The organism is Rhodococcoides fascians A44A (assembly GCF_000760735.1).
Taxonomy (GTDB): Bacteria; Actinomycetota; Actinomycetes; order Mycobacteriales; family Mycobacteriaceae; genus Rhodococcoides; species Rhodococcoides fascians_E.
Genome location: NZ_JMEX01000005.1, coordinates 101,907 through 147,280, shown reverse-complemented (window position 1 = coordinate 147,280; position 45,374 = coordinate 101,907). Strand labels below are relative to the sequence as shown.

Annotated in this window: 38 protein-coding genes, 1 pseudogene and 1 riboswitch; of the genes and pseudogenes, 20 read left to right on the top strand and 19 right to left on the bottom strand. The window is 64.8% G+C overall.

Annotation, left to right across the window (positions count from 1 at the left end):
* Positions 1-113: 113 nt before the first annotated feature.
* Positions 114-830, bottom strand: a complete 717-nt coding sequence (locus BH95_RS04610) for a hypothetical protein (protein ID WP_230620926.1) — start codon at positions 828-830, stop codon at positions 114-116.
* A gap of 246 nt (positions 831-1,076) precedes the next feature.
* On the opposite strand from BH95_RS04610, the gene BH95_RS04605 reads away from it, so the two are divergent.
* From BH95_RS04605 to BH95_RS04595, 3 genes are all read left to right on the top strand, one after another.
* Positions 1,077-2,552, top strand: coding sequence for an iron chelate uptake ABC transporter family permease subunit (locus BH95_RS04605; protein WP_080737956.1), 1,476 nt, complete (start codon positions 1,077-1,079; stop codon positions 2,550-2,552).
* A 119-nt stretch (positions 2,553-2,671) separates the two neighbouring features.
* Positions 2,672-3,667 (top strand): FecCD family ABC transporter permease, encoded by a 996-nt coding sequence (locus tag BH95_RS04600; protein ID WP_230594197.1) that lies wholly within the window; start codon positions 2,672-2,674, stop codon positions 3,665-3,667.
* Positions 3,664-4,524: an ABC transporter ATP-binding protein gene (locus BH95_RS04595; protein WP_020113193.1), complete on the top strand. Its 861-nt coding sequence runs from the start codon at positions 3,664-3,666 to the stop codon at positions 4,522-4,524. The genes BH95_RS04600 and BH95_RS04595 overlap by 4 nt, the downstream gene beginning before the upstream one ends.
* Here BH95_RS04595 and BH95_RS04590 read toward each other — a convergent pair.
* Positions 4,521-7,061, bottom strand: coding sequence for a bifunctional lysylphosphatidylglycerol flippase/synthetase MprF (locus BH95_RS04590; RefSeq protein WP_371828310.1), 2,541 nt, complete (start codon positions 7,059-7,061; stop codon positions 4,521-4,523). The two genes, BH95_RS04595 and BH95_RS04590, sit on opposite strands and share 4 nt — an antisense overlap.
* A gap of 80 nt (positions 7,062-7,141) precedes the next feature.
* Entirely contained in the window at positions 7,142-8,443 is a 1,302-nt protein-coding gene (locus BH95_RS04585; protein WP_033188818.1) for an alpha/beta hydrolase, read from the bottom strand.
* Positions 8,444-8,616: 173 nt separating this feature from the next.
* On the opposite strand from BH95_RS04585, the gene BH95_RS04580 reads away from it, so the two are divergent.
* From BH95_RS04580 to gndA, 4 genes are all read left to right on the top strand, one after another.
* On the top strand, positions 8,617-9,024 hold the full coding sequence (locus tag BH95_RS04580) for a BlaI/MecI/CopY family transcriptional regulator (protein ID WP_019667611.1): 408 nt from the start codon (positions 8,617-8,619) through the stop codon (positions 9,022-9,024).
* A gap of 24 nt (positions 9,025-9,048) precedes the next feature.
* Positions 9,049-10,011, top strand: a complete 963-nt coding sequence (locus tag BH95_RS04575; RefSeq protein WP_033188817.1) for a M56 family metallopeptidase — start codon at positions 9,049-9,051, stop codon at positions 10,009-10,011.
* 264 nt (positions 10,012-10,275) lie between these two features.
* Entirely contained in the window at positions 10,276-11,754 is a 1,479-nt protein-coding gene (locus BH95_RS04570) for a DEAD/DEAH box helicase (RefSeq protein ID WP_033188816.1), read from the top strand.
* Positions 11,755-11,928: 174 nt separating this feature from the next.
* Positions 11,929-13,380: an NADP-dependent phosphogluconate dehydrogenase gene (gene gndA / locus BH95_RS04565; protein ID WP_037181237.1), complete on the top strand. Its 1,452-nt coding sequence runs from the start codon at positions 11,929-11,931 to the stop codon at positions 13,378-13,380.
* Between the two features lie 96 nt (positions 13,381-13,476).
* Here gndA and BH95_RS04560 read toward each other — a convergent pair whose 3' ends face one another.
* Positions 13,477-14,001 carry a DUF4262 domain-containing protein gene (locus BH95_RS04560; RefSeq protein ID WP_244164822.1) on the bottom strand — a complete coding sequence of 175 codons (525 nt, stop codon included), beginning with the start codon at positions 13,999-14,001 and terminating at the stop codon, positions 13,477-13,479.
* A 178-nt stretch (positions 14,002-14,179) separates the two neighbouring features.
* Here BH95_RS04560 and BH95_RS04555 point away from each other — a divergent pair, with 178 nt between their 5' ends.
* The 9 genes from BH95_RS04555 (at position 14,180) to BH95_RS04515 (ending at position 26,793) form a co-directional block, all read left to right on the top strand.
* Positions 14,180-15,493: a DEAD/DEAH box helicase gene (locus BH95_RS04555; protein ID WP_037181235.1), complete on the top strand. Its 1,314-nt coding sequence runs from the start codon at positions 14,180-14,182 to the stop codon at positions 15,491-15,493.
* Entirely contained in the window at positions 15,490-16,356 is an 867-nt protein-coding gene (locus BH95_RS04550) for a DMT family transporter (protein ID WP_037181233.1), read from the top strand. Before BH95_RS04555 ends, BH95_RS04550 begins: the two co-directional genes overlap by 4 nt.
* An 18-nt stretch (positions 16,357-16,374) precedes the next feature.
* Positions 16,375-17,811 (top strand): GuaB1 family IMP dehydrogenase-related protein, encoded by a 1,437-nt coding sequence (locus BH95_RS04545; protein WP_019667604.1) that lies wholly within the window; start codon positions 16,375-16,377, stop codon positions 17,809-17,811.
* A gap of 318 nt (positions 17,812-18,129) precedes the next feature.
* Positions 18,130-19,512 carry a hemolysin family protein gene (locus BH95_RS04540; RefSeq protein ID WP_019667603.1) on the top strand — a complete coding sequence of 461 codons (1,383 nt, stop codon included), beginning with the start codon at positions 18,130-18,132 and terminating at the stop codon, positions 19,510-19,512.
* On the top strand, positions 19,505-20,611 hold the full coding sequence (locus BH95_RS04535) for a hemolysin family protein (RefSeq protein WP_037181231.1): 1,107 nt from the start codon (positions 19,505-19,507) through the stop codon (positions 20,609-20,611). Before BH95_RS04540 ends, BH95_RS04535 begins: the two co-directional genes overlap by 8 nt.
* Positions 20,608-21,507, top strand: a complete 900-nt coding sequence (locus tag BH95_RS04530) for a hypothetical protein (RefSeq protein ID WP_037181229.1) — start codon at positions 20,608-20,610, stop codon at positions 21,505-21,507. Before BH95_RS04535 ends, BH95_RS04530 begins: the two co-directional genes overlap by 4 nt.
* Before the next feature lie 62 nt (positions 21,508-21,569).
* Complete coding sequence (locus tag BH95_RS04525; protein WP_037181881.1) at positions 21,570-23,774, top strand: malate synthase G; 2,205 nt, start codon at positions 21,570-21,572, stop codon at positions 23,772-23,774.
* A 133-nt stretch (positions 23,775-23,907) separates the two neighbouring features.
* Positions 23,908-25,650, top strand: a complete 1,743-nt coding sequence (locus BH95_RS04520; protein WP_244164820.1) for a substrate-binding domain-containing protein — start codon at positions 23,908-23,910, stop codon at positions 25,648-25,650.
* Between the two features lie 3 nt (positions 25,651-25,653).
* Complete coding sequence (locus BH95_RS04515; protein WP_019667955.1) at positions 25,654-26,793, top strand: metallophosphoesterase; 1,140 nt, start codon at positions 25,654-25,656, stop codon at positions 26,791-26,793.
* Here BH95_RS04515 and gcvP read toward each other — a convergent pair.
* The 12 genes from gcvP to BH95_RS04455 form a co-directional block, all read right to left on the bottom strand.
* On the bottom strand, positions 26,790-29,702 hold the full coding sequence (gene gcvP / locus BH95_RS04510) for an aminomethyl-transferring glycine dehydrogenase (RefSeq protein WP_037181880.1): 2,913 nt from the start codon (positions 29,700-29,702) through the stop codon (positions 26,790-26,792). The genes BH95_RS04515 and gcvP overlap by 4 nt on opposite strands.
* Before the next feature lie 184 nt (positions 29,703-29,886).
* Positions 29,887-29,984: riboswitch (glycine riboswitch) on the bottom strand.
* A 12-nt stretch (positions 29,985-29,996) separates the two neighbouring features.
* Positions 29,997-30,686: a MerR family transcriptional regulator gene (locus BH95_RS04505; RefSeq protein WP_371828046.1), complete on the bottom strand. Its 690-nt coding sequence runs from the start codon at positions 30,684-30,686 to the stop codon at positions 29,997-29,999.
* 297 nt (positions 30,687-30,983) lie between these two features.
* A complete protein-coding gene (locus BH95_RS04500; protein ID WP_026348282.1) occupies positions 30,984-31,457 on the bottom strand; it encodes a bifunctional nuclease family protein in 474 nt (157 codons plus the stop codon).
* Between the two features lie 116 nt (positions 31,458-31,573).
* Positions 31,574-32,311: a transcriptional regulator FtsR gene (ftsR, locus tag BH95_RS04495; RefSeq protein WP_019667959.1), complete on the bottom strand. Its 738-nt coding sequence runs from the start codon at positions 32,309-32,311 to the stop codon at positions 31,574-31,576.
* Complete coding sequence (gene garA, locus BH95_RS04490; protein WP_019667960.1) at positions 32,308-32,805, bottom strand: glycogen accumulation regulator GarA; 498 nt, start codon at positions 32,803-32,805, stop codon at positions 32,308-32,310. The genes ftsR and garA overlap by 4 nt, the downstream gene beginning before the upstream one ends.
* A 251-nt stretch (positions 32,806-33,056) precedes the next feature.
* Positions 33,057-33,461: a glycine cleavage system protein GcvH gene (gcvH, locus tag BH95_RS04485; RefSeq protein WP_019667961.1), complete on the bottom strand. Its 405-nt coding sequence runs from the start codon at positions 33,459-33,461 to the stop codon at positions 33,057-33,059.
* 51 nt (positions 33,462-33,512) lie between these two features.
* Positions 33,513-34,271, bottom strand: coding sequence for a DUF881 domain-containing protein (locus BH95_RS04480; protein ID WP_371828309.1), 759 nt, complete (start codon positions 34,269-34,271; stop codon positions 33,513-33,515).
* An 8-nt stretch (positions 34,272-34,279) separates the two neighbouring features.
* Complete coding sequence (locus tag BH95_RS04475; protein WP_094653437.1) at positions 34,280-34,594, bottom strand: small basic family protein; 315 nt, start codon at positions 34,592-34,594, stop codon at positions 34,280-34,282.
* A gap of 101 nt (positions 34,595-34,695) precedes the next feature.
* Positions 34,696-35,487, bottom strand: a complete 792-nt coding sequence (locus tag BH95_RS04470; RefSeq protein ID WP_019667964.1) for a DUF881 domain-containing protein — start codon at positions 35,485-35,487, stop codon at positions 34,696-34,698.
* A gap of 43 nt (positions 35,488-35,530) precedes the next feature.
* On the bottom strand, positions 35,531-36,148 hold the full coding sequence (locus BH95_RS04465) for a CDP-alcohol phosphatidyltransferase family protein (RefSeq protein ID WP_019667965.1): 618 nt from the start codon (positions 36,146-36,148) through the stop codon (positions 35,531-35,533).
* A 49-nt stretch (positions 36,149-36,197) separates the two neighbouring features.
* Complete coding sequence (locus BH95_RS04460) at positions 36,198-36,602, bottom strand: nitroreductase family deazaflavin-dependent oxidoreductase (protein WP_019667966.1); 405 nt, start codon at positions 36,600-36,602, stop codon at positions 36,198-36,200.
* 138 nt (positions 36,603-36,740) lie between these two features.
* The gene (locus BH95_RS04455) at positions 36,741-38,402 is read right to left on the bottom strand and encodes an FAD-binding dehydrogenase (protein ID WP_037181879.1); all 1,662 of its coding nucleotides are present in this window, start codon (positions 38,400-38,402) and stop codon (positions 36,741-36,743) included.
* Between the two features lie 148 nt (positions 38,403-38,550).
* Here BH95_RS04455 and BH95_RS04450 point away from each other — a divergent pair, with 148 nt between their 5' ends.
* Together BH95_RS04450 and BH95_RS04445 are read left to right on the top strand one after the other, a co-directional pair.
* Positions 38,551-39,738: a M4 family metallopeptidase gene (locus BH95_RS04450; protein ID WP_037181225.1), complete on the top strand. Its 1,188-nt coding sequence runs from the start codon at positions 38,551-38,553 to the stop codon at positions 39,736-39,738.
* Positions 39,739-39,755: 17 nt separating this feature from the next.
* Positions 39,756-40,052 (top strand): protealysin inhibitor emfourin, encoded by a 297-nt coding sequence (locus BH95_RS04445; RefSeq protein WP_019667969.1) that lies wholly within the window; start codon positions 39,756-39,758, stop codon positions 40,050-40,052.
* Between the two features lie 45 nt (positions 40,053-40,097).
* Here the strand turns inward: BH95_RS04445 and BH95_RS04440 are convergent, their stop codons facing one another.
* Complete coding sequence (locus BH95_RS04440) at positions 40,098-42,329, bottom strand: heavy metal translocating P-type ATPase (RefSeq protein ID WP_037181222.1); 2,232 nt, start codon at positions 42,327-42,329, stop codon at positions 40,098-40,100.
* A 2-nt stretch (positions 42,330-42,331) separates the two neighbouring features.
* A complete protein-coding gene (locus BH95_RS04435; protein ID WP_019667971.1) occupies positions 42,332-42,616 on the bottom strand; it encodes a DUF1490 family protein in 285 nt (94 codons plus the stop codon).
* Between the two features lie 198 nt (positions 42,617-42,814).
* On the opposite strand from BH95_RS04435, the gene BH95_RS04430 reads away from it, so the two are divergent.
* Both BH95_RS04430 and BH95_RS04425 read left to right on the top strand, forming a co-directional pair.
* Positions 42,815-43,582 carry a PIG-L family deacetylase gene (locus tag BH95_RS04430; protein ID WP_037181219.1) on the top strand — a complete coding sequence of 256 codons (768 nt, stop codon included), beginning with the start codon at positions 42,815-42,817 and terminating at the stop codon, positions 43,580-43,582.
* A 180-nt stretch (positions 43,583-43,762) separates the two neighbouring features.
* A complete protein-coding gene (locus BH95_RS04425; RefSeq protein WP_019667973.1) occupies positions 43,763-44,917 on the top strand; it encodes a lipase family alpha/beta hydrolase in 1,155 nt (384 codons plus the stop codon).
* On the opposite strand, the pseudogene BH95_RS29390 reads toward BH95_RS04425, so the two are convergent.
* Positions 44,906-45,374: pseudogene (locus tag BH95_RS29390) on the bottom strand (MCE family protein); the annotation flags it as partial. The gene BH95_RS04425 and the pseudogene BH95_RS29390 overlap by 12 nt on opposite strands.

Sequence of the window (45,374 nt, the reverse complement as noted above, 5' to 3'; positions counted from 1 at the left end):
AGATGGGGGCCCCGCCGTGGCAAGGACCGGGAGTCTCTGCAGCCCTCAGGACTCCGGCGCGGTCCGGTGGTTCACCCAGAACTGTAGGCTAGCCTTACCTGAATTAGCAAGGGCTAGGAGGCACGTAGTCGCGTACGTGGGCAGGGCCGGGCGCGGACCGGTGCGCCCGCGGCGACGAACGCGTCGAGCAATGCCTGCCCACGCCGCGCACTGTCGGAAGCAAAGGTGTTCGCAAGCACCGGAATGTACGTCGAGGCACCGAGGATCGAATCGCCGACGAGGCTCCAGAACGTGGACGCGTCGAACGGCGCCCTGGCGGAGATGGACCTCAGAACTGCAGTCAGCGAGGTGATGCAACGGTGCGCGGTCCACACGAGCAGCGCTTCCTCGCACGGGAGAGTAACCGTGCCGGGCGTCGACTCGAGCGGGTCGTCCGGCAGCACGCGCAAATTCGGTGACCCCACGCCCGCCCAGTCGATACCGCCGTCGCTGTCCATGTGAATCCAGAGGTTGTCGATTCCGGGGTCCCACGCTCGCCCCTCGAGTACCACCAGCGCGGCGACGCGGCCGACGACCGCGTGCACCAGCGCCGTCGCGACCTGATGGGCCGCAGCCTCCATCGAGCCGAGATCCTCCAGCGATCTGCCGAGCATCGAGTCGACCCGGCCGTCCTCGAGTCCGGTCGCGAGGTGCCACCACCGCCGCTTGCCTTCGGTGGCCATCGCGGCGACTGCGTACATGCGCGGGTAGTCGGGATTGAGCGCCCGAAGGCGCGTGCACGACCGCGCCAGGGGGCTGCCCCCTCCGTTGTGTTCGTACGAACGGTGCACATCGGCCCAGGCATCGGACGCAGCAGTTGCAAGTGACACCGGAACACTCCTCTCGTGACGGTCGATCTTCGTTGCGTTGCTTTAGGTAGGTTAGCCTAACCAAGTGCAGATTCGACGAGAAGGCTGCGCAATGTACGACATGTCACCCCATTCGGCTTGGCTTGCCTTACCTGGACGCGCAGAATGAACAAGGGTTCCGTAACCTAACGCTTAATCCATCAACCACAGTGAGGAGTCACGAACACAGTGACGACGGCACCATTGCTGGGTTCGGGAAACACTCACCCCGCCCCGGACGACGATTTCGCCAAGGAAGAGATTCCCCGCGGGCCGGCGCCATGGGCTCCGCGCATCGCCGCGACGATCGTCGATCTTGCGATTGTGCTTCTTCCGTTGGGTATCGGATGGTCGATCGTCGACTCGCTCCGTGACGACAACGGTGGTGGTCAAGCGGACCGGTTCGTCTTCGGTGCAATTGCAGTCGCGGTTGCAGTCGGCCTCCTCCTGTGGAATCAGGGATATCGGGAAGGCAAGGACGGCCAGAGCACCGGCAAGCGCTGGACGAACCTGATCGTTCGGGATGGTGCCGATGGCAACGCGCTCGGCGTGCGACGGGCCATGCTGCGGCAATTCGGCATCGGGCGAAGCGGTACCGAGGTAGTTCGCGAGAAGACAGCCGCCGACGAACTGTTCGAGCCGATAGCACGCGACAATTCCGTTGCGGGCATCCGCAAACGACGCATCCTCGGCCTCGTGATCCTGACGGTTGCTCTCGCCGCCGCGATCCTCGCGAGCATCGCGATCGGAGCGCGCCCGCTGACGTTCGCTGAAATCGGCCACGCCTTGTGGAGTTCGACGGGAACCGACACCGACATCATCGTGCGCAGTCTGCGGATACCGCGCACACTCCTCGCGCTCGTGGTGGGAATCGCGCTCGGCATCGCAGGCGCACTTATCCAGGGCCACACCCGAAACCCACTCGCCGACGCGGGTCTGCTCGGACTCAATGCCGGTGCAGCGTTCCTCGTGGTCCTGTCGATCTACCTTTTCCGCTTCAACTCGCCCAGCCAGTACCTGTGGTTCGCTTTCGCCGGCTCGGCCATCGCCAGTGTGGTGGTGTTCGGTCTGTCCTCCGCCGGAAACGGCAAAGCCAGTCCACTCAATCTCGCGCTCGCCGGCGCGGGCGTGGCGTTCTTCCTGTCCGCGATGACCAATGCCATCGTCCTGTTGGATCAGACAAGTCTCGACGGCTACCGCTTCTGGTCGGTGGGCTCGGTCGCCGGTCGAGGGCTCGACGTCCTCTGGCAGGTACTGCCGTTCCTCGTCGTCGGAGTTCTCATCGCGCTCGCCAGCACGCCCGGCCTCAACGTGATGAGTCTCGGTGAGGACGTCGCTCGCTCCCTGGGCACCAACATCGCGCTCACCCGCACAGTCGGGATCATCGCCATCACCCTGCTCACCGGTGCCGCCACCGCCGCGTGCGGTCCGATCGCCTTCATCGGCCTGGTCGTGCCGCACGTCGCGCGGGTGGTCACCGGCCCGGACTATCGATGGCTGGTTCCGTACGCCGGACTCATGGGAGGCGTCATGCTGATGATCGCCGACGTCATCGGCCGCGTCGTGGTTCGCCCCGGAGAACTGCAGGTCGGGATCGTGCTCGCCCTCTTCGGCGCTCCGTTCTTCATCGCTCTCGTTCGTCGTCGGAAGTTGGCAAGCCTGTGACCTCGTCCTTGACCAAGAACGCGTCGGCGAACGGCGCTGCCGGACCCGACGCGGTCCGTACGGTCCCGTCACGTCCGCCGTTCCGGCTCGGGCCGCTGTCTCTGGTTCGGCGTCCCCTCATGGTTCTCGTCAACCTCGTGATGCTCGCGGCGCTGTTCCTGGTCGTCTGCATCAACATCGGCCGCGGCGACTTTCCGCTGTCCATACCTCAGGTGACAGAAGTGCTGTTCGGGGGCGGTTCTCGCATCGACAGGTTCATCGTGATGGACCTTCGGCTGCCTCGTTCGCTCACCGGACTTCTGGTGGGAATGGCTCTGGGCATCTCCGGCGCCGTGACCCAGTCGATCTCGCGCAACTCACTCGCCAGCCCGGACATTCTGGGCATCACCGCCGGTGCGAGCGCGGCCGCAGTAGCACTCATCGTTCTCGGTGGCGGCGGCACGTTCGTCGGCATCCTGGCTACCGTCGGCCTTCCGCTGGCAGCGCTCGTCGGTGGTGTCCTGACAGCGGTGCTCATCTACACGCTGGCATGGAAGCGTGGCGTCGAAGGATTCCGGCTCATCCTCGTCGGTATCGCCATCAACGCGATGCTCACCGCGGCCATCGGCTGGCTGCTGATCAGTGCGGACATCAACGACGTCTCCCGCGCCCAGTTGTGGCTCAACGGGTCCTTGAACGGTGCCGACTGGAGCAAGGTCTGGCCGGTTCTGTGTGCACTGGTGCTGATCGGCGGCATCACCATCATCTCCACGTTCACTCTCGGCGCCCTCCGACTCGGCGACGACAACGCCCGTTCGCTCGGTGTGCGCCTCCAGTCGGGTCAGGCCACGCTGCTCCTGGCGTCGGTGGCGCTCGCGGCCATCGCTACCGCCGCTGCCGGTCCCATCGGATTCGTGGCGTTGGCGGCACCTCAGATTGCACTGCGCATTCTGCGCACGCCCGGCCCGCCGATCATCGCGTCCGGGTTGATGGGCGGCTTGCTTGTCGTCGGCAGCGATCTGATCGCCCGCACGATCCTTCCGGTCGAGTTGCCTGTCGGAATCGTGACCTCCGCGCTCGGCGGGCCGTTCCTCCTCTACCTGCTCGTCCGCAGTAACCGAAAGGTCTCCGCATGACCACAACCGAACCCTCCCGCCTCGTCGCCGAAGATCTCACGCTCGGCTACGGAGACCGGATCATCGTCGAGAACCTCGATCTCGACGTGCACACCGGCGTGATCACCACGGTCATCGGACCCAACGGCTGCGGCAAGAGCACCCTCCTCCGCTCCCTCGGACGACTGCTGAAGCCGAAAGCGGGCAAAGTCGTACTCGACGGCAAAGCGATCTCGTCGATGCGCACGAAGGACGTCGCCCGTGTCCTCGGCATGTTGCCGCAAGCACCGACTGCGCCTGAAGGACTGACCGTCGGCGATCTGGTGTCCCGCGGCCGGCACCCGCACCAGTCCTGGGTGCGGCAGTGGTCGTCCGACGACGAGTCCGAGGTCGCCAACGCGCTCGAACTGACCGGCGTCGGAGACCTGGCGGACCGGCCGGTCGACGAGTTGTCCGGCGGTCAACGCCAGCGAGCATGGATTTCGATGGCGCTCGCGCAAGGCACCGATATCCTGCTGCTCGACGAGCCCACGACCTACCTCGACCTCGCGCATTCCGTCGAGGTTCTCGACCTGGTGGATCGTCTGCACGAGGAGATGGGCCGCACCGTCATCATGGTGCTGCACGACCTCAACCTCGCCGTACGCTACAGCGACCAGCTGATCGTCATGTCGCAGGGCAAAATCGTCGAGTCCGGGAAGCCTCAGGACATCATCTCCGAGAAACTTCTGATGGACGTGTTCGGTCTCGAGGCGAGCGTCATCGAGGACCCGGTCTCCGATCGCCCCCTGATCGTCCCCATAGGAACGCGCCACGTGTACGGAGCGGTCGGAGGTCCGACCAAGACCGCGGCTGCATCCGCCGAGCCGGACGCCTAACGTTCGATCATCGTGCGCACCAACCGGTAACCCTGGCCGAGGGACACATCCGGGAGATAGGCCCGTCCGATCGCATTGCCGATACTCGGCAACGCGGCCGGGTCGGCGAACGTCATGTGCATCGGCTCGTACCGCGGCTGGAACTTCGACTTGAAGGCCAGCAGCGACCTGAACCCGTAGACGGGTTCGAGCGTCTTGCCCAGCACGTCGAGAAGTCGATCGAGCAGCGTGTAGAAGGTGACTTCCTCATCCGACGGTGCATCCGACGCACTGCCGTCGCTCACCTTCGCGAGCGGCGCACCGGACAAGCTGAGGAATCGAACGCCCTCCTCCTTCAACATAATTGCAGCGGATGCGATCAAGAACTCCATCGTCGGTCTGAAACCTTCCGACCGCCTCCGCATGAAATCGAGAGTCCAACCGACGACGACGCCGTCCTCGTACACGGGCATCCACGACGTGATTCCGTGGACGGTCCGGTGTTCGTCGACAGCGACGAGGCAGCGCACCTCTCGATCGTCCACCTCCTCGAGACCACCGAGCGTGAACCCCATCTCGGGCATCCCCTTGTCCGCCACCCACTCCTCGGAGATCGCTGTGATCTGATCCGTGATGGCAAGCGGTGCGTCGGGGAAGCTGATCCACTCGGCCTCGATTCCCACCTTCTTCGCCCGGTTCAGCGCGGTACGGACGTCCTGAAATCTCTTGCCGGTGAAGGCCAGATCCGCGAGATCGAGGACAGTCTCCTCCCCCACCTGGATGCCGCCCCAGCCGATGCTGTCCGTGATGGCACGAACGTCCGGTGTCACCGAGTAGAAGCACGGGATCCACCCGTTCTTCGATGCGAACTCCGCGAAGTCGACCACCGCCGATCGGAGTTCCCCGCGCGGTCCCACCGGATCACCTGTCGTCAGCGCCACACCCGAGATAACCCGGTAGGCAACGAAACTGGATCCGTCGGCGGAGAACCAGTAGGAATTTCCCTTCCACAGCGTCATCCACGACAGCGCGCTCCCGGAACTGGTCGTCAGCAGGGCGCGTGCACGTTCGGCAGCGGCGCTGTCCGCGCGTGAGACAGGGGTAAGGAACGTCGAGAGCACGAACACGCACAACGACACCCAGAAGATGACCCCGGTCCATTCGAACAGCAACGTGGTGAAAATGCTGTCCGGAAGCAATCTCGGTTCGAGCCACTGCAGATACACCGGCGGCACCAGACGCTGCGGGAAGTCCGCGATCAAGCCGAGGAAGGATGCCTTCTGATCGAAACCACCGCGTCCGACGAACCCCAACAGCACGTACAGAACCCACAGGATCACCGCAGTACCCAGCACCGAGATCGTGAACTTTCGATAGGTCCCCCGCGGTGCGCGAACATCGAAGTACTTCCGTGTGAGCGCCAGAACGACGAGAATTGCCAGCGGAAGCAGAAACGGCACGATGGTGCGATACGCGGTCGGCGACTCCAGCCCGTAGAACACCGACTCGTCGTCACCTGCGTCGATGAACCTGATGGCGTAGTTCGCGACGGACACGATCAGCAACACCACTTGCGCCACCACCGCGGCACCCCACGCGAACTTACGGCCCCGTCGGAGTCCATCGGCGAGGAACAGCAGAAAGACAGAGGGCATCAACGACAGGATCGTCGGACCGACACCACCGAGTCTCAGCTCGAGGAGTCCGGTTCGGCATTCGGGGTCGGTTGCCGAATCGGCGCAGATTTCACGGACCTCTGCCGGCGTGTACGGCACTCCGCTGACGACGTCCCGCAGCACTGCGAACGGCCCGACCGCGTCCGGGCTCAGCGCAGCCAGTACGGGACCGAGCGCGCTGGCGGCGACGACCAACGCCACCAGGACGCGGCCTTCACGCTGGGTGCCCGCCAGACGCGGCCCGCGAGCCGACCGCCCGACGATCGCCGGTCCGAGCACGAGTCCGACGACCGCCGCGGCAAGTCGCACCACATCTTGAAGGTGCCCGCTGAACAGTGCCGACGTGATCAACAGAGCCAGAAGCCCGACGCGTATCCGTCGCCGCCACAACGTGTCCATGCGAGCGCTCGCTACCATCAGAACTCCGACGATCCACGTCGTCGGGCCCACTGCCGTCCCGACGTGCAACCGGAAACCCCAGTCCGCGTCGAACGTCTTCGCCAGTGCCGCGATCCCGAGGCCGAACACGGCACCGAGCACCTGGGTGCAGACGGCCGCGAGGGCGAACTTCGCCGACCCGATCCGGCGCTCGATCGGCGCGGCCGCGACGAACACCGCAACCACGAACACCACGTAACCGAAGATTCCCGGGGCGAACAGACCGGCGGTGAGGACCGTCCACAGTTTCCATTCCTCGACCGGCATGATCCCGAGAGCCACGGCGTGGTGCACCGTGTTTCCGCCGACAACGGCTGCGATCACACCGAGCGCGAGCACCACGACGAGCAAACCCAGACTGACCGGTGCTCCCTTGATTCCGAAGCCGATCAGCGAGGCCAGCCGAACGGCCTGCCTGCTGAATCCGCGCCACGCCGCAGACAGTCGCTCTTTCCGCTTCGCCGTCCACGACGGTCCGGACGGTCCCGACGGTTCGGTCGCCTGAGCGTCGTCGATGATGTCGTTCACGAGATGAGTCCTACTCTCTGCATCAGCCAGGGCAGTTCTTGCTTCAGTCCTTCGGACCACACGGCGAAGCTGTGTCCCCCCGGCACTTCGAGATACACCACGTCCATGCCTGCGGCTTTCGCGGCCTCGTACATAGCCTTCTGGCCGGGTTTGTAGTCGTTGTCGTCGGCACCGACGACGAATGCTCCCCCCGACTGCGGGAACTGTCGGGTCTTCAGGAGATCCATCGGGTTCACGGCGACGAACGCGGCCTCGTTCCCGCCGAACGCCTCGGCGACGGTGCGGCCGCGGTCACCGAGAGTGGGCTCGGCCTGCCCGGACAGGTCGAGGAAGGTCGGGTAGACGTCGGGGTGGTTGGTCGCCACCTGAATGGAACATGTCCCGCCGTAGGACAGTCCTCCGATGACGCGACTGCGCGGATCCGGATTCACCTGGAGCGTCGATCCGATCCAGTTCGGAACGTCCGTTGCGAGATACGTGTCGACGTTTCCGAGAGGCGAGTCGACGCACAACGGGTTGGCCAGTGTCGAGCCCGTGGCGTCGGCGACGACGACCACCGGCGCCAGACCGGAATGATCGGCGGCGAATGCGTCCATCGTGCTCGCGAGCTGTCCGCCGTTCAACCAATCCTCCGGCTCCCCCGGCTGGCCTGCCATCAGCACCATGGTGGGCAGAAGGGGGCGTGGATCGGCGAAGTAGGCCGGGGGCAGGTAGATCTGTGCGGGTCTCGCCGAGAATCCGGACACCGTCCCGGGGATGGTCGCCGACGTCAACCGCCCTTGCGACGGCATGGATGCGGGCGCCGTCCACGAAGCGTCCAGTGGATCGCCGGTGACCGGATTCGATTGCGTTCCTGGCACGTTGCTCAGATCGACACGATCCGATTGCTCCAGACCGAGCAACGTTCCCACCGTCGGGTAGGCGGCGAACACGAGGTTCACCTGCGCGGCGGCGGCCGCCACCACCAGAACGGCAGCAACCACCGTCACGATCCTGCCGATCAGCCCACTGGATGCGACGGCGCGCGGGACGACCGCGAACAGAGCCGCGAGTCCCACCCCGATCCACACGTAGATCGGGATCTCGATCGGATCGGGGAACGGTCGCCACACCTTCTCGACGACGTAATAGAGCGCCACTGCGACGAGGGCCGCAACGAGTAGACAGATCGGAAGTGCTCGGCGGACGTACCACTTCGTTCGGCTGACGATCAGCCACAGGGCGCCGAGTGCACCCAGAGCGAGGGTGATCCAAGACGTCGTGTCGTCGACGAGCGAAGCTGACACGAACCAGTTCATGACTGCAGAATAAACACAGAGTGGATGCGGTTCGGTGAACGCGATCGAAGTCCACCGGAAAGTCATCCTCCGGGTGGGCGGAACGTCGGATATGACGCATCCCACACGCCCAGGGCGACCTTACTACCGGCAGTAGTACGCATTTGTGTCGGACTAGCCGTAGACTCGGACGAATGGCAGGTCTAGGCGAACTCGAGCGTGCAGTGATGGATCATCTGTGGGATTCATCGGAACCGCAAACCGTGCGGCAGGTCCACGAGGCGCTCGCGACTCATCGTGAACTCGCCTACACCACCGTCATGACGGTTCTTCAACGTCTGGCGAAGAAGCAACTTGTCGTCCAGCAGCGAGACGACCGCGCGCACCGTTACATACCCCTGCACGGGCGGGACGAACTGGTTGCAAGCCTCATGGTCGACGCCTTGGCGCAGGCCCCCGAGTCCGGTGGGCGCGCGGCCGCCCTCGTTCACTTCGTCGGGCAGGTAGGCGCAGACGAGGCCGCGGCCCTCCGCGAAGCACTCGCCGCACTGGAAGTGGCACAATCGGAATCGCCCACGATCGAAGATCGCAACACGAATTGATTCCTGCCCTCGGTTAGTGAGGAAATGAACTCCACCACAGCACTGGTCTTCGCGGTTCTCGCCCTGTTGCTGACGGGTCCGATTCCCGCATTCCTGAGCAAAGCCACGTGGCCCTATCGGGCCCCGCGGGCGGCCCTTGTGCTGTGGCAGGCAATCGCCGTCGCCGCCGTGTTCTCCGCCTTCAGCTCCGGCCTCGCCATCGGTGGACTGTTGCTGGTTCCAGGCCCGGACGGTCGGCCGACGACGGCGCCCACCGACGAAATAGAAGCGCTGGGCCTCCCGCTGTGGATTCTGTACGTGGTGGTGCTGGCGATCACTCTCGGAATCGGCGCGAAACTGATGTTTTCCATCGTCCAGGTTGCGGTGAAGACCAGGCGGCGGCGTGCCCGTCACCGCATGCTCGTCGACTTGCTGGACCGCGGAAGCGACGACGAGCGGCCGTTTCCCGGAATCCGAGATGCCGATGTTCGTGTTCTCGACGCCGTCGAGCCCATTGCCTACTGCCTTCCCGGTCTCAGGCAGAGAGTCGTCCTCAGCGAAGGGGTACTGACCAATCTCAGCCGTGCCGAAGTGAAAGCGATCCTCAGCCACGAACGGTCGCACCTCCGATCACGGCACGACCTGGTACTCGAGGCGTTCACCGCAGTCAACGAGGCGTTCCCGCGGATCGTGCGTAGCAAGTCCGCACTCGGCAGCGTGCAGCTTCTCGTCGAACTTCTCGCGGACGATTCGGCCGTGAAAGTCACCGGACCCACTCCCCTCGCCCGAGCGCTCGTCACGTGTGCCGGTTCCACAGCGCCGCGCGGCGCGATGGCGGCCGGCGGGCCGAGCACTCTCATTCGAGTGAAGCGCCTCAACGGACCCAGGACGGACGTCAGAACGTCGGTGGCCGCGTATGCCGCAGCTGCGGTCATTCTGGTCGTACCCACGATCTTCGTCGCCATGCCCTGGCTGGAAGAACTCAGCCGTCTCATGCGTCATTCCTGAGGGGTCGGCCAGCTCACAGTCGTTCGAATCGGCGAATCGAACGCTTGTCTTGTAGACTCGATCATCGGTCGCCATTGCGGCCGAGCAACTCGAAAAGGCACAAACAGCCCCACTCTGCGCATTCGATTCAGCGCACGGATGGCCAGGTGACAGTGCCCTGGCTCGTCAGATATTTGTTCCAGCTGTTGTTTGTGCCCTCTTTCCGTGGGCGTTCTCCCAGCTTGTGCTTCTTGGCGCGCCCGTAAACCGGAGAGGTTCAACTGCGTGACTCACGCTGTTTCGACTAGTACATCCACCCCCGACGCGTCGGACGCCACGAGCGATCCCGCCGTGGTCACCTTCGCCGAACTCGGCCTACCCGAACCTGTGGTAGCCGCCTTGGCGCGCAACTCCATCACCGTGCCCTCGCCCATCCAGGCAATGGCACTCCCGGACGCAATCGCCGGCAAGAACGTCCTCGGCCGGGCTCAGACCGGCTCGGGCAAAACGCTCGCCTTCGGCCTTCCCATCCTGGCCAGGCTCGCTCGCCACACCGACAGGCCCGCAGCCAAGCGTCCCCGTTCGCTCGTTCTCGTACCGACGCGCGAACTCGCTTTCCAGGTTGTCGAGTCCATGACTCCCTACGCAGGCGCGCTGGGCCTCACGGTCCGTGCAGCCGTAGGCGGCATGCCGTTCAACAAGCAGGTAGAACAACTTCGCCGTGGCGTCGACGTACTCGTCGCGACCCCGGGACGCCTCGCAGATCACCTCCGTCAGAGCACATGCATCCTCGATTCCATCGAGATCACCGCTCTCGACGAAGCAGACCAGATGGCCGACATGGGCTTCCTGCCCGAGGTGCGCGCAGTCCTCGCCGACACTCCGTCGGACGGCCAGCGCCTGCTGTTCTCCGCCACGCTCGATCGCGAAGTGCAGTCACTCGTCCGTCAGTTCCTGCCCGACCACGTCGAGCACTCCACTCAGGACGGCAAGGCAAGCGTCCGCACCATGGAGCACTACATGCTCATGGTCGATCGCGGCCAGAAGGACATCGTCCTGTCGGAGATCGGCGCCCGCGAAGGTCGCACCATCATGTTCGCTCGTACCAAGCTCGGTTGCGACGGAATCACCGACCGCCTTCGTGCACTCGGCATCGCAGCCGAGTCCCTGCACGGCGGCAAGGCTCAGAACCAGCGCACGCGGGTCCTCGAACGCTTCAAGAGCGGGCGCACACCTGTGCTCGTCGCTACCGATGTCGCTGCACGCGGAATCCATGTGGACGGAATCGACCTCGTCGTACATGTGGACCCGCCCGCAGACCACAAGGACTACCTTCACCGCGCCGGGCGTACCGCCCGCGCGGGAGAGAAGGGCACAGTCGTCGCAATCGTCCTGCCCAACCAGCGTCGTCAGATTCAGCGTCTGACCGGCATGGCAGGCGTGAAGTCGACTTCGGTGAACGTGTCACCCGGATCCGACGAACTCGCTCGCATCACGGGAGCGCAGAAGCCGTCCGGCGAGCCGCTGCGCGCGGTGAGCTCCGCTCCCCGTGACCGCCGCGACAGCCGTCCCCGCACCGGCGGCTACCAAGGCGACCGCCCCCGCACCGGCGGCTACCAAGGCGACCGCCCTCGCACCGGCGGCTACCAGGGCGACCGCCCCCGTACCAACGCAGTGCACGACGCTCCGCGGTCCGGTGGTTTTCGGAGTCGCACCGACCGCCGCGAGTACGAAGGTTTCGACGGGCCCGCTCGCAATCGCTGATCGGCCCCAAAGTTACTGACGAGTAACGCATTCCGACGCCGGAGGGCGCTGTCACGATTCTCGTGGCGGCGCCCTCCGGCGTTTCGGTTCGAACGGTGTCCGGGGTGACGACACTCGCACCACGGATATCGCCCCCAACTTCCATTGCCGGGCGTCGCAGGGAAAGCTGTACCCATGACTTCAGGAGTGGAATCGTCAGACCTCGCCCAGATCGGTGTCACCGGACTTGCCGTGATGGGTTCGAACATCGCCCGCAACTTCGCGCGCAACGGTCATACCGTTGCCCTTCACAACCGCAGCATCGCCAAGACGGATGCTCTTCTTGCCGAGCACGGCAGCGACGGCAACTTCGTTCGCACCGAGACCATCGAGGAGTTCGTCGCGGCACTGCAGAAGCCGCGTCGGGTTCTCATCATGGTCAAAGCCGGTGACGCAACCGACGCGGTGATCGAGGAGCTCGCCGGAGCGATGGAAGAGGGCGACATCATCATCGATGGTGGAAACGCTCTGTACACGGACACGATTCGCCGTGAAGCTGCGCTGAAGAAGCGCGGCCTGCTGTTCGTCGGAGCGGGAATCTCCGGTGGTGAAGAAGGTGCACTCAACGGCCCGTCGATCATGCCCGGTGGACCCGTGGACTCGTACAAGGCACTCGGCCCGTTGCTGGAGTCGATTGCTGCTCAGGTCGACGGAACGCCGTGCTGCACGCACATCGGCCCCGACGGTTCGGGTCACTTCGTCAAGATGGTGCACAACGGTATCGAGTACGCCGACATGCAGTTGATCGGTGAGGCCTACAACTTGTTCCGCGATGCTCTGGACTACACGCCTGAGCAGATCGCGGATGTTTTCACGGAATGGAACAAGGGCGACCTCGAGAGCTACCTCGTCGAGATCACGGCCGAGGTGCTGAACCAGGTCGACGCCAAGACGGGCAAGCCGCTCGTCGACGTCATCGTCGATGCAGCCGAGCAGAAGGGCACCGGTCGCTGGACGGTCAAGGCCGCCCTGGATCTGGGCGTTCCCGTGACCGGCATTGCCGAGGCTGTGTTCGCCCGCGCACTCTCGGGATCGCGTGGGCAGCGCAAAGCAGCTGTCGGTCTCGCGTCCGGTGAACTCGCAGCCAAGCCCACCGACGCGGAGCAGTTCACCCACGACATCTCTCGTGCTCTGTACGCATCCAAGATCGTCGCGTACGCGCAGGGCTTCGACCAGATCGCAGCCGGCAGTACCGAGTACGACTGGAACCTTCACCCGGGCGACCTCGCCACCATCTGGCGCGGCGGTTGCATCATTCGCGCTCGATTCCTCGATCGGATCAAGGATGCGTACGACGACAATGCCGAGCTGCCGAGTCTGATCCTCGCGCCGTACTTCCGTGAAGCCATCGAGAACGCGATCGACAGTTGGCGACGCGTTGTCGTCACGGCAGCCTCGCTCGGGATTCCGGTCCCGGCGTTCGCTTCCTCGCTCGCGTACTACGACGCGCTTCGTGCCGAGCGTCTACCCGCTGCTCTGACGCAGGGACAGCGTGACTTCTTCGGCGCCCACACCTATGAGCGCGTCGATTCAGAAGGCAAGTTCCACACTCTCTGGAGCGGTGACCGCAGCGAAGTCCAAGCCTGACGCGTAGGCGTTCCGATCGTGATGCACCGAACCGTGCGCGGTCCGGTGCACCACGATCGTCGCCGTCGTGAGCGGCGCTGTTCGCCTCCATCGCCACTACCACCCCGGCGGCGGACCGAGTATCGGTTGCACGATCGTCGAGGGGTACTCCCCTTCCCATGGCAGATTGCCGTAGTGATCCCGCCAGACAGCCTGTACGGCGCGTAGCGCGCCGTCGGGATAGAGACGTCGGCACATCAGAAGCCACTCCTCCGGATATGCGACGTCGACGAACGACACCTCGAACCCGCCGGCGGTGCAGTACTGGCCTGCCTCGAAGTGCTGCCCTCCGAACTGAATTCGACGAGCGAGTACGTTGAGCACTGCTGCCGACTCACCCGGTGACCGACCCGTCATCACGATCTCTGGGTGGCCCATGCCGGCAAGTCCCACCGTGTAGCAGAACGCAGGATCGACCATCCCGTCACCGGCGTAGTCGTCGTCGGTGTGGCCGCTGTTCCCGAATTCACCGTCCAGGGCGGCGGCAGCGCTGGACGACACGTATTGCAGCGCCCACCCGTATCGCCCGATCAAGGTCTCCACCGAGTCGACGTAGTCGTCGATCGACTGCCCGTTGCACATCCCGCACATGCTGCCCCCTGAAGTCGTGTAGGCCCGTCATATTCGAACTCATGTTCGAGTGGGTAGATGATGACGCAGAGGTCCGACAGAAACGCCGACACCGACGAGGTTCGGTCGGCGCGAGGAACGGATGGGAATGTCCCTCGGCCGGGTCGATGAGGAGCGGTACTGTTCCGCTATGCCCGACCACCACTCGACATTTGCAAACCTGGGGCTGAAACCTGTCGTGGTACACGCTCTCCGAAGGAGCGGTGTCGAGTCACCGTTTCCGATTCAGGCCGCGGTGGTACAAGATGCGTTGGCCGGTTCGGACATTCTCGGGCGTGCCCCGACCGGGTCGGGTAAGACCTTGGCGTTCGGGTTGCCGCTGCTTCAACGGCTGAGCGGAGGCAGTAGCCGACCCTCCCGTCCGCGGTCGGTGATACTGGCTCCGACGCGAGAACTGGCGCTCCAGATCGAGAAGGCTCTCGACGAGGCTGCTCTGGCCTTGGGGGTGCGAGTCGCAGCTGTCGTCGGTGGCGTTCCCGTCCGGCGTCAGGCGGAGCGCCTCGCTCGAGGTGTGGATGTCGTGGTGGCGACACCCGGGCGTCTGGACGATCTGGCTGCCCGAGGCTTCGTCGATCTGAGTTCGGTGACGATTTCCGTGGTCGACGAGGCCGACAGGATGGCGGATCTGGGATTCCTGCCCCAAGTCGTCTCGGTGCTGGATCGTACCGACTCGACGGGTCAGCGAATGTTGTTCTCGGCCACCCTCGACGGCGACGTCGACGACCTGATCCGTCGATATCTCCGTTCTCCGGTCACGCACACCGTCGACGTGCTCCCGATCGCGGAGCGCACAGCGCGACACCATTTCTTCCGTGTCGTTGGATCGGAGAAGGAGTCCGTGGTGGCGTCCATCGCTTCGCGAGACGGACGGACCATGCTGTTCGTCCGAACGAAGTTCGCGGTCGATCGCCTGACCGAGTCACTGCGTTCGGTGGGGGTGAACGCAGCCGGCCTACACGGCGACAAAACGCAGGCCAATCGCATCCGAACGCTGGCGTCGTTCGAGGCTGGACATGTCCCGGTCCTGGTTGCAACGGATGTGATGGCACGGGGAATCCACGTCGATTCCGTCTCGGTCGTCGTCCACGTCGATCCACCCGCCGATGCGAAGGAGTACACCCATCGCGCCGGGAGAACAGCACGAGCCGGTGCCTCGGGGGTCGTGGTGACGTTGGCGACCGAGTCCCAGGTGCCTGCTGCCATGGAGGTTGCTACCGCGGCGGGCATCGACGCGCACTTCGTGGCTGTGACCGAAGACGATCCGGTTCTCGTGTCCGTCGTCGGCGCGCGGCGTCCTCCCGGGCGACCGGTCACCGACCCGTTTCCGGCGACTGCGACCGGAACGAGCACCGCTGCGCCCGGCAGGTCGCGCCCCGGCCGAACGCCCGGATCTTCGCGTGCGTCGCGCCGAGGCGTGGCCGGGCGTCGTAGCGGACGCCGATGAACGGGTTTCCGGTATTGACCGTGGCACTCGCGCTCGTCGCGGCGATGCTGTTCGCGTGCGCTTCGGTGGCGCAACAGAGCGCCGCGTCCGCGGTCCCGGAAGGCCGATCCTTGATGTCGACGCTCCTCCGAAGCCCGCGGTGGTGGGCAGGGGTTATCGGCGACGTCGGTGGCTATGCGGTTCAGGTCGCCGCGTTGTGGGTGGGAAGTGTGCTGATCGTCCAGCCGTTGGTCGTGTCCATGCTGCTCTTCGCACTCCCCTTGTCCGCGAAGTTCTCCGGCTTCAAGATGACCCGATCGACGTGGCTGCTGGCGATTTCTCTGGCGCTCGCACTTGCGGTCTTCATCGTCGTCGGTGATCCGACCGAAGGCCACTCCAATGCACCGTTCGCCGACTGGCTGGTTCCGCTGCTGGTGACGACGGTCGTGATATCGGTGTTCGCTGTGGCCGGATTCGTCCTGCACAACCCCGGATACCGAGCGCTGTTGCTCGGCGCCGCCGGTGGGCTTCTGTTCGGAGTGGCGGTGGCGTTCACCAAGTTCGTGACCGACCTCGTGGAGAAAGACCTCGTTTCTGCCATCACCGCGTGGCAGACGTACGCACTCGTCGGGTGCGGCGTTCTGGGTTTCTACCTTCAGCAGGTTGCGTTCCAAGCTGGTCCGCTCTCCGCGTCCCTCCCCGCTGTGACCATCGGAGAACCGTTCGGGGCGGCGTTCCTGGGAATCACCGTGCTCGACGAGCGCGTTCGCGACGACCCCGGCGCTTTGGTGATCATCGGCTGCTCGGTCCTGGTCATGATCGTCGCGACGATCGCGCTGTCTCGGTCGCAGGCCCAACTGGCCGAGAGCGTAACCGGCGCCTGACAGGTAAGCTGGCGCAACGTGCAGTTTCTCGATGGCCACCGGCCCCCATACGACCTGACGTACGACGACGTGTTCTTCGTCCCGAACCGAACGGATGTCACCTCCCGTTTCGACGTCGATCTCTCGACCTCCGACGGCACGGGTACCACCATTCCGATCGTCGTGTCGAACATGACCGCGGTGTCCGGTCGGCGGATGGCCGAGACCGTTGCGCGACGCGGTGGGATCACTGTCCTACCTCAGGATCTGCCCATCGAGGCAGTCGCGGACACGGTTGCCTTCGTCAAGAGCCGCGATCTCGTCGCGGACACCCCGGTAGTGCTGGCGCCCGACGCCTCGGTGTCCGACGCACTCGCTCTCGTACACAAGCGCGCTCACGGCGCCGTCGTCATCACGGAGGAGGGACGTCCTGTCGGTGTCGTCACCGAGGCGTCCTGCACCGATGTGGACCGCTTCGCTCGCGTGCAGTCCGTTGCGGCAACGGATTTCGTGACGGCACCGGCAGATGCGTCGCCGCGTGAGGTGTTCGATGCCCTCGAGGCCGCCCACGAGAACCTTGCCGTGCTGGTGAATCCGGACGGGACTCTCGCCGGTGTGCTCACGAAGACAGGCGCGGTGCGCGCGGGGATCTATGCGCCTGCCGTCGACACGAACAATCGGTTGCGTATCGCCGCAGCGGTGGGCATCAACGGTGACGTCACCGCGAAGGCGCGTGCACTCGTCGAGGCCGGGGCCGACGTTCTGGTCATCGACACTGCGCACGGTCATCAGGAGAAGATGCTGGACGCGTTGGCTGCGATCTCCGCGCTCGATCTCGGTGTTCCTCTGGCTGCGGGCAACGTCGTGTCCGCCGAAGGCACTCGCGATCTGATCGGAGCCGGAGCGGACATCGTGAAGGTCGGCGTCGGACCTGGCGCGATGTGCACCACCCGGATGATGACGGGTGTGGGTCGACCACAGTTCTCCGCTGTTGCGGAATGCTCTGCGGCGGCAGCTGATCTCGGTGGATCGGTCTGGGCCGACGGCGGCGTGCGGCACCCCCGCGACGTGGCTCTTGCGCTGGCTGCCGGTGCTGCGAACGTCATGATCGGGTCGTGGTTCGCCGGAACGTACGAGTCTCCCGGTGATCTGCGTACCGATTCGTCGGGTCGCGCCTACAAGGAGAGTTTCGGAATGGCGTCCAAGCGTGCGGTTGCTGCACGGACGGCCACCGACAGTGCGTTCGACCGTGCACGAAAGGGCTTGTTCGAGGAGGGGATCTCCAGTTCGAGGATGCGCTTGGACCCGGACCGCCCCGGGGTCGAGGATCTGATCGACCACATCTGCGCTGGTGTGCGCAGTACCTGCACGTACGCGGGTGCTCGTAACCTCTCCGAGTTGCACGAGCGCGCCGTGCTCGGGGTGCAGTCGGCGGCAGGTTTCGCCGAGGGAAGGCCACTGCCGACAGGTTGGTGAGTATCCCGACCGGCTGGTGAACGTGTCGAGGCTGTCCGCGGGCGCTGCCCGAGCCGTGTTCTCGGCGGGAAACCGTTAAGATCAGGGCTTCGGCAATACGCGGACTTCCTCCGCACAGTGTCCGCTCGAGGCGGGCTGGGGGAAGCGAGAGAAAGGACCAAGGTGCCCGAGGCACCCGTTATCAGCACTGTTGTGACCGCTCAGGGCGAGTCCAACGACGAGGGCTCCACTTCGGAGGGCTCCTCTATCGAGCCGGGTGAACGACCCGGCGAAACTCACGGCGCGATGCGCCTCTCCCAACTCCGGCGGCGATGACCGGTGGAGATTGCGATCAGCATCCTCGGCCTACTCGGCTTCGTGGCGTTGACCGCCGGCACAGCGCTCTTCGTGGCAGCGGAATTCTCACTGACCGCGCTGGAGCGAAGTGCAGTCGATTCGGCGGCCGCCGATCTCGGTGACATGCGCGCCCGGCAGGTCCAGCGTGCGCACAAGACGTTGTCCTTCCAGCTGTCCGGTGCACAACTGGGCATCACGATCACGACGCTGATCACCGGTTATCTGGCCGAGCCGATCCTCGCGGGATTCTTCGTTCCGCTGGCGACGGCGGTCGGTGCCTCCGACACCGTCGCCTCTGCGGTGTCTCTGGCGGCAGCCTTGTTGATCGCCACGTCGTTCTCGATGATCTTCGGTGAGCTCGTACCGAAGAACATCGCCATCGCAATGCCCATGGCGACTGCCCGTGCGACCGCCGGAGCGATGTCAGGGTTCTCGGCGGTCTTTCGATGGGCCATCAAGGGTCTGAACGGGTCGGCGAACTGGCTGGTTCGGCGACTGGGCATCGAACCTGCCGAGGAGTTGAGGTCGGCGCGTTCGCCGCGCGAGCTCGGCTCGCTCGTGCGCACGTCGGCACAACTCGGAGCGCTGGACGAGGGAACGGCCCGCCTGGTGGACAGGTCGTTGCAGTTCGGCGAGCGCACAGCCGAGGAATTGATGACTCCCCGGGTGAAGGTGGAGTCGTTGTCGGTGTCGGACACTGCGTTCGACTTGATCGAAACCGCCGCGCGTACCGGCTTTTCGCGCTTTCCCGTCGTCGACGGCGACTTGGACGACACGGTCGGAGTGGTGCACATCAAGCATGCATTCGCTGTCGGGAGCGCACACCGCCGCACTACCCGACTCGCCGACCTGGCTCAGGACGTGCCGGTCGTGCCCTCGAGTCTCGACGGGGACACCGTGATGGAACGGGTGCGGGCGGACGGAATGCAGGTTGCCCTGGTCGTCGACGAGTACGGCGGAACCGCCGGGATGGTGACGATGGAAGACCTCATCGAGGAAATCGTCGGAGACGTCCGCGACGAGCACGACGAACCGGAAGTCGACGTGCAGCGGGTGGGTGACAGTTGGATCTGTTCGGGGCTGCTGCGCATCGACGAGGTAGCTACGGCTACCGGTTATCGCGCCCCTGAAGGGGAGTACGAGACCATCGGCGGACTCGTACTGACCCGACTCGGGCGGATCCCCACCGAGGGAGACACCACCGTCCTTCCTGCTGGTCCGTTCGAGGAGCCGTCGGAGTCGGACGGTGGTTGGATCGCGAAGGTCACGCGCATGGACGGTCGGCGTATCGACCGAATTCTGCTCCAGCCGGTAGACGCCGAACGTATCGCGACGGTGGGCAAGGAGGCGAGAATCCGTGGGTGACGTATTGGCTGTTCTGCTCGCCGTCTTTCTGCTCGCCGGCAATGCGTTCTTCGTCGGTGCCGAGTTCTCGCTGATCTCGGCGCGCCGCGATCGTCTGGAATCCCTTCTCGCACAGGGCAAGAAACGGGCGAAGTCGGTCATCGAGGCGGGCCAGAACCTGTCGCTGATGTTGGCTGCCGCCCAGCTCGGTATCACCATCTGCTCGATTCTGCTGGGTAGGGTGGGTGAGCCGGCGGTTGCGCACCTGTTCGAGAAACCGATGGACTGGGTCGGCATTCCCGACGCCTTCCTTCATCCCATCTCGTTCACCATCGCGCTCGGTCTCGTGGTGGTGTTGCACATTCTCGTCGGTGAGATGGTTCCGAAGAACATCGCCATTGCTGGTCCGGAGCGGACTGCGATGATTCTGGTGCCGATCCATCTCATGTTCATCAAGTTGGCCAAGCCGTTGATCTCGTTCTACAACGTGTGCGCCAACCTGACGCTGCGTGCGCTGAGGATCGAGCCCAAGGACGAGCTCGATTCCTCGGTCTCCGCGGACGAGTTGTCGCAGATGATCGGCGAGTCGCGATCGGAAGGTCTCATCGACGAAGAAGAGCATCGGCGTCTGACGCAGGCTCTGGACACGTCGGGCCGGACCGTCGCGGATGTTCTCATTCCGTCTGCGCAGGTACGTAGTGTGCGTCTCGCGGTATCGGACAGGGCAGCCGGACCGACGCTCGGTTCCGTGGAGGAAGCAGTGACCGCTACGGGATTCTCGCGGTATCCGGTGCAGGCTCCCGACGGTTCGCTGGTGGGATACCTGCACCTGAAGGACGTTCTGGAATACATGGTCGACGACGCGGCAGGCCCCGAGTCGGTGATTCCGCGTTCCGAGGTGCGCCCCCTGCCTGTGGTCTCGTCGGACACGACGCTCGACGATGCGCTGACGCGTCTGCGGCGGACGCGTAGTCACTTGGGTGTCGTGCACGATTCGACTGGCTCGACCATCGGGATCGTCGCACTGGAGGATTTGGTCGAGGAGTTCGTCGGTACCGTTCGAGACGGCACTCACCGGATCGCGGGTCCTGCCCCCGGTGGAGTCCTTCGGCGACCATGACATCGGAGTTGCGAGAGGCGGAGTGGACGGCGTCGAGGGAGATGCATTTCGCGCGCGTCGAGCACCTGATCGGCGATTATCTGGTGCAGCGCGCGGAGGGTGCGTACCACCCGGTCCTCGACTTTCTGTTCACGTACTACAGCTTCAAGCCGGGACACCTGAAGCGATGGAGTCCCGGTTACGGCGTCACGCTGACCGGGCCGAGAGCCGACGAATATGCCCAGTTCGCAGCCTACGAACCGGCGCCGAGCGGAGGCTATCGGGTACGCGAGTCACTGCTCGAGCGCAGGCTGTCCGCCGTCGAGTTCACGCTCGGCCTTCTGTCCGCGACGACTACTCGCCCACCGAACCTGGGGTGTTTCGGCCTGCACGAGTGGGCGATGGTCTACCGGGGCGGCGAAGCCGCCCTCCGGCACGGAACGGTTCCACTGCGCCTCGGTCACGCGGGTACCGACAGCGTCGTGGAGAAAATGAACCTTCGGTGCACGCATTACGACGCTTTTCGCTTCTTCACCGACGACGCGGTACCTCGCAACATGTTGCGCCTCGAGCCGAGCGGCAGAGTGGACCGTGAACAGCCGGGGTGCGTCCACGCCAGCATGGATCTGTACAAGTGGAGCTACAAGCTGTCACCCCTCGTGGATTCGGCCCTGGTCACGGACTGCTTCGAGCTCGCACTGGACGCACGAACCGTCGATATGCGTGCCAGTCCCTACGATCTGTCGGATTACGGCGTCGACGCCATCGAGATCGAAACCCCGTCAGGACGAGCGGAGTACGTGCGTGCGCAGACTCGACTGATGGACAGGGCTGCCCCTCTCCGCTCGGAACTTATCCGCCGATGCCAGAATCTACTGGTGAGCGGCGGTGCCACCGCCCGAGCTACCGCCGAGTAACATAGGCGGAGTTGTCGCCGAGGCGCCTTGTGCGCGTTTTGACCGGAAAGAGCGAGGGATTCATGACCGATCGTGTTTCTGTTGGTGGTCTTCAGGTTGCCCAGGTTTTGTACGACTTCGTGCAGAACGAAGCGCTTCCGGGCACCGGTGTGGATTCGGAGAAGTTCTGGAGCGGCGTGGAGGCCGTGATCACGGATCTGGCCCCGAAGAACAAGGCCCTGCTGGGTGTTCGTGACGAAATCCAGGGCAAGGTCGATGCGTGGCACGGTGAGCACGCCGGACCGAATTACGACAGGAGCGCATACACGGCGTTCTTGAAGGAAATCGGGTACCTGGTCGATGAGCCCGCGGACTTCCACATCACCACCTCCGGTGTCGACACCGAGATCACCTCCACCGCGGGCCCGCAACTCGTGGTCCCGGTTCTCAACGCCCGCTTCGCGATCAACGCCTCCAACGCACGCTGGGGATCGCTCTACGACGCCCTGTACGGCACTGACGCCATCCCGGAGGACGGCGGCGCGGAGAAGGGCACCAGCTACAACAAGGTCCGCGGCGACAAGGTCATCGCCTTCGCTCGCGAGTTCCTCGACGAGGCTGCTCCCCTGTCCTCCGGTTCACACGTCGGCACCACCAAGTACGTTGTCGACACCTCCGCTACCGGGGCCGCATCGTTGACGGTCACCCTCGCCGACGGATCCACAGTCGGTTTGGCAGACCCGGCGCAGCTGCTCGGATACCAGGGCGCACCGAATGCGCCGACGGCGATTCTTCTCGTGCACAACGGGTTGCACTTCGAGATCCAGATCGACCCGCAGTCTCCGATCGGCGCGACCGACGCCGCAGGCGTCAAGGATGTCCTCCTCGAATCCGCGGTGACCACGATCATGGACTTCGAGGATTCGGTCGCGGCGGTCGATGCCGACGACAAGGTTCTCGGCTACCGCAACTGGCTCGGTTTGATGCGCGGCGATCTCACCGAAGAGGTCTCCAAGGGCGGCAAAACCTTCACCCGCAGCTTGAACCAGGACCGCAGCTACACCGCGGTCGACGGCAGTGCAGGTGACGGCGGTGAGCTCATCCTGCACGGTCGGTCGCTGCTGTTCGTCCGCAACGTCGGGCACCTGATGACCTCCGATGCAATCCTCGACGCCGACGGTAACGAGGTCCCCGAGGGCATCCTCGATGCCCTGTTCACCTCGCTCGCGGGTCTGCATTCCCTCGGTGCGGACAATGTCCTGAAGAACAGCCGCACCGGATCGTTGTACATCGTCAAGCCGAAGATGCACGGTCCCGACGAGGTCGCGTTCACTGCGGAACTGTTCGGCCGGGTGGAGCAGGTTCTCGGGTTGCCGGTCAACACCCTCAAGGTCGGCATCATGGACGAGGAACGCCGCACCACGGTCAACTTGAAGGCCGCGATCGAGGCTGCGAAGGAACGTGTGGTGTTCATCAACACCGGCTTCCTCGACCGGACGGGCGATGAGATCCACACCTCGATGGAGGCCGGACCGGTCGTGCCGAAGGGTGAGATGAAGGCCCAAGGCTGGATCAAGGCGTACGAGGACTTCAATGTCGACACCGGCTTGGCTGCCGGGTTGGAAGGCAAAGCGCAGATCGGCAAGGGCATGTGGGCGATGCCGGATCTGATGCACGACATGCTCGAGCAGAAGATCGGGCATCCGCAGTCCGGTGCCAACACTGCGTGGGTGCCCTCGCCGACGGCAGCGACGTTGCACGCCTTGCACTATCACAAGGTCGATGTGTTCGCCCGTCAGGAAGAGATCGCGAAGTCCAAGCGCGCCACTGTCGAGGAGATCCTCGAGATTCCGTTGGCACCTGCGACTGACTGGTCCGAGGAGCAGAAGCAACGCGAGCTCGACAACAATGCCCAGTCGATCCTCGGGTATGTGGTGCGGTGGATCGATCACGGTGTGGGGTGTTCGAAGGTTCCCGACATCAATGACATCGCGTTGATGGAAGATCGGGCGACGCTGCGTATCTCGAGTCAGTTCCTGGCGAACTGGTTACGGCACGGCATCGTCACCGAGGATCAAGTGCGTGCCTCGCTCGAGCGGATGGCGCCGGTGGTGGACCGACAGAACGCATCGGACCCGACGTACAAGAACCTCGCGCCGGATTTCGAGTCGAACATCGCCTTCCAAGCAGCCAGTGACCTGATCTTCCAGGGCACCAGCCAGCCCAACGGCTACACCGAACCGATCCTGCACCGCCGCCGCCGCGAGTACAAAGCAGCAACACGCTGACGAGCCCGCGGAGTGACCGGGCAGTTACAGGAGCGGAGCCCGCGGAGTGACCGGGCAGTTACAGGAGCGGAGCCCGCGGAGTGACCGGATGACACTGTGCGGTCACTTGGGGCGCGACAAGTAACCTCTTGTCGTGGGCGAACATCGAACCTCCGGCGGATCCCGTGGAGTGAGCAAGGGACCCGTCGTCGCGGCGGGCACCATCCTCGTGGTGGTGCTCGCTGTGTTCGGTTGGTTCCAACTCCGCGACCGTATTGCCGATCAGGGCACGGAAGCGGCCGATACCTGTGTCGAAGGTCCGGCGGTGGTGCCGATCGTCGTCGACCCGGACATCTCGTCGCAGGTGACACAGTTGGCGGCGGCGTTCACCGACAGTTCTCCTGTGGTACGCGATCACTGCGTGTCGCTCGAGGTGTCCACTCACGATTCCGCCGTGGTGGGACCTGCCCTGGCTGCGGGCGAAAGCGCGTGGGACGCTGCTGCGTTGGGTCCGCAGCCGGCGTTGTGGATCCCGCGGTCGTCGGATTCCGTTGCCGATCTTCCCGCCGGCGCTGTGAACGGCACGCCTCGTTCTGTCGCGTCGTCACCGGTTGTCCTGGCTGCACCGATCGCTGTAGCCGATGTGCTGGAGGCCGCGGACATCGGGTGGGCCGATATTCCTCGCCTGCAGGCGGCACCCGACGGGCTCGACGCGATCGGACTTCCCGGGTGGGGCGGGCTTCGCCTTCTTCTTCCCCTCGGGCCGGAATCCGATGCGTCGACGGCCGCGCTGCGAGCGGTAGCGGCAACCACCTACGACTCCTCCGTGTACGACGAATCGGGCGTTGCCAGTGCGGACGTCGCCCGAAGCGCGCCCACTGTCTCCGCGATGTCCGCGCTCGCGACCACCGATCTCGGAACGCCCTCCACGACGAGTGATTCGACCGATTCGGCACTTGCCCGGCTGAGCGCCGACACTTCACCGACAGCCGACGCACACACTGTTCCGGTGTCGGCGAGGCAACTCACCGCGTCGTCCCAGAGTGGTGTCACGGCATTCACTCCGCGAGGTGACGGGCCCGTGTTCGACCACCCGGCCGTGGTGCTGGCCGGAGCGTGGACGGACGACACGGCGAGCCGCGCCGCAGCACAGTTCGTCGACTTCATGTCCGGGCCGGACAACACTTCGGTGTTCTCCGACGCGGGGTTCGATGTTGCCGCTCGGTCGCCGGCGTCGCTGCCGCCGCAGGACACCGAGTTCGGCCGGACGCTCGTCGATGCAGTTCTCGAGCCTGCTACACCTCGGCGAGTGACGACACTTCTCGACGCATCCGGGTCGATGGACACGGCGGAGGGTTCGGAGACTCGGTTGCAGAACACAGTTGCAGCACTGGATCGCCAGTTCGACTCGGTCGTGGATACCACCGAATTGGGGTTGTGGATCTACAGCAAGGATTTGGACGGCACACGCGCGTTCCGAACCCTTGTGCCCACCGGCCCGGTCGAGGAAGTTCTGGGTAGCGAGACTCGTCGGGAACGTCTGTTGGCCGAGGCCGCGGCGGTTCGACCCGCCACTGCGACGTCGACGTACGAGTCGGTGCTCGCCGCCTATCTCGACGCTCTGTCGACGTACGTCCCCGGCAAGCCGAACAGCGTCGTCCTCATCACCGACGGTCCGAACGACGATCCGACCATCTCGGCGAGTCGATTCCTGGAGATGGTGTCGGATCTGATCGATCCGGAGCGTCCGGTGGCAGTCGATGTCGTCGCGATCGGAACCAATCCGGACAGTTCGACGTTGCAGTCAGTGTCCGATGCCACGGGCGGCTCGTTCAACACCGTTGCGTCGTCGGACGGTGAGGAACTCCCCGACCTTCTTCGAAAGTTGCTGTACTGAAACATGATTCGCCTTCTTGCCTTCGGCACGTTCCTTGCCGTCATCGGTCTCGTGCTCCATTTTCGCTACATTCGGGCCACCAAGCTTCGTCGTCCGTACTCCACTGCAGCGGACACTGTGCTGGTCGTCATGTGGCTACTGGCTCTGGTCGGCATCGGATCGGGCGAGGTCTTCGATCCGGCATGGGCGCGAGTTCCGGCGTTCGTCGGTCTCAGTTGGCTCGCTGTGGTGCTGTACCTGGTGCTGGGCACAGTGCTGGTCGGCGTCGTCACCCTCGTCGTGCGCATCGTGTCGGCGGCACGCCGTCGTGAGTCGCGCGCGCTTCGGCTACGCATTCACAGAATCGGCTCCGCGATCGCGGCGTCCGTCGCTGTGGTGGCCGTCGGGTACGGCCTCGTCGAGGCTGCACTCCCGAAGGTGACCGACACTCGCGTCGCGCTCGATCGGTTGCCCTCCGAATTCGACGGTACGCGTGTGGCTCTGGTGTCCGATCTTCACGTCGGACCGGCCCGTGGAGCCGGCTTCGTTCAACGCGTGGTGGACGACGTCAATGCACAGTCGCCCGACCTCGTGATCCTGGACGGCGATCTGATCGACGGCACCGTCGACCTCGTCGGAACAGACCTCGCTCCGCTGCAGCAGCTCGACGCTCCCCTCGGAGTGTTCGCCGTGAGCGGTAATCACGAGTTCTATGCGGACGACGGTGGGAAATGGTTGGACCTGTGGGAGACGCTGGGTGTGACCGTTCTGAGGAACGAACACGAGACGATCAGCAAGTCCGGTGCGTCCATCGACATCGCCGGCATCAACGACGCAACCGCACCGGCGCCGTACGAACCCGATCTCGGTGCTGCCCTGGACGGGAGGGATGCGTCTCGGTTCGTGTTGCTGTTGGCACATCAGCCGCTGCAGGCGTTCGAGGCATCGGACATGGGGGTGGACTTCCAGGTCTCCGGTCACACGCATGCCGGACAGATCTGGCCACTGCGGTATCTCGTCCCGTTGCAGCAGCCGAGCGTCGAAGGCCTCGATCGTGTCGGTGACACCACGCTCTACACCACGCGGGGGGCCGGCGCCTGGGGTCCGCCCGTCAGGGTTGCAGCACCGCCCGAGATCGCGATGCTGAACCTGACGTCCAGCTAACCCCGAGGCGACGCCGAGTCGCTCCGAGGGCTCCACTCGAGGTCCGCGATCGGCGGGCACGAGCACACCAGGTTGCGATCGCCGTGGGCGCCGTCGATGCGGCGTACTGCAGGCCACACCTTGGCCCGTCCCGCAGCGATCGATCCTCTCTTCGCGTTGGCTTCCCACGGATACGCGGCTTCTTCGCGTGTGTACGGGTGAGTCCATTCCCCGACCAGGCACCGAGCCGTGTGGGGAGCGCCGCGCAACGGGTTGTCCGTCGACGGCCACTCCCCCGAACCGACCCGATCGATCTCGCCGCGAATTGCGATCATGGCATCGCAGAATGCGTCGATCTCGTCCAGATCCTCGCTTTCCGTCGGCTCGACCATCAAGGTTCCCGCCACGGGAAAGCTCATGGTCGGAGCGTGGAATCCGTAGTCCGCCAGCCTTTTCGCTACGTCGTCCACGGTCACGCCCGTCGCCTTCGTCAGCCCGCGGAGATCGAGAATGCACTCGTGCGCAACCATCCCGTTCTCTCCCGTGTACAGAACGGGGAAGTACTCGTCGAGGCGTCGGGCGATGTAGTTGGCCGACGCGATCGCGGTGAGGGTGGCGCGTCGTAGACCCTCGGCGCCCATCATCCGCACGTACGCCCACGTGATCGACAGAATGGACGCGCTTCCGAACGGCGCGGCCGAGATCGTCGCTCCGCTGCCCAGTTCCGGTCGGAGCGGGTGCCCCGGCAGATACGGTGCGAGATGCGATCGCACGGCGACCGGACCGACTCCCGGTCCTCCTCCGCCGTGCGGGATGCAGAAGGTCTTGTGCAGGTTGAGGTGGCTGACGTCGCCGCCGAACCTCCCGGGACGTGCGAGTCCGACGAGTGCGTTCAGGTTCGCGCCGTCGACGTACACCTGACCTCCCGCGTCGTGCACAGCAGCGCATATCTCGTCAATGTCGTGCTCGTACACGCCGTGAGTCGACGGGTAGGTGATCATGATCGCGGCGAGGGAATCCGCGTGCTCGCCGATCTTGGCGCGCAGGTCGTCGACATCCACGTCGCCGTTGGCGCGGCACGTGACGACGACGACCTTCATACCTGCCATGACCGCCGATGCCGCGTTGGTGCCGTGCGCACTCGACGGGATGAGGCAGATATCGCGGTGAGAATCACCGCGGCCGAGGTGATAGTCACGAATCGCGTGAAGGCCGGCGTATTCGCCCTGACTTCCCGCATTCGGTTGCAGGCTCACCGCGTCGTAGCCGGTGATGTCGACCAGCCACTTCTCGACGTCCGCTATGACGGCGCGGATTCCTTCGGTGTCGCTGTCGGGTGCGAACGGATGCAGCCGGGCGAATCCGGGCCAGGTGATGGATTCCATCTCGGCTGTCGCGTTGAGCTTCATCGTGCACGACCCGAGTGGAATCATGCTGCGGTCGAGGGCGATGTCCTTGTCCGCCAGCATCCGAAGGTATCGAAGCATCGACGTCTCGGTTCGGTGCCGGGTGAACGCAGGGTGGGTGAGGAATTCGGACGTTCGAATCAGCGAGTCGGGCAACGACGAACGTGCGGAGTCCGCGCTCGGCGCGGCGTCGAACGCGGCCAGTACCTGCTCGACGATGTCGGTGGTGGTCGCTTCGTCGCATGCGATCGAGACACGGTCGTCGTCGACCGTGCGCAGGTTGATACCAGAGCGCTGCGCTGACTCGACGACGCTCCGAGCTCGACCCGGCACGAGCGCGGTGATCGTGTCGAAGAACGACGCGGATTCGACGGAGATGTTCGACGCTGCGAGCCCGTCGGCCAGCGCGACAGCGTGGGCGTTGACTCGGCGAGCGATGTCGCGGAGTCCCGAACTTCCGTGATACGCGGCGTACATGGCGGCCACGATCGCGAGAAGGACCTGCGCGGTGCAGATGTTGCTGGTCGCCTTCTCGCGTCGAATGTGCTGTTCGCGGGTCTGCAACGCCAGTCGGTACGCGAGGTTGCCGTCGGCATCCACCGACACGCCGACGAGCCGTCCCGGAAGCTGACGTGCGTGGCCGTTCCGTACGGCGAGGTAACCGGCGTGCGGTCCACCGAATCCCATCGGGACACCGAATCGTTGGGTGGTGCCGAAACATGCGTCCGCTCCCATGTCGCCCGGGGACGTGAGCAGGGTGAGCGCCAACAAATCGGCTCCGACGGCCACCAGGGCACCACGGGTGTGTGCGTCGTCGATCATGGCGGAGTGGTCGACGACGGCTCCGGATGCGCCCGGGAACTGAACGAGGACGCCGAAGAACTCTCCGTCGGGAAGTCCGCCGGTGACGTCGTGCCGCACGAGCTCGATACCGAGGGGCTCCGCGCGCGTCTCGAGGACTGCCCAGGTCTGCGGGAAGACATCGTCGTCCACCACGAACCGCGGGGACGTCGAGCCCCGGTTGGCGCGCCTGAGCAACGTCATGGCCTCGGCGGCGGCCGTGGCCTCGTCGAGCATCGACGCACCGGCCACGTCCATTCCGGTCAGGTCGGACACCATCGTCTGGAAGTTGAGGAGCGCTTCGAGCCTGCCTTGGCTGATCTCCGGTTGATACGGGGTGTACGCCGTGTACCACGCGGGGTTCTCGAGGATGTTCCGAGTCAGGACCGGCGGTGTCAGGGTGTCGTAATAGCCGAGACCGATCATCGACGTGGCGACCACGTTCCGTGCGGCGAGGGCCGCGAGTTCGGCCAGCGCTTCGTGTTCGCCGAGTGGAAGTGGGAGTCCGGCGAGTCCGGCGGCAATGCCGTCGACGGACCCATCGAGAATCGAGGCAGGCACCGCGCGCTCTGCGAGTTCGTCGAGCGATCCGGCGGCGACGACGTCGAGTATTCGGGACAGTGCCGCACCGTCCGGTCCGATATGTCGGTCGGAAAACGACGGGCGAGAACTCTGTTCGGTCATGAGACGCTCCGGTGGATGCATGCTGACGGGTGGAGTGACCACGCGCACTGCGCGGCCGATCCTCCCCCTCTGTCGCATGCTCACCCGGGGCGAGCGCCTGAGAGATTCGCGCTCCGCGCACGCGATGCTCGGAGGTGCTTTCCCCTTGGGCGGGTGGGTGATCCCACCACTTTCCAGAGACGTCCAAGCTCACACGGTCCGTGTGCCTGAGAGATTGACGGGGAGGTATTGCTCCTTCGGCGTCCGGAACTGGCTGCCCCGGAACTCTCCCGCGCGAGCGCGACGGTCTCGATCCTAGCCGGTCTTTCGATTTGCGCGACTCTTGCGGCGTGACGCCAATTCGTCTTCCGGACTGGGCTCGGATTCTCCGCCGTCGGCTCGTTCTGCAGGGAAGTCGGCTATCAGGCCGGTCAGTTCACGCATCGCGCCGTTGACTGCGATGCCGAATACTCCCTGACCGCCTTGTAGCAGGTCGACGACCTCTTCGGCGGACGTGCATTCGTAGACGGTGGTGCCGTCGGAGAACAGGGTGATGTTGGCCAGGTCGCCCACACCGCGTTGACGCAGGTGGTCGACCGCGACTCGGATGTTCTGAAGTGAAATTCCGGTGTCGAGCAGGCGCTTGACGATCTTCAGGACCAACATGTCCTTGAAGGAGTACAGGCGTTGGCTGCCCGATCCCGCAGCACTCCGGATCGAGGGTACGACCAATCCGGTGCGTGCCCAGTAATCCAGTTGGCGGTAGGTGATGCCCGCGATCTGGCATGCGCTCGGCACTCGGTATCCGACCAGCTCGTCCGGTACCGAATCGTCCGGAAACAGCCCTGGTTGGAACTCGCGGGCGGGCGCGCTGGACGGCTCCGGTCGAGTCGATTCGGAAGGGGTGGTGTTCACGGACCCGTCGGGGGTGGCGGGGACCTGCGGCGCAATCGTTTCCGACACAGCGGACTCCGACACCTGACGATCCTGCGGCTGATCTCGCACGAGGCGATCCTGCGGCTGATCTCCCACTGACTGCTCCCTCTTCGGATGTCTCGACACTGCGTACGTCCCGGTTGGCCCAGGCCGACCGGGACGGGTCCCGGCGGTGTTCTCGCGTGAAGTTCCACTCCGCGTTCGTAAGCCAGACTACGCCCAGGTAGGGACGAGCGACATACGATCGAGGACTGCTTACCTCACGACGGGAACGCTATGGGTCCACCGAGGCAAGGTCAACGCAACGCGCCGTAAACCTGAACCTAAAGTTGAGGTTGAGACTCTTCCGTTACCAAGTCGAGGCTGTCAGCCGTCCGTAGCCTTGAAGTCGTCGGGCGAGACGGACTCGAGGAATTCCTTGAACTTCTCCACCTCGTCCTCACGCTCGTCCGGCATGAGCAGACCGGCTTCCGCCAGAACCGGTTCCTCGGCGATGATCGGCACGCCGACTCGGAGGGCGATCGCGACCGAATCCGACGGACGTGCCGACACACGGATGTCCTTGTCGAACACGAGATCCGCGTAGAAGGTCCCCTCTTGCAGATCGACGATTCGCACTTCCTTCAGGCGATGCCCCAGGGCACCGATCAGCTCCTTGATCAGATCGTGCGTCAATGGACGAGCAGGCTGAACCCCCTGCTGTTCCAGCGCGATCGCCGCGGCCTCGGTCTGCCCGATCCAGATGGGCAGGTAACGCTCACCGTCGGACTCACGGAGCAGAAGCACAGGTTGGTTCTGCGGCTGCTCCACGCGAATACCGACTACACGCATTTCACTCATGGCGATTGCCTCCCACATGCGCTTGAAGATTCGGCCCCGGCTGTGTCTCGACCCGACTACAGCCGATTCTATTGGAATCGATGACCATGCGGCGCCACCATCGGTTCTGCGTCAGGTCATTTGTCCAGCGCGCCGCGCACCGCTGCTTTGACCAGGCAGGTGTGCAGAGTCAACGACAGCGCGGCCAATTCGCGGATCATTTCTTCCGCGCGATCACGTGCACCGGCATCCCGCCCCTTGGCGACGGGACCTGCGATCTGAGCAACCAGTCCCGCCTCGCGGTCGGCTGCCAGCTTGAACGCACGCAGATGCCGCACCTCCAGACCGAAGCGCGACATCGCGTGTGCTGTTCGAGCCAGAATCACGGCGCCCTCGTCGTAGAACCCGGCCTGGCCAGGAACCACGAGCCCTGCGCGCAGTAACTCCGTCAGAAAAGTGTCGTCGATTCCCGCCCGTTCGAGCAGGTCCACCTTGGACACACGTACTTCCCGGTCGACGAGGAACTCCTCGGGAGACACTTCGCCCGGAGCGATCGACAGGGTTCGCGGCTTGCGCGGTGCGGGCTCAGCGCTCTCGACGCGTGCCACTCCGCTGTCGATCGCCTCCAGCTGCTCCTTGATCACCTTGAGCGGCAGGTACTGATCTCGTTGTGCGGTGAGTACGTACCGAAGACGCTCGCAGTCCGCAACAGAGAAGCGCCGGTATCCCGATGGCGTGCGCTCCGGAGAAATCAGGCCCTCGGCCTCGAGAAACCTGATCTTGGAGATCGTGACATCGGGGAAGTCGGGCCGAAGTCGATCCAGGACGGAGCCTATCGACATCCCCCCGGGAGACTGCTGCCCGACGGCGGTCACTGGCTGCCTGCACCTGCCGACGAATCGCCTGCAGGTGCATCGGCACCCGCACGTGGGCCGGTGAGGAACACGAGACGGAACTTGCCGATCTGGACCTCGTCACCGTTGGCGAGGACTGCCGAATCGACAGGCTCGCGGTTGACGTAGGTGCCGTTCAGGCTGCCGACGTCGACGACCTGGAAGGAGTCCTCTTCCTGGCGGAACTCGGCGTGGCGACGAGACACGGTGACGTCGTCGAGGAAGATGTCGCTGTCGGGGTGGCGTCCGGCCGACGTCGTCGGCTGATCGAGCAGGAACCTCGACCCGGCATTGGGTCCACGCTTGACGACGAGAAGAGCCGAACCGACCGGCAAGCCTTCCACGCCCGACACCGGAGCCTCGGAGCTCTGGCTGGTCGCCGAGTTGTCCAGCTCCTGGAGGAAGTCTGCACGAAAAACCGAAGTGGTTTCCGCCGGCGACTCTCCGTAGATGCCGTCGTTGTCGTTCTCGCTCACCGTTTCTCCTTCTCAGTCCGATCGCCCGGGTCGATTGCACCCGAGTTACGCAGTAACCAACTTGCACGTTCTGTACTTCTTGCGGACCTACGTCGCCTCACCCGATTGGCAACCCACGGTTGCCCCGGAAGGGTCTACAGGCCCCCACGGCGCAGCGGACTCGCCACGGCAACCACGCGTGCAGCTACACAAACCGTACCTTGCCCGCCCGTGCGGGTGCATACGGTTGCTCACGCTGCGTTCGCGTGCGGTTACTCAGCCGTAATTCCAGCATATCCGGCGGCATCGAGCATCTGAGACAGCGACGCGTCCAAAGCCTCCGATGTCTCCGTCTCGAGCTCCACGAGCCACCCGTCCGAGTACGGACCCGAATTCACCTTCTCCGGGGACGTGTCCAGATCTGCGTTCACGGCAATGACTTTCGCGGTGAGGGGCGAGAACACGTCGGACACACTCTTGGTCGATTCGACCTCTCCGAGCGACGTTCCGGCCGTCACCTCGTCCCCGATCGACGGCAGCTGAACGAACACCACGTCACCGAGCTGTTCCTGCGCGTAATCGGTGATTCCGATCCGTACGGCGGTGGGGCTGATCCGCTGAACCCATTCGTGTTCGGGGGTGTAGTGCAAGTCGCCCGAGGGCTCGGTGTCGGTCACTGTTCGGCTGTCCTTTCGAGGAGGGCAGGTGCTCGTGCACCGACGTCCACACTAGTTTCCCGGCTGGTTTCCGGGCTGAGAGTATTGAGGTGACCGCAGATCCCGCAAGGCGGAGACAGTCACCTGCTGAGACTGAGCTATGCCGCACTGTCCGCCGAAGCGAGACACCGTGTCCACGACGCCACCGGGAATGTCGAGCGCTGCGGCCAGTGTCGCCGGGTCGCCGATGGCGGAGAACACGAACGGCGCGGACGTGGGTCGGCCGTCGACGATCACATCACCCGGCTTTCCTGCGATCCACGAGTCGACTCCGATGCGGATGGGCGGCTGTCCGCCACCGGAGAGCTGCACGGCTTCCGCTCCCGCGGCCCGCAGTTCCTGCAGCGCGTCGAGCAGGACGTCGGATCCGACCCCCTTGTCCGGATCTGTCACGGTGACGGTGACGCCCGGCCCGGCGGCGGCAACAGTGCCGACCTGAATGGACAACGACGCAAGCCGGTCCTGCGCCTCGGCGAGGGCAGCGCCCGATCCACCGTCTGACTGCCGAAGCGCAGACAGAGTGGTCTGCAACTCGGCGATCTCGCTGCGCAGCGCGGCCTCTCGCCTCCCGACGTTGTCGAGGACGACCAGGAGGTCCGCCGGTCGGGCCGCATCGAGTGCATCACCGCTGCCTGTTTCCCTGACCTGCACCACGATGCCGAATCCCAGAACAGCCATCAACAGAACAGCGAGGGCGCCGAACGCGCGGGACGAGCCCTTCCGTCGGAATCTGTGCCGGCCGTCGGAAGGCTGTGCGGACCGTGTGTTCATTCGCTCGCTCACGCACCGAACAGTCGTCGACGGAGAGCTGCGGCGTTGCCGAAGATCCTGATGCCCAGGACGACGACGATGGCAGTCGACAGTTGAGTGCCCACGCCCAACTGGTCACCGAGCCAGACGATCAGTCCCGCGACGAGGACGTTGAACACGAAGGACACGACGAAGACCTTGGCGTCGAAGATGCCGTCGAGAAACGCACGAACACCGCCGAACACCGCATCGAGTGCCGCAACGACCGCGATCGGAAGGTAGGGTGCGACGCCGACGGGGACCTCCGGTCCGGACACCGATCCGATGACGATGCCCACGATCATCGCGACGCCCGCCAACACGAGAAGTCCGGATCCTCGGCCCGACGGTCTCCGATCGTTCCCGTCGACCGTACGGTCGGCCGCCGCGTGATGCTGGTGTTCGCTCAACGTCCTTCGTCCTGTCCTGCTGTGGTGACTGCGCGTACGGCCGCGGGTGGCACGCTCAGAGAGTCCGAGGCCTCCGTCGCGAAGCCGATTCGATAGAGCTGCGCAAGCCCTGCCATGCGCAGGTAAGCGTCACTGACCGAGAACTGCGCTTCCAGGCGCGTCGGCGATCCGATCGCGGTCACGGTGTAGGGAGAGAACACCGGCCGGTTGTCCACGAGCATTGCGCCTCCGGCTTGGCGGATCGTGACTCCCGGACCGACCCTGACGTCGTCGACCGCGATCGCCTCGGCGCCGCTGACCCACAGCGAATTCACCACTGTCTGGAGGTCTCGGTCCAGAACGGCCGAATCAGATGAGCCTCGGACAGGAACCGACACGTCGGACAAGTCCGACGGTGCGGGCGGCTCGGCTACGGTCACCACGATTCCCGGTCCGGTCGCACTGTCGGCGCCTGCGGCTACTTCGAGCGCGCGCAGATCCGTGAGAAGCGCTGTGCCGCGATCGTCGTTCCTGAGTGCGTCGTCGCGCGCGCGGTCGACCTGAGCGCTGAGGTCCTGTCGTGTCGAATCGAGTTCTGCGGCTCGCGATTCTGCGTCTCGGACGCGGTGAAGGGTGTCCTGCCGGGACTCGCCACCCGAGGTGTCGAACACCTGGGACAGTGCGATGCCGAACACGCACCCGACCAGCACGGCGCCGAGCACCAGCATCGCGATGTCCTTGCCGCCGCGTGGCGTCCCCCGCCTGGACGCCGATGCTGCGGCGTAGCCGGGGTCGAGATGCTCGGACATCAACGAGCGAAGCAGCGACGGAACTGGGTTTCGAGAAACCGGTTCACGCACTTCGTGTTTCCTCACGCGAGGGCGGTGCGGTGTGCCGTGCAACCAAGGATGCTTTGTACAGGTACAGACCGCCGGTCCACACGTACAGCGCGGTCCCCCAGACGAGCAACGCCGTGCCGACGGGCCACAGCAGATCCGCGACTGGGGACTCACCCGTCGACGCGAGCAGCACCGGAAGCGTGATCATGATGACGAAGGTGGCGGCTTTGCCCAGATAGATCACCTCGGGTGGCGGCAGACCTCGCCGGCGATAGATGAACATGGTGCCCGCGAGCACAAGATCCCGGCCGACGAGGATCACCGCGACCCACCACGGAATGATCCCGCGCACGACGAAGGCAGCCAGGGCCGTGACGACCGAGAGACGGTCGACGAGCGGGTCGAGCATCGCGCCGAGCCGTGACGATTGGTCCAGAACACGGGCTAGTTTGCCGTCGAGCCAGTCGGTGGCACCGCTGGCCAACAGCACGGCGAGAGCCCATCCGTCGGATTGCGGACCCAACAGAAGATAAAGGAACAGCGGAATCAGCAACAGCCGGATCACGCTCAGGGCGTTGGGGAGCGTGAGCACGCGGTCGCTCAGGACTCCGCCCTCGTTGTCGGTGCTCACCGGTTACTTCCGTTCCCGCTGTCGACCGCGTGTGCAGGTGAGCGTGCGATCACGATGCCGAAAGCGCAACCACCGGTATGACGCGCGTGGTCTTCTTCTCGTAGTCGGCGAATCCCGAGTACAGCTCCGCCTGCTTCCGGTAGAGGGCGTCTCGTTCGTCGCCTTCGATCTCCCGGGCGACGACGTCGATCGTGTCGTCTCCCACTTCGATTCGTGCGGCGGGGTTGGCGAGAAGGTTGTGGTACCACGCCGGGTTGGTGTCCGCCCCTGCCTTCGAAGCGAAGATGACGTACCGATCACCGTCGGGAAGGTACATGAGCGGGCTGAGCCTGTCCGCACCGGATTTCGCGCCGACGGTGTGCAACAACAGCAGCGGCGCCCCCTCGAAGGGGCCGCCGACCTTACCGTGGTTGGCACGGAACTCCGCAACGACCTGATCGTTGAAATCCGGCATCGATTCTCCTGACGTCGCTGCTGTTGTCCACGGTGATCCGCTGCCACCGCGTCCGCTGTCCAGTGTCACTACCCTACCGCCGGACTCGATGCCGGAAACTCCGTTCTTCCAGTCCTGCCGCGGGGCGGACGGTCGGCGTCATCGTGCAGCGGCGCGTCCGGCCGCACGGCCCGAGAAGATGCAGCCGCCGAGGAACGTGCCTTCCAGCGACCGGTAGCCGTGCACTCCGCCGCCGCCGAAGCCGGCGACCTCGCCGGCCGCGAACAATCCGTCGAACGGCGTTCCGTCGGTGCGCAACACCCGTGAATCGAGGTCGGTTTCGAGTCCACCGAGGGTTTTCCTCGTGAGCAGGTGCAGCTTGACCGCGATCAACGGGCCCGACGCCGGATCGAGGAGTCGGTGCGGGCTGGCTATGCGGGCGACTCTGTCGCCCTTGTACTTGCGTGCGGCATGAATGACCGACACCGACAGGTCCTTGCTGAACCCGTTGACCATTTCTCTGTCTCGGGCGATCAGTGTGGCCTCGACGGCGTCGGCGTCCAGATCGACCGATCCGATCTTGTTCATGCCCGCGACCAGCTCACGCACCGAGTCCGCGACCACGAAGTCCTCTCCTCGACGCTTGAACGCTTCCACGGGACCGGGCGCACCGGGCCGAATGCGCTCGAGCAGCTTGCGCACGCTGCGGCCCGTCAGGTCGGGATTCTGCTCCTGGCCCGAAAGCCCGAACTCCTTCTCGATGATCTTCTGATCGAGCAAGAACCACGAGTAGTCGTATCCGGTACGGACGATGTGTTCGAGGGTGCCGAGCGTGTCGAACCCGGGAAAGAGCGGCGCGGGGAGCTGCTTGCCGGTCGCGTCGAGCCACAGCGACGACGGCCCGGGCAGAATCCTGATTCCGTGGTTCGGCCACACCGAGTCGTAGTTGGTGATGCCTTCGGTGTAGTGCCACATCCGGTCGGAGTTGATGAGGCTGGCTCCCGCTCGACGGCTGATCTCGAGCATCCGACCGTCCACGTGCGCGGGAACGCCCGTCAGCATGTGCTGCGGGGGTGTGCCGAGGCGTGCGGGCCAGTTCTTCTTGACCAGATCCCAGTTCGCGCCGATTCCGCCCGACGTCACGACGACTGCCCCGGCAGTGAACTCGAACTCGCCGACGGCGAGGCGGGACGACGGAACGCCTCGAGCGACGTCCGACGGCTCCAACACCGATCCTCGGACTCCGGTCGCCACACCGTCGCTCACGAGAATCTCGTCGACGCGGTGACGGAACGCGAAGTCGACCAACCCGCGGTCGGCGCCGTCGCGCACCGTGGCGGCGAACATGTCGACGAGAGCGGGACCGGTCCCCCAGGTGATGTGGAATCTCGGCACGGAGTTGCCGTGACCGTCCGGCCCGTAACCACCTCGTTCGGCCCAGCCGACGAGAGGGAATATCTTCAGCCCTCGCTGTCGCAGCCAGCTACGCTTCTCGCCCGCGGCGAACTCCACGTACGCCTGCGCCCACCGTCGCGGCCACAGATCCTCTTCTCTGTCGAAACCCGCAGTACCCATCCAGTCCTGGAGAGCGAGGTCGTAGGAGTCCTTGATTCCCAGTCTCCGCTGCTCGGGGCTGTCGACGAAGAAGAGGCCGCCGAACGACCAGAATGCCTGCCCACCCAGGTTGGCTTCGTTTTCCTGATCGACCAGGATCACCCGTTTTCCCTTGTCGACCAATTCGGCTGCGGCAACAAGGCCCGCCAGTCCACCCCCGACGACTATCGCATCGGCGGTGCGTGTCGATTTGGCGGTTCCGTTCACCACTGTTGCCCCCGAGTCCTGGATGCTCACCTGTGTCGGCGATCACTTCGATGTCGGCCTCGACTCTAACCCGACCGTCGGATCGCGCGACCACACGATGTCGTAGCCGTCGTCTAGTGTCTACGGAACTCGACTGGAAGGTGCTCGTGTGGCAATCGAATCCAACTCGTCCTCGGAATCCGGTTCCGGTTCACCCTTCAACCGAAACGCCTCCGGCTCAGGCACTTTCCCGCCCTCGCAGCTGCGAACGGTCGTACCTCCGTTCCTGCTGGAGCGGATCGCGGAGAGCGCGTCGTCCGGCCGCGGCCAGGGAGTGGTGGCAGACCATGCGTCGTCGAGCGCGGCACGCACCCTCGCCATCGACCGTCAGCTCGCGCGTGGACGTTCTCCCCTGCGGTCCACCGTTCGCGCCTCCTCGGCCGCAGCTGCCGAGGGTCCGGTTCGGTCGATCCACGATGCGCAGAACCGTGACGCGCTACCCGGCCGCCTCGTCAGGTCCGAGGGTGAGCCCGCCTCCGGGGACGTCTCGGTCGACGAGGCCTACGACGGCCTCGGCACCACGTTCGCCTTCTTTCGGGAGGTGTACGGCTACGAGAGTCTCGACGGAAAGGGCCTCCCCCTCTCCGCCACCGTGCATTTCGACCGCGACTACGACAACGCGTTCTGGGATGGCGAGCGAATGGTGTTCGGAGACGGGGACGGCGAAGTGTTCGGCCGGTTCACTGCCTCGCTCAGCGTCATCGCCCATGAACTGACGCACGGTTTCACCCAGTACACTTCCGCGCTCGAGTACTTCGGCCAAGCGGGCGCGCTCAACGAGTCTCTGTCGGACGTGTTCGGCGTTCTCGTGGAACAGTATTCGTCGAAGCAGGACGCGAAGACTGCATCGTGGCTCGTGGGAGAGGGTCTGTTTCTCCCTGCGGTCGAGGGACGGGCGCTTCGGTCGATGATCGACCCTGGCACGGCCTACGACGACGACATCCTCGGGCGAGACCCTCAACCGAAGGACATGGACGGGTACGTCGAGACCACGGCGGACAACGGAGGTGTCCACATCAACTCATCCATCCCCAACCGCGCATTCGCGTCTGCAGCCAGGGCGCTCGGCGGACCGGCGTGGGACAGGGCGGGGCAGGTGTGGTTCGACGTCGCCACCGATTCGTCGTTGCCGTCGACCGTCGATTTCGAAGGTTTCGCAGCAGCCACGGTGTCTGCGGCAGTCACGCGTTACGGCGCCGAGTCAGATGTTCACCGGGCCGTTGCCGCAGGTTGGGCTACCGTGGGTGTGGTCGTGGACGCGCAGGAACCGGCGGAGTCGTCCACGCGTCGAGTCTGAGACGTGAGGACGGTGGCATGTTCATCGAAGTCGTTCGTGTAGGTGGCGTGGCCGGCCTCACTCGCCGAGCACAGATCGACACCGATGTGCTGGACGACGACGCATCGGTGCGCGAGTGGCAGGAACTCGTCGAACAGGCACGGCCGATGCTCACGTCCACCGAAGACCGATCCGGGAGCGCGTCGAGGCGTCGGGACGCGTTCGAATGGACCGTGTCGGTGGACGACACGACGTGCCGTCTGGGTGATTCGTCGATCACCGGGGCGCTCCGCACCCTCGCACAACGCACGCTGCGCGAGGGTCGGACACCCTGATGGTCTCAGTTCGGGCAGCCGGTGAGGTTCAGGTGGCCGGGCGCGCTACCCGGCCCGTCGACCCGGTGGATCCATTCGGTAGGTGATCAGCCTGGAGCTGTTGGCCACGACGGCGACGGACGATGCGTTGTGCAGTATCGCAGCCAGGACCGGCGACAATCCGCCGGCAGCACTGACGAGCAATCCGACCGCGTTCACCGCGATGGACATGCCGTAGTTCTGCTGGATCACGTCGACAGCGTGTCCACCGAGGTCACGAACGTCCAGGAGGCGATTCAGATCGTCGCTGGCCAGTGCAACATCGGCGGTTTCCACGGCAACGTCGGTTCCGGCGAGACCCATCGCGATGCCGATGTCGGCGGCCGCCAGTGCAGGCGCATCGTTGGTCCCGTCTCCCACCATTGCCACGATGTGACCTTGCTGCTGAAGATCGTGAACGACCGTCAGTTTGTCCTCCGGCATGACCTCTGCTCGCCACTCGGTGATACCGAGTTCCGCAGCGACTGCAGCCGCGGTGTCCTGGTGGTCGCCGGTCAGCATGATGATGCGTTCGACGCCGTCTGCACGCAGCCGAGCCAGCACGTTCAGCGCTTCGGGGCGGACTTCGTCGCGCAGACTGATGAGCCCGACGAGGGTGCCGTCGACCGCAAGCAGAAGCGGCGTTTCGGCTTGGCGCTGCAGTTTCTTCACCCACGATGCGGCGTCTTCGGACACCTCGACGTTCTCGCTCCTGAGCAGGGACGGACTTCCGAGAAGCAAGGTCCGTCCGTCGGCCCATGTCCTCATTCCCAGTCCGACGAGCACCTCGCATTCTTCGTGTGGAGGAATTTCGATGTGACGCTCTTCGGTGGAGCGAATGACGGCTTCGGCCAAAGGATGTCGTGAGTGGATCTCGGAGCTCGCGGCGTACGCCAGGACCTGTTCCGGGAGCCAATCGTCGGCGAAGGCAACTACATTGGTCACCACCGGTCGGCCGACTGTGAGCGTGCCGGTCTTGTCGAACACGACAGCATCGACGCGGCCGGCAAGTTCGAGGTGCGACCCGCCCTTGATGAGGATGCCGCGGCGGGCACCGTTTCCGATGGCCGCACTGATAGCGGTGGGTGTGGACAGACCGACTGCACAGGGACACGCAACGAGCAGCATTGTCATGGCGCGCCGCACATCCCGTGTGACGATCAGTGTGAGAGCCGAGAGCAGGAAGGACGTCGGCACGAAGCGCCGCGAGAAGTTCTCGCCGACGGTTTGAATCGGTGCTCGATCTTCCTGAGCTTCTTCCACCCGCGAGATGATGCGGCCGATTGCGGTGTCCTTGCCGACGGCAGTGGCGCGTACGACGAGGCGTCCGCGTACCACGACCGACCCGGCGTGAATACGTGCGCCCGGAACGACGGACACGGGCAGCGTTTCTCCGGTGATGGCCGATTGATCGACGATGGATTCACCGTCGACGACGATGCCGTCGACCGGGGATGCAACGTGGTCGTACACGACGACCTCGTCGCCGACGGTCAAGGACTCGGTGTCGACGGAGATCTCACTGCCGTCGGCCAACCGTATCCATGCGGTGTCCTGAGTCCCGCCGAGGAGGTCGGCAATGGCGCGTCGGGTCCGCCGAAGGGTCAACTCCTGCAGATACTCACCGATGTTGAGCAACCAGAGGACGGTCAGTGCGACGACGTTCTCGCGCAGAACCAAGCTGGCTACGGTCGCGGCCGACACCAGAGCGTCGGTGCCTGCGCCCTTGTTCCCCGTGATCGACCGGAGGGCACCCCTCAGGAACGGGTATCCGGTGAAGACGGTGGCTCCCGTGGCCACGAGCCGACTGGTGGGACCCAGAATCGGCGGACGTCCGAGTCCGTAGCGACGGATGCCCAGCAGAACCAGCGCGGCGCCGCCGACGGCCATGCGGAGAACTTCGGCGCTGGCGATGTCGGCGGACCGTGGAGTGCGGTCCGGCACGGCGGACCGAGCCGTCGACTTGCCCTCCTGGACCGCGGCGATAACGGCATCGCGGTCGACCCGAGTACGAGACACCCACACCACGACGGAGCCGGTACGCGGATACGCATGCGCTGCACGGACACCGACCACTTTGTCGAGGGCGTTCTCGATTGCCACTGCCCGGCCCGGGCTCGAACGGAGCCAGGGAACGTCGAATCTTATTCGTCCTGCCGCGTCGGACAGCACACGAATGTCAGCCGACGACGTTGCTGCCGATGTGCTGTTGCCCGCCCGGTTCGGGGCGAAGTCGATGACGTCGGATCCGGTCGCCACGGTCAGTGGCTGTGTCCGTGACCGGTCTCGCCGACAGCGGGCGGCGGAACTTCTTCCCCGAGTCGTTCCTTGGCCTCGGCGACGACGTCCGATACCTGCAGACGTGCCGATTCGGCACCCTCCTCGGCCTTGCGCACACCGCGAAGGCCCCACTCGGTTGCGGTCACAGCCGCTCCCCTGATGGGTGCTTTCGCGATCAGGGTTCTTGCGCCGTTGTACGCCGCGACGCCGACTGCTCCCGTGACGACGGTGGTCAGTGCCTTCGACAGAAGTATCTGGAATGCCATTCGTTCACTATATGACGGGCGTAGGCGTGCTGTCCCACCTGTGTGCTGGCGTTTCTCGTGTGCGAACGTGCGCATCGACGCATGCGGAATGCCCTGCGGACTGGACCGTGCACAAGCGGCGGTTCGCGGTGTTGTGATCTGTCGGCCGACATTCTCGGTCGGGGACGCGCACCGGACGGGTGGGGATATTCTTGGGATGTGCTCAGCGTTCCCAGTGTCCTGTGCGTTCACGCTCATCCCGACGACGAGGCACTGTTCACCGGCGGGATTCTGGCGCGAAGCGCTGCGGCGGGTGCACGCACAGCCGTGGTGACGTGTACGTGGCGTGACGGCGAGGAACGTGTCGAGGAACTGCGCCGTTCTCTCGAGGTTCTGGGTGCTGGTGAACCTCGCCTGCTCGGCTACACCGACAACGCCCTGTCAGGCGGTGTCCTCTTCTGTGCTGCGCCGTTCGACGAGGCGGTCGGCAAACTCGTTGCGCACATACGATCGTTTCGGCCCGACATCGTGGTCACCTACGACGGATTCGGGTCTTACGGACATCCGGATCATGTTCACGCGCACAGGGTGACACTGGCTGCGTTCGAAGCGTCCGGTTACGTGCAGCTGTTTCCCGAGGCCGGCGAGCCGTGGCGTCCGGCCCATCTGTGCTTCGCGACTTTTCCTCGAACCGCCATCGAGTCGAAGTGGCAGACCCTGTTCGGAACGGCGGCCCCGGCCCCCGGACCAGGAGTCCCCGGCATTGCCGACAGTGACGTCGACCTGGCGATCGACGTCAGCGCCTGGTTCGACACCAAGTGGTCGGCGTTCAGCCAACACCGTTCCGAGATCGAACGCGGTGGTGGTGCGTCGCAGTTCGCGAATATGGACGTTGCGACTCGTGGGGAAGCGCTCGGTACCGAATGGTTCGTTCATCGAGCGCCCGTCGGGGTCGACCCTGCAAGGGATCCGTTCCTGCCTCGCTAGGATTCCGTCGTAGCAGCACACCGCGTGGACAGCCGAATCACTCTGCAGCGCACCGGATATCGAGTCGACCGCGTTCTTGGTCCGGGTGCGGTCGGGACATCGGCGCGTACGGTGGACGATGTATCTGATCAGGACTCGACGTGGGGGCGTCGGTCGATAAACGAACCGGAGATTCTTCCCGTGGACTGGGACGACGAGCGCCGGAAGGCGCGGTTGATCGAGACTCGATGGGGACGCGATTGGCGAGTACTGGGGAGAACGCGTCGGTGCCTGCTTCGCGTGTCGCTCGCGTCGATTCCATTGCTCGTCCTGTTCGGTGTGTACTGGCGCGTCGATGTCGCGCCGGAGCAACGGCGCCTCGCCGACACCCGCCCGAGCATCGACGAGATCTACGGGCCACGTGATCCCGCGGACGCCACGACGGCTGTCGTGGACCTGGTCGGCTTGGGTAATCTCGATGCGGCGCCCACGGCGGCGACTCTGCCTGCGTTGGCGGACCTGGGCCGGGTCTGGTCCGTTCGGTACGACAATCGTGGCCTCGACACGCGGGTGATCAGCGACCTCATCGACAGACGCGCAACTGCTGTAGGAGTGAGCAACATCGTTCTCGTCGGACACAGCATGGGTGGAGTCGTCGCACTCGAGGCTGCGCAGCATCTGTACGAGGACTCCGACAAGACCGTGGGGGGTGTCGTGCTCGATTGCACACCGGTCGACCTGCACGCTGTCCGAGAGGCCAGTCGAGACGCGGGCGAGGACTTGCTGCGGTGGATCGGATGGTTGCCGGGGGCGCGTGAGAGCCGATCGCTACGGACGATCGTCGAGATGGCTGCGCGACAGGACAGGTTCGTGGACACGCAGTCGTCGTGGCTCCCGCATATCGAGTGGGAGGAGGCTGCTTCGGCGTTCGACGAAGTGATGCGCGACAAGGTGTTGAATCCGTCGGCGGCCAGCAACGGTTTCATCGAATCGCAGTTCAAGACAATTGTCGCCTCCGGTGCTCTGGACAACCTCGACGCGTTGTCGGACGAAGTCGACGGCAAGACCGCTCCGGCGATCGTGTTCTTGCGTCCGCGGGACGGGGCTGCGGACACCGTGGTCGACGTCGACTATTCCCAACGCATTCTGTTCGAGCGATCGGGAGGGCCCGACGGAAACCTTCGCGTGGTCCGCATGCCGGGTACCGGCCACGCCAATCCGCGTCAGGCTGCCGACATGTACAACTCGGCGATCACGACGCGGGTCGTGCCGATGGTCGACGCCAGCAGTTCGCGCGCGTGGAAGTCCTCGGCCGGACCCGACCCCACCGAGCGGGGTGAGGTGTCACCGCGGTGAGTTTCCGGTTGCCGTCATCCGGACCTCGGCACCTCGGAGTGCGGGCGCTGTCGCGGATGTGACCCAGGAAGGAACGTCCTGCGGAGCGGTTCCCGTTGCCCCGCCGTAGATCACGGCGAGCGTGTCACGTTCGAAATCCGAGCCCGCGTAGGACACCGGCGTCTGCTCGACAATGCCCGGCAGCGGCGAGTACTGCGGCGCAGGCAGTTCCGGAACATCCTGCGGCCCGGGGTTCCTCGACGGCACCTGGTAGGAACCGTCGTTGACCGATCCGCCCGGGTACTGCGGGAAGAACTCACCGGCAGCAGCGTCCGCCGGAGCGTGGCATGTCGGTCCACGGTCGTCGAAGAAGCGCGGCTCGTCCTGATTAGGCAGGTACCGTCCACGTGGATTGATGAGTGGCATGTCCACGTTGATGCCGCGGTACTCGTCGCCGACGCCGATGACGTCCTGCGCG

Coding starts and splice junctions, on each gene's coding strand:
- gcvP (WP_037181880.1), bottom strand. CDS start 29,702: ATGACCGAACAGAGTTCTCGCCCGTCGTTTTCCGACCGACATATCGGA.
- BH95_RS04595 (WP_020113193.1), top strand. CDS start 3,664: ATGACCACAACCGAACCCTCCCGCCTCGTCGCCGAAGATCTCACGCTC.
- BH95_RS04550 (WP_037181233.1), top strand. CDS start 15,490: ATGAACGGGTTTCCGGTATTGACCGTGGCACTCGCGCTCGTCGCGGCG.
- BH95_RS04445 (WP_019667969.1), top strand. CDS start 39,756: ATGTTCATCGAAGTCGTTCGTGTAGGTGGCGTGGCCGGCCTCACTCGC.
- BH95_RS04555 (WP_037181235.1), top strand. CDS start 14,180: ATGCCCGACCACCACTCGACATTTGCAAACCTGGGGCTGAAACCTGTC.
- BH95_RS04480 (WP_371828309.1), bottom strand. CDS start 34,271: ATGAACACACGGTCCGCACAGCCTTCCGACGGCCGGCACAGATTCCGA.
- BH95_RS04515 (WP_019667955.1), top strand. CDS start 25,654: ATGATTCGCCTTCTTGCCTTCGGCACGTTCCTTGCCGTCATCGGTCTC.
- gndA (WP_037181237.1), top strand. CDS start 11,929: ATGACTTCAGGAGTGGAATCGTCAGACCTCGCCCAGATCGGTGTCACC.
- BH95_RS04435 (WP_019667971.1), bottom strand. CDS start 42,616: ATGGCATTCCAGATACTTCTGTCGAAGGCACTGACCACCGTCGTCACG.
- BH95_RS04575 (WP_033188817.1), top strand. CDS start 9,049: ATGAACTCCACCACAGCACTGGTCTTCGCGGTTCTCGCCCTGTTGCTG.
- BH95_RS04475 (WP_094653437.1), bottom strand. CDS start 34,594: ATGATCGTGGGCATCGTCATCGGATCGGTGTCCGGACCGGAGGTCCCC.
- BH95_RS04470 (WP_019667964.1), bottom strand. CDS start 35,487: ATGTCCGAGCATCTCGACCCCGGCTACGCCGCAGCATCGGCGTCCAGG.
- BH95_RS04525 (WP_037181881.1), top strand. CDS start 21,570: ATGACCGATCGTGTTTCTGTTGGTGGTCTTCAGGTTGCCCAGGTTTTG.
- BH95_RS04580 (WP_019667611.1), top strand. CDS start 8,617: ATGGCAGGTCTAGGCGAACTCGAGCGTGCAGTGATGGATCATCTGTGG.
- BH95_RS04530 (WP_037181229.1), top strand. CDS start 20,608: ATGACATCGGAGTTGCGAGAGGCGGAGTGGACGGCGTCGAGGGAGATG.
- BH95_RS04585 (WP_033188818.1), bottom strand. CDS start 8,443: ATGAACTGGTTCGTGTCAGCTTCGCTCGTCGACGACACGACGTCTTGG.
- BH95_RS04560 (WP_244164822.1), bottom strand. CDS start 14,001: ATGTGCAACGGGCAGTCGATCGACGACTACGTCGACTCGGTGGAGACC.
- BH95_RS04460 (WP_019667966.1), bottom strand. CDS start 36,602: ATGCCGGATTTCAACGATCAGGTCGTTGCGGAGTTCCGTGCCAACCAC.
- BH95_RS04600 (WP_230594197.1), top strand. CDS start 2,672: ATGGTTCTCGTCAACCTCGTGATGCTCGCGGCGCTGTTCCTGGTCGTC.
- BH95_RS04500 (WP_026348282.1), bottom strand. CDS start 31,457: ATGAGTGAAATGCGTGTAGTCGGTATTCGCGTGGAGCAGCCGCAGAAC.